This is a genomic window from Mycobacterium celatum, assembly GCF_002101595.1.
Taxonomy (GTDB): Bacteria; Actinomycetota; Actinomycetes; order Mycobacteriales; family Mycobacteriaceae; genus Mycobacterium; species Mycobacterium celatum.
In genome coordinates, this window is sequence record NZ_LQOM01000011.1 from 1 (window position 1) to 55,992 (window position 55,992).

The 55,992-nt window shown below is 67.5% G+C and carries 57 protein-coding genes and 2 pseudogenes (1 of these 59 only partly in view); 39 read left to right on the forward strand and 20 right to left on the reverse strand.

All coding sequences use genetic code 11. From position 1 onward, the window contains the following. Positions 1 to 147 (forward strand): annotated as a pseudogene (locus AWB95_RS01410) (WXG100 family type VII secretion target); the annotation flags it as partial. A 23-nt stretch (positions 148 to 170) separates the two neighbouring features. Here AWB95_RS01410 and AWB95_RS01415 read toward each other — a convergent pair. Continuing rightward, positions 171 to 1,148 (reverse strand): quinone oxidoreductase family protein, encoded by a 978-nt coding sequence (locus AWB95_RS01415; protein WP_062538324.1) that lies wholly within the window; start codon positions 1,146 to 1,148, stop codon positions 171 to 173. 31 nt (positions 1,149 to 1,179) lie between these two features. Between AWB95_RS01415 and AWB95_RS01420 the strand changes: the two genes are divergently transcribed. Next, positions 1,180 to 1,830 (forward strand): ATP-grasp domain-containing protein, encoded by a 651-nt coding sequence (locus AWB95_RS01420; RefSeq protein WP_062538323.1) that lies wholly within the window; start codon positions 1,180 to 1,182, stop codon positions 1,828 to 1,830. Here AWB95_RS01420 and AWB95_RS01425 read toward each other — a convergent pair. From AWB95_RS01425 to mptB, 4 genes are all read right to left on the reverse strand, one after another. Further along, the gene (locus AWB95_RS01425; protein WP_232315453.1) at positions 1,780 to 2,691 is read right to left on the reverse strand and encodes a COX15/CtaA family protein; all 912 of its coding nucleotides are present in this window, start codon (positions 2,689 to 2,691) and stop codon (positions 1,780 to 1,782) included. The genes AWB95_RS01420 and AWB95_RS01425 overlap by 51 nt on opposite strands. 193 nt (positions 2,692 to 2,884) lie before the next feature. Continuing rightward, entirely contained in the window at positions 2,885 to 3,661 is a 777-nt protein-coding gene (locus AWB95_RS01430) for an ABC transporter permease (protein ID WP_062538322.1), read from the reverse strand. Further along, entirely contained in the window at positions 3,658 to 4,590 is a 933-nt protein-coding gene (locus AWB95_RS01435) for an ABC transporter ATP-binding protein (RefSeq protein ID WP_232315451.1), read from the reverse strand. The genes AWB95_RS01430 and AWB95_RS01435 overlap by 4 nt, the downstream gene beginning before the upstream one ends. Beyond that, positions 4,587 to 6,287 carry a polyprenol phosphomannose-dependent alpha 1,6 mannosyltransferase MptB gene (mptB, locus tag AWB95_RS01440; RefSeq protein ID WP_062538321.1) on the reverse strand — a complete coding sequence of 567 codons (1,701 nt, stop codon included), beginning with the start codon at positions 6,285 to 6,287 and terminating at the stop codon, positions 4,587 to 4,589. The genes AWB95_RS01435 and mptB overlap by 4 nt, the downstream gene beginning before the upstream one ends. A gap of 34 nt (positions 6,288 to 6,321) precedes the next feature. On the opposite strand from mptB, the gene AWB95_RS01445 reads away from it, so the two are divergent. Genes AWB95_RS01445 through zwf form a run of 8 tightly spaced genes read left to right on the forward strand, consistent with a single transcriptional unit; the run spans position 6,322 to position 14,128 of the window. Beyond that, entirely contained in the window at positions 6,322 to 7,110 is a 789-nt protein-coding gene (locus AWB95_RS01445; RefSeq protein WP_062538320.1) for a helix-turn-helix transcriptional regulator, read from the forward strand. Then, a complete protein-coding gene (gene sufB, locus AWB95_RS01450) occupies positions 7,111 to 8,556 on the forward strand; it encodes a Fe-S cluster assembly protein SufB (protein WP_062538319.1) in 1,446 nt (481 codons plus the stop codon). Beyond that, positions 8,556 to 9,737: a Fe-S cluster assembly protein SufD gene (gene sufD, locus AWB95_RS01455; RefSeq protein WP_062538318.1), complete on the forward strand. Its 1,182-nt coding sequence runs from the start codon at positions 8,556 to 8,558 to the stop codon at positions 9,735 to 9,737. Before sufB ends, sufD begins: the two co-directional genes overlap by 1 nt. After that, complete coding sequence (gene sufC, locus AWB95_RS01460; protein ID WP_062538317.1) at positions 9,734 to 10,510, forward strand: Fe-S cluster assembly ATPase SufC; 777 nt, start codon at positions 9,734 to 9,736, stop codon at positions 10,508 to 10,510. The genes sufD and sufC overlap by 4 nt, the downstream gene beginning before the upstream one ends. Before the next feature lie 2 nt (positions 10,511 to 10,512). Continuing rightward, positions 10,513 to 11,808, forward strand: a complete 1,296-nt coding sequence (locus tag AWB95_RS01465) for a cysteine desulfurase (protein ID WP_062538316.1) — start codon at positions 10,513 to 10,515, stop codon at positions 11,806 to 11,808. Further along, a complete protein-coding gene (sufU, locus tag AWB95_RS01470) occupies positions 11,805 to 12,287 on the forward strand; it encodes a Fe-S cluster assembly sulfur transfer protein SufU (protein WP_099539613.1) in 483 nt (160 codons plus the stop codon). Before AWB95_RS01465 ends, sufU begins: the two co-directional genes overlap by 4 nt. Next, entirely contained in the window at positions 12,262 to 12,609 is a 348-nt protein-coding gene (locus AWB95_RS01475; protein WP_062538314.1) for a metal-sulfur cluster assembly factor, read from the forward strand. Before sufU ends, AWB95_RS01475 begins: the two co-directional genes overlap by 26 nt. Positions 12,610 to 12,658: 49 nt before the next feature. Then, positions 12,659 to 14,128 carry a glucose-6-phosphate dehydrogenase gene (gene zwf / locus AWB95_RS01480; protein WP_062538313.1) on the forward strand — a complete coding sequence of 490 codons (1,470 nt, stop codon included), beginning with the start codon at positions 12,659 to 12,661 and terminating at the stop codon, positions 14,126 to 14,128. A gap of 4 nt (positions 14,129 to 14,132) precedes the next feature. Here the strand turns inward: zwf and AWB95_RS01485 are convergent, their stop codons facing one another. Both AWB95_RS01485 and AWB95_RS01490 read right to left on the reverse strand, forming a co-directional pair. After that, positions 14,133 to 16,031 (reverse strand): glycoside hydrolase family 15 protein, encoded by a 1,899-nt coding sequence (locus AWB95_RS01485; protein ID WP_062538328.1) that lies wholly within the window; start codon positions 16,029 to 16,031, stop codon positions 14,133 to 14,135. 179 nt (positions 16,032 to 16,210) lie between these two features. Beyond that, positions 16,211 to 16,636, reverse strand: a complete 426-nt coding sequence (locus AWB95_RS01490) for a FadR/GntR family transcriptional regulator (RefSeq protein ID WP_062538312.1) — start codon at positions 16,634 to 16,636, stop codon at positions 16,211 to 16,213. On the opposite strand from AWB95_RS01490, the gene AWB95_RS01495 reads away from it, so the two are divergent. The 6 genes from AWB95_RS01495 (at position 16,612) to AWB95_RS01520 (ending at position 21,929) form a co-directional block, all read left to right on the forward strand. Next, entirely contained in the window at positions 16,612 to 17,709 is a 1,098-nt protein-coding gene (locus tag AWB95_RS01495) for an acyl-CoA dehydrogenase family protein (RefSeq protein WP_198157735.1), read from the forward strand. The genes AWB95_RS01490 and AWB95_RS01495 overlap by 25 nt on opposite strands. Positions 17,710 to 17,795: 86 nt before the next feature. Then, positions 17,796 to 18,608, forward strand: a complete 813-nt coding sequence (locus tag AWB95_RS01500; RefSeq protein WP_062538310.1) for an MBL fold metallo-hydrolase — start codon at positions 17,796 to 17,798, stop codon at positions 18,606 to 18,608. Positions 18,609 to 18,729: 121 nt separating this feature from the next. Next, positions 18,730 to 19,095 carry a thioredoxin gene (trxA, locus tag AWB95_RS01505; RefSeq protein ID WP_062538309.1) on the forward strand — a complete coding sequence of 122 codons (366 nt, stop codon included), beginning with the start codon at positions 18,730 to 18,732 and terminating at the stop codon, positions 19,093 to 19,095. Continuing rightward, positions 19,092 to 19,925, forward strand: coding sequence for an enoyl-CoA hydratase (locus AWB95_RS01510; RefSeq protein WP_373280744.1), 834 nt, complete (start codon positions 19,092 to 19,094; stop codon positions 19,923 to 19,925). The genes trxA and AWB95_RS01510 overlap by 4 nt, the downstream gene beginning before the upstream one ends. A gap of 74 nt (positions 19,926 to 19,999) precedes the next feature. Next, positions 20,000 to 21,643, forward strand: a complete 1,644-nt coding sequence (locus AWB95_RS01515; RefSeq protein ID WP_062538327.1) for an ABC-F family ATP-binding cassette domain-containing protein — start codon at positions 20,000 to 20,002, stop codon at positions 21,641 to 21,643. A gap of 91 nt (positions 21,644 to 21,734) precedes the next feature. Continuing rightward, entirely contained in the window at positions 21,735 to 21,929 is a 195-nt protein-coding gene (locus AWB95_RS01520; protein ID WP_062538307.1) for a helix-turn-helix domain-containing protein, read from the forward strand. A 12-nt stretch (positions 21,930 to 21,941) separates the two neighbouring features. Here AWB95_RS01520 and AWB95_RS01525 read toward each other — a convergent pair whose 3' ends face one another. Continuing rightward, a complete protein-coding gene (locus AWB95_RS01525; RefSeq protein WP_062538306.1) occupies positions 21,942 to 22,505 on the reverse strand; it encodes a TetR/AcrR family transcriptional regulator in 564 nt (187 codons plus the stop codon). Positions 22,506 to 22,512: 7 nt separating this feature from the next. Continuing rightward, positions 22,513 to 25,323: an aconitate hydratase gene (locus AWB95_RS01530; protein ID WP_169714621.1), complete on the reverse strand. Its 2,811-nt coding sequence runs from the start codon at positions 25,321 to 25,323 to the stop codon at positions 22,513 to 22,515. Positions 25,324 to 25,544: 221 nt separating this feature from the next. On the opposite strand from AWB95_RS01530, the gene AWB95_RS01535 reads away from it, so the two are divergent. The 9 genes from AWB95_RS01535 to AWB95_RS01575 all read left to right on the forward strand — a co-directional run bounded on the left by AWB95_RS01535 (position 25,545) and on the right by AWB95_RS01575 (position 34,393). Continuing rightward, positions 25,545 to 26,126 (forward strand): Rv1476 family membrane protein, encoded by a 582-nt coding sequence (locus AWB95_RS01535; protein ID WP_373280743.1) that lies wholly within the window; start codon positions 25,545 to 25,547, stop codon positions 26,124 to 26,126. A gap of 231 nt (positions 26,127 to 26,357) precedes the next feature. Then, complete coding sequence (gene ripA, locus AWB95_RS01540; protein WP_085167496.1) at positions 26,358 to 27,761, forward strand: NlpC/P60 family peptidoglycan endopeptidase RipA; 1,404 nt, start codon at positions 26,358 to 26,360, stop codon at positions 27,759 to 27,761. A 14-nt stretch (positions 27,762 to 27,775) separates the two neighbouring features. Beyond that, positions 27,776 to 28,471 (forward strand): NlpC/P60 family peptidoglycan endopeptidase RipB, encoded by a 696-nt coding sequence (gene ripB, locus AWB95_RS01545; protein WP_062540245.1) that lies wholly within the window; start codon positions 27,776 to 27,778, stop codon positions 28,469 to 28,471. Positions 28,472 to 28,614: 143 nt separating this feature from the next. Next, complete coding sequence (gene moxR1, locus AWB95_RS01550; protein ID WP_062540246.1) at positions 28,615 to 29,736, forward strand: chaperone MoxR1; 1,122 nt, start codon at positions 28,615 to 28,617, stop codon at positions 29,734 to 29,736. After that, complete coding sequence (locus tag AWB95_RS01555; protein ID WP_062540247.1) at positions 29,733 to 30,686, forward strand: DUF58 domain-containing protein; 954 nt, start codon at positions 29,733 to 29,735, stop codon at positions 30,684 to 30,686. Before moxR1 ends, AWB95_RS01555 begins: the two co-directional genes overlap by 4 nt. Further along, positions 30,683 to 31,690 (forward strand): VWA domain-containing protein, encoded by a 1,008-nt coding sequence (locus tag AWB95_RS01560; protein WP_062540248.1) that lies wholly within the window; start codon positions 30,683 to 30,685, stop codon positions 31,688 to 31,690. The genes AWB95_RS01555 and AWB95_RS01560 overlap by 4 nt, the downstream gene beginning before the upstream one ends. 49 nt (positions 31,691 to 31,739) lie before the next feature. Continuing rightward, positions 31,740 to 32,495, forward strand: coding sequence for a 3-oxoacyl-ACP reductase FabG1 (gene fabG1 / locus AWB95_RS01565; RefSeq protein ID WP_062540249.1), 756 nt, complete (start codon positions 31,740 to 31,742; stop codon positions 32,493 to 32,495). A gap of 42 nt (positions 32,496 to 32,537) precedes the next feature. Next, the gene (gene inhA, locus AWB95_RS01570; protein WP_062540250.1) at positions 32,538 to 33,347 is read left to right on the forward strand and encodes an NADH-dependent enoyl-ACP reductase InhA; all 810 of its coding nucleotides are present in this window, start codon (positions 32,538 to 32,540) and stop codon (positions 33,345 to 33,347) included. After that, positions 33,347 to 34,393, forward strand: a complete 1,047-nt coding sequence (locus tag AWB95_RS01575) for a ferrochelatase (RefSeq protein WP_062540251.1) — start codon at positions 33,347 to 33,349, stop codon at positions 34,391 to 34,393. Before inhA ends, AWB95_RS01575 begins: the two co-directional genes overlap by 1 nt. Here the strand turns inward: AWB95_RS01575 and AWB95_RS01580 are convergent. Beyond that, positions 34,359 to 35,213 (reverse strand): hypothetical protein, encoded by an 855-nt coding sequence (locus tag AWB95_RS01580; RefSeq protein ID WP_085167532.1) that lies wholly within the window; start codon positions 35,211 to 35,213, stop codon positions 34,359 to 34,361. The two genes, AWB95_RS01575 and AWB95_RS01580, sit on opposite strands and share 35 nt — an antisense overlap. A 58-nt stretch (positions 35,214 to 35,271) precedes the next feature. Between AWB95_RS01580 and AWB95_RS01585 the strand changes: the two genes are divergently transcribed. Genes AWB95_RS01585 through AWB95_RS01595 form a run of 3 tightly spaced genes read left to right on the forward strand, consistent with a single transcriptional unit; the run spans position 35,272 to position 37,221 of the window. Then, on the forward strand, positions 35,272 to 35,706 hold the full coding sequence (locus tag AWB95_RS01585) for an NfeD family protein (RefSeq protein ID WP_062540252.1): 435 nt from the start codon (positions 35,272 to 35,274) through the stop codon (positions 35,704 to 35,706). 15 nt (positions 35,707 to 35,721) lie between these two features. Further along, on the forward strand, positions 35,722 to 36,864 hold the full coding sequence (locus tag AWB95_RS01590) for an SPFH domain-containing protein (protein ID WP_062540258.1): 1,143 nt from the start codon (positions 35,722 to 35,724) through the stop codon (positions 36,862 to 36,864). A gap of 9 nt (positions 36,865 to 36,873) precedes the next feature. Beyond that, on the forward strand, positions 36,874 to 37,221 hold the full coding sequence (locus AWB95_RS01595) for a DoxX family protein (protein WP_062540253.1): 348 nt from the start codon (positions 36,874 to 36,876) through the stop codon (positions 37,219 to 37,221). On the opposite strand, the gene AWB95_RS01600 is transcribed toward AWB95_RS01595, so the two are convergent. The 4 genes from AWB95_RS01600 to AWB95_RS01615 all read right to left on the reverse strand — a co-directional run bounded on the left by AWB95_RS01600 (position 37,218) and on the right by AWB95_RS01615 (position 39,465). After that, the gene (locus AWB95_RS01600; protein WP_062540254.1) at positions 37,218 to 37,682 is read right to left on the reverse strand and encodes a nitroreductase family deazaflavin-dependent oxidoreductase; all 465 of its coding nucleotides are present in this window, start codon (positions 37,680 to 37,682) and stop codon (positions 37,218 to 37,220) included. The genes AWB95_RS01595 and AWB95_RS01600 overlap by 4 nt on opposite strands. Before the next feature lie 25 nt (positions 37,683 to 37,707). After that, the gene (locus AWB95_RS01605) at positions 37,708 to 38,319 is read right to left on the reverse strand and encodes a TetR/AcrR family transcriptional regulator (RefSeq protein WP_062540255.1); all 612 of its coding nucleotides are present in this window, start codon (positions 38,317 to 38,319) and stop codon (positions 37,708 to 37,710) included. Positions 38,320 to 38,382: 63 nt separating this feature from the next. Then, positions 38,383 to 39,132, reverse strand: coding sequence for a hypothetical protein (locus AWB95_RS01610; RefSeq protein WP_062540256.1), 750 nt, complete (start codon positions 39,130 to 39,132; stop codon positions 38,383 to 38,385). A gap of 24 nt (positions 39,133 to 39,156) precedes the next feature. Continuing rightward, positions 39,157 to 39,465 (reverse strand): hypothetical protein, encoded by a 309-nt coding sequence (locus AWB95_RS01615; protein ID WP_085167498.1) that lies wholly within the window; start codon positions 39,463 to 39,465, stop codon positions 39,157 to 39,159. Positions 39,466 to 39,604: 139 nt separating this feature from the next. On the opposite strand from AWB95_RS01615, the gene AWB95_RS01620 reads away from it, so the two are divergent. Together AWB95_RS01620 and AWB95_RS01625 are read left to right on the forward strand one after the other, a co-directional pair. Next, complete coding sequence (locus AWB95_RS01620; RefSeq protein WP_062541567.1) at positions 39,605 to 39,991, forward strand: hypothetical protein; 387 nt, start codon at positions 39,605 to 39,607, stop codon at positions 39,989 to 39,991. Positions 39,992 to 40,101: 110 nt separating this feature from the next. Next, a complete protein-coding gene (locus AWB95_RS01625) occupies positions 40,102 to 41,667 on the forward strand; it encodes a DUF7159 family protein (RefSeq protein WP_180275991.1) in 1,566 nt (521 codons plus the stop codon). 37 nt (positions 41,668 to 41,704) lie between these two features. Here AWB95_RS01625 and AWB95_RS23430 read toward each other — a convergent pair whose 3' ends face one another. Next, entirely contained in the window at positions 41,705 to 42,253 is a 549-nt protein-coding gene (locus AWB95_RS23430) for a hypothetical protein (RefSeq protein ID WP_139818442.1), read from the reverse strand. Between the two features lie 98 nt (positions 42,254 to 42,351). Between AWB95_RS23430 and AWB95_RS01635 the strand changes: the two genes are divergently transcribed. After that, the gene (locus AWB95_RS01635; RefSeq protein ID WP_062541904.1) at positions 42,352 to 43,056 is read left to right on the forward strand and encodes a response regulator transcription factor; all 705 of its coding nucleotides are present in this window, start codon (positions 42,352 to 42,354) and stop codon (positions 43,054 to 43,056) included. After that, positions 43,053 to 44,428: pseudogene (locus AWB95_RS01640) on the forward strand (sensor histidine kinase). The gene AWB95_RS01635 and the pseudogene AWB95_RS01640 overlap by 4 nt, the downstream one beginning before the upstream one ends. Here the strand turns inward: AWB95_RS01640 and AWB95_RS01645 are convergent. Further along, positions 44,429 to 45,190 (reverse strand): TVP38/TMEM64 family protein, encoded by a 762-nt coding sequence (locus tag AWB95_RS01645; RefSeq protein WP_085167502.1) that lies wholly within the window; start codon positions 45,188 to 45,190, stop codon positions 44,429 to 44,431. A gap of 157 nt (positions 45,191 to 45,347) precedes the next feature. On the opposite strand from AWB95_RS01645, the gene mutA reads away from it, so the two are divergent. Genes mutA through lipL form a run of 4 tightly spaced genes read left to right on the forward strand, consistent with a single transcriptional unit; the run spans position 45,348 to position 51,753 of the window. Continuing rightward, positions 45,348 to 47,186, forward strand: coding sequence for a methylmalonyl-CoA mutase small subunit (mutA, locus tag AWB95_RS01650; protein ID WP_085167504.1), 1,839 nt, complete (start codon positions 45,348 to 45,350; stop codon positions 47,184 to 47,186). A 5-nt stretch (positions 47,187 to 47,191) separates the two neighbouring features. Beyond that, on the forward strand, positions 47,192 to 49,441 hold the full coding sequence (scpA, locus tag AWB95_RS01655; protein ID WP_062539527.1) for a methylmalonyl-CoA mutase: 2,250 nt from the start codon (positions 47,192 to 47,194) through the stop codon (positions 49,439 to 49,441). A 4-nt stretch (positions 49,442 to 49,445) separates the two neighbouring features. After that, positions 49,446 to 50,435: a methylmalonyl Co-A mutase-associated GTPase MeaB gene (meaB, locus tag AWB95_RS01660; RefSeq protein ID WP_062539528.1), complete on the forward strand. Its 990-nt coding sequence runs from the start codon at positions 49,446 to 49,448 to the stop codon at positions 50,433 to 50,435. Positions 50,436 to 50,487: 52 nt separating this feature from the next. Beyond that, positions 50,488 to 51,753, forward strand: a complete 1,266-nt coding sequence (lipL, locus tag AWB95_RS01665) for an esterase/beta-lactamase LipL (protein WP_062539529.1) — start codon at positions 50,488 to 50,490, stop codon at positions 51,751 to 51,753. Here the strand turns inward: lipL and AWB95_RS01670 are convergent. Together AWB95_RS01670 and AWB95_RS01675 are read right to left on the reverse strand one after the other, a co-directional pair. Next, the gene (locus tag AWB95_RS01670) at positions 51,750 to 51,962 is read right to left on the reverse strand and encodes a dodecin (RefSeq protein WP_062539530.1); all 213 of its coding nucleotides are present in this window, start codon (positions 51,960 to 51,962) and stop codon (positions 51,750 to 51,752) included. The genes lipL and AWB95_RS01670 overlap by 4 nt on opposite strands. Before the next feature lie 41 nt (positions 51,963 to 52,003). Continuing rightward, complete coding sequence (locus tag AWB95_RS01675; RefSeq protein WP_062539531.1) at positions 52,004 to 52,339, reverse strand: hemophore-related protein; 336 nt, start codon at positions 52,337 to 52,339, stop codon at positions 52,004 to 52,006. Between the two features lie 266 nt (positions 52,340 to 52,605). On the opposite strand from AWB95_RS01675, the gene AWB95_RS01680 reads away from it, so the two are divergent. Next, positions 52,606 to 52,977 carry a hypothetical protein gene (locus AWB95_RS01680; protein WP_062539532.1) on the forward strand — a complete coding sequence of 124 codons (372 nt, stop codon included), beginning with the start codon at positions 52,606 to 52,608 and terminating at the stop codon, positions 52,975 to 52,977. 11 nt (positions 52,978 to 52,988) lie between these two features. On the opposite strand, the gene AWB95_RS01685 is transcribed toward AWB95_RS01680, so the two are convergent. After that, a complete protein-coding gene (locus tag AWB95_RS01685) occupies positions 52,989 to 53,729 on the reverse strand; it encodes a hypothetical protein (protein ID WP_062539533.1) in 741 nt (246 codons plus the stop codon). 209 nt (positions 53,730 to 53,938) lie between these two features. On the opposite strand from AWB95_RS01685, the gene AWB95_RS01690 reads away from it, so the two are divergent. Both AWB95_RS01690 and AWB95_RS01695 read left to right on the forward strand, forming a co-directional pair. Then, positions 53,939 to 55,039, forward strand: a complete 1,101-nt coding sequence (locus AWB95_RS01690; protein WP_062539534.1) for a zinc-dependent alcohol dehydrogenase — start codon at positions 53,939 to 53,941, stop codon at positions 55,037 to 55,039. Further along, positions 55,036 to 55,611, forward strand: coding sequence for a carboxymuconolactone decarboxylase family protein (locus AWB95_RS01695; protein WP_062539535.1), 576 nt, complete (start codon positions 55,036 to 55,038; stop codon positions 55,609 to 55,611). The genes AWB95_RS01690 and AWB95_RS01695 overlap by 4 nt, the downstream gene beginning before the upstream one ends. Positions 55,612 to 55,657: 46 nt before the next feature. Here the strand turns inward: AWB95_RS01695 and AWB95_RS01700 are convergent, their stop codons facing one another. Further along, positions 55,658 to 55,992 carry the 3' portion of a PaaI family thioesterase gene (locus AWB95_RS01700; RefSeq protein ID WP_062539536.1) on the reverse strand. The gene runs 100 nt beyond the window's last position, so the window shows 335 of its 435 coding nt (coding positions 101-435); its start codon lies beyond the right edge, outside the window; the stop codon is at positions 55,658 to 55,660.

Sequence of the window (55,992 nt, forward strand, 5' to 3'; positions counted from 1 at the left end):
ATGAGCTATCAGGCGTGGCAGGCGCAGTGGAATCAGGCGATGGCCGATCTGGTGCGCGCCTATCACGCGATGGCCGGCACCCATGAGACCAACACCACCTCGATGCTGGCCCGCGACCAAGCCGAAGCCGTCAAATGGGGCGGCTGAGCTAGCGGGTCGCCGCGCGACAGTTAGGGCACCAGTACGATCGAGCCGACGGTCTTGCGGCCCTGCAGGTCCCGGTGTGCTTGGGCGGCCTCGGCCAGTGGGTAGCGAGCGCTGACCGTCACGCTTACGGTGCCGGCGGCGATCGCGCCGAACAATTCCTCTGAGCGCCAAGCGAATTCCTGGGCGGTGCGGGTGAAGTGCGCCAGCATCGGCCGGGTCAGATACACCGAGCCCGCGGCGTTGAGCCGCTGCGGGTCGACCGGCGGGACAGGGCCGCTGGCCGCTCCGAACAACGCCAGCGTTCCCCGTACGGCCAGGCTGGCCAGGCTGGCGTCGAAGGTGCTGGCGCCGACTCCGTCGTACACCGCGGCCACACCGGCACCGTCGGTCAATTCCCTTATCCGCCTGCCGAATTCGTCGGGGTCGTCACCGGGATAGTCCAGCACGTCGGTGGCGCCGGCTTGCCGGGACAACTCGGCCTTGGCCGACGTCGACACCGTCGTAATCACCCGGACACCCAAACTGGTTGCCCACTGCGTCAGAATCAGGCCCACGCCACCCGCCCCGGCATGCACCAGCACGGTGTCCCCGGGCTGCACTGGATAGACCGACTTGAGCAGGTAGTGCGCGGTCATGCCTTTCAGCAGCGCCGAAGCCGCCACCTCGAAATCCACCGCCGCAGGCACCTGGGTGACCAAATCAGCTGGCGCCGTGCAGAATTCGGCATATGCGCCGGACGCGGCGGCTGTAACAACCCTGTCGTCGACTGCCAGCGCCGTCACGCCGTCGCCGACTGCGGCCACAGTGCCGGCGACCTCGCTGCCGAGGATGAACGGCAATTCGCGCGGATATTGCCCTGACCGGAAATAGGTGTCGATGAAGTTGACGCCGATCGCTTCGGCCTTGATCAACACCTCACCGGCGGTGGGAGAGGGCCGCGGTTTGTCGACATAACGCAGAACTTCCGGTCCGCCTGTTTCGGCGACTTCGATCGCGTGCATAACAACTATCATCCGCAAGTGTGGAGTCCGCATGAAGTTGGCCCGGCCCGATATTCGCCATCCCCGCATCGTGCTGGCCGGATCCGGCGAGGACGCGGGCCTGATCGCAGCACTGCGCAAGCGCGGGCTGCACGCCCGGACGATGCCGTGGCATGACCCGGACACCCTGCGGGCCGACCTGGTGATCCTGCGGGAAGCTTCGGACGACCGGGGTGAGGAGTTTCTGGCCTGGACCAAGCGGGTGCCCAACCTGCTCAACGCGCCCGACGTCGTTGCCTGGAACAGCGATCGCCGATACCTGCGCGACCTGCAGCACGCAGGGGTGCCGACACAGCCGAAAGCCGAAAGCCCGACCGCATTGGTCTTTTTCGGCGGCACGCAGTCATACGCGTTCGGCCCGCAGGGGCCGATCGACGCCGACTTCGAACTGTGGGACGTGGGGCATGCGGCCCTGCGCGCCGCCGCCGATCGCCTGCGTATCGGGGCCGACGAGCTGCTCTACGCCCGCGCCGACGTCACCGATGACGGGCGGCTGACGGCACTGGATTTGGTCGCGCCGTCGCTGGGCTGGGTGCTGCTGGACGACGCGGCGCGTGAGGACGCGCAACGCCAGTTCGCGCTGTGTGTCGAGTCAGCTCTGGAGCGGCTGGGACTGGGCCCGCTCTCGCATCGACGCCCATAGCGCCGCGGTGGCCGCGGTGCACAAGGCCGCACCGGCGACATGCACCGCCACCAGCGCCGGCGGCACCCCGCTGAAGAACTGCACGGTCCCGACCAGGCCCTGAAAGCACACCAGCAGCACCAGGACGCCCAGGCGCAGCAACACCGCTCTCGGGGCTTGCACGGCCAGCAGCCCGAACCCCAGCCCGACCAATAGCGCCAGGTAGGCCACCAGCAGCGACGAGTGCATGTGCACCAGCGTGGTGATCTCGACCTTCAGCCGCGGCACGGTCCGCGTCGGGCTCGTGTCGCCGGCGTGCGGGCCGGCCGCGGTTACCAGGGTGCCGGTTACCAGCACGGCGGCCAGCGTGATCGCGCTGAGCAGAGTGAGTCCGCGCAGCGGCTTGACCACTGTGTGGCTGACCACGCCGGTGTCGGGTTCGCCAATCTTGACGAAGAGCAGCACCGCCAGCCACACCATCGTCATCGACGCCAGCAGGTGGATGGCCACCGTCCACCACAAGAGTCCCGTGAGCACGGTGATGCCGCCGATCACCGCCTGGCCCACAGTCGAGGCGGGCATCAGCCATGCGTAGATCTGGACTTCGGCGCGGCGGCGCGCCCGAGTGACCGCGAGCACCGCCAGCGCCGCGGCGATCACCACGGCAAAGGTGATCATGCGGTTGCCGAACTCGACCGCCTGGTGGACGCGGGGTACCTCGGCGACGGCCATCGGGGTGAAGCTGCCCGGGAAGCACTGCGGCCAGGTGGGACAACCCAGTCCCGACGCCGTGACCCGGACGATCGTGCCGGTGACGGCGATGCCGCCCTGGGTCAGGATGACCAGCGCCGCGATCGCCCGCTGCGCGCGCAGGCTGGGCATCGGCAGCAGGTCCACCAGCCGCAGCAGCCAGCGTGCGACGGGCATGGTCATGGTCGTCACGGACCCGATCGTAGGCGACTGCGAACTACAGGCCGTAGTAGGCCGACCGAGTGTGCGATTTCGTACGCGACGCGCCGACACGAGCGTATGGAGCCGCACAATCGGCGCCGGGTCGGATAGGCCGCCCCGGCCGTCAGGTGAAGCGGAACCAGCGCAGGGCGGCCAATGCGCCCAACGCACCCCACGCGGCCAGGACGGCGACGCCGAACCAGTCGACCGACACGCTCATCGCCTGTGACAGCGCTTCGGTGAGCGCTCCGGACGGCGTGAGCCGCGCCGCCCACTTGACCGCCGTCGGCACCAGGCTGGTCTCCACGGTCAACGCGCCCAGCCCGGCGAAGACGAACCACAGCAGGTTGGCGATCGCCAAAACGATTTCGGCGCGCAAGGTCCCGCCCAGCAACAGGCCCAGCGCGGCGAAGCCCGCCGTGCCCAATGCGATGATCACGGCGCCCAGCGCCAGTCCCGCGGCGTCGGGCCGCCAGCCTAATCCAAAACCAATGGCCCCCAATAGAATTGCCTGCAGGAACACGACGGCGACCACGGCCAGCGACTTGCCTGCGATGATGCCCCAGATCGGCAGCGCGGTGGCGCCGAGCCGTTTGAGGGCGCCGTAGCGTCGGTCGAACGCGACCGCGATGGCTTGGCCGGTGAACGCGGTGGAGATCACCGCCAGCGCCATGATCGCCGGCACAAAGGTGGCCGCGCGGTCGTCGCCGAACGATCCGAGCGGCAGTAACGTCAGCCCGACCAGCAGCGTGATCGGGATGAACATGGTCAGCAGCAGCTGCTCGCCGTTGCGCAGCAGCAGCTTCAGCTCCAGGCCGAACTGCGCGGCGAGCATCCGCCCCACGGTGTTGGGATGCGGATTGGGCGTGAAAGTGCCTGGAGGGAACAGAGATTCGCTCACGATCGCAACTCCCGACCGGTCAGATCCAAGAACACGTCTTCCAGGCTGCGTTGCTCGACGCGCATGTCGGTGGCCAGCACGTCGATTTGCGCGCACCACGCCGTCACCGTGGCCAGTACCTGCGGGTCGACGGGGCCTTCGACCAGATACTCACCGGGTAGCACCTCGCTGGCCCGGTAGTTCTCCGGCAGGGCGGCGATCAGCAGCGACAGGTCCAGCCGCGGCGGCGCGCTGAACCGCAACTGGTCCTTGGCGCCGCTGCGCATCAGCTCGGTCGGCGTTCCGGCGGCGACGGCCGCCCCGTGGTCGATGATCACCAGCCGGTCGGCCAGTTCCTCGGCCTCCTTGAGCTGGTGGGTGGTCAGCACCACGGTCACGCCGTCGCGGCGCAGCGCGTCGATCAGCTCCCACACCAGCAACCGGGCGTGCGCGTCCATGCCCGCCGTCGGCTCGTCGAGGAAGACCAGCTCAGGGCGGCCGACCAGCGCGCACGCCAAGGCCAGACGCTGCTGCTGGCCGCCGGAAAGCCGCCGGTAGGTGGTGCGGGCGGCCTCGGTCAGGCCCAGCGTGCTCAGCAGCCACTGCGGATCTAGCGGGTCGGCGGCGTAGGAGGCCACCAGCTCGAGCATCTCCCCGGCGCGCGCGGCGGGGTAGCCGCCGCCGCCCTGCAGCATCACCCCGATGCGTTCGCGCAGCCGGGCATTGTCGGCGATGGGGTCCAGGCCCAGCACCTCGATGGTGCCGGCATCCGGGCGGACGAAGCCCTCGCACATCTCGACCGTCGTCGTCTTTCCGGCGCCGTTGGGGCCCAGCAGCGCGAAGACCTCGGCGGCATGTACCTCCAGGTCCAGGCCGTCCACCGCGGTCGTCGACCCGTACCGCTTGGTTACCCCGCGCAGCCGCACCGGGACGTTCGAGGCCGAGATCACGGGGATTCAGCGTAAGCGCCGGGTACCGGCGCGGGCTCCCGGGTCTCGGTGTCGCTCAGCACATCCGGTGACAGCGCGTCGTGCAGCAATTCGGCGCCCTCGCTGCGCAACTGGCGCCACGGCAGGCGGGTGTAGGTCGCCGCGATGAGCAGCAGAACGACGATCGTGCTGGCCACGGTGGCATCGACGATCTGGAACAGCGCGAAGCGGTCGCCGTTGGCGGTCGGCCCGAAGACGCCGACGACGATCGTGACGCCGATCGCCGCGATCCGGAAGCCGGCGCGGGTGGCCCAGGCGGCCAGCGGGATGATCGCCCACAACAGGTACCACGGCTGTACCACCGGAAACAGCAGCACCGTGACGCCGAGCGCCACGCCGAGCCCGCCGACTGGATGCAGGCTGCCGCGGAACACCGCCCACAGCAGCAAGCACACCATCACCGCGATGATCAGCACGCCGATGCCGCGGGTCAGCGACAACACCGCGGTGGTGTGATCACCGAGCCCCAGCAGGATGCCCACCTGCCCGGTTCCCAGCGCCAGCAGCGTCGGCGGCGACATCCAGCTGCGCACCACGTTGGCGGTGCCGAGTGTGAAGACCCAGCCGAAGCCCAGCCGGCTGGCCCAGCCGACCAGCGCCATCACTGCCAACGCCAAGGCCCCCATCAGCCCGCCGGCCAGCAGGAATCCCCGCAGGTTGCTGCCCCAGCGGCAGGCCAGCGCCATCGCGACGAACCCCAGCGCCAGCAGCGACGGCAGTTTGACCTGGGAGGACAGCGTGATCAAGACGGCGCCGGCCAGCAGCTCAACCAGCGGGACCCACTCGTGCCACTGGCGTCGATGTTCGGGAATCAGCCGCCGTGTCGAGTCGACGCCGCGCAGGGCGAATTCGGTGCCGGTGAGCATCAAGCCGAGCATCAGCGCTTCGTTGTGGATGCCGGCGACCAGATGCATGATCAGCAGCGGGTTGGCGGCGCCCAGCCACAGCGCGCTGACCTCGGCGACTCCGCAGCGCCGGGCCAGCCGCGGGGTCGCCCACACGATCAGGCCCACGCCGGCCAGCACGACCAACCGGTGACACAACACCGCGGCGACGAGGTTTTCCCCGGTCAGCGCGGAAATCCCGCGCCCGACCCATAAGAACAGCGGCCCGTAGGGAGCCGGGGTCTCGCGCCACAGACTCGGCACCGACAGCGTGAACACATGATCGAGCCCGAGGCCGGGCGCCGGTCCGACTCGGTACGGGTCCAAACCCTGACGGCAGATCTGGCTTTGCGCCAGGTAGGAGTAGACGTCCTTGCTGTACATCGGGGGCGCAGCCAGCAGCGGCAACACCCACAGCAGCAGGGTGCGGTCCAGGTCGCCGCGCGACATGCGCCGGTGGCCCAGCGCGAAGCGTCCCAGCATCAGCCAGGCCAGCGCCATCATCACCGCGCCGGTGGTGGTCATCGTCAGCGATACCGTCTGGATCCGCGACGGCAGGTTGAGTAGCCGGACCCCGAATGAGGGATCCTGGACCACCGGCCGCGCCCCGGCCCCCAGCGCGCCGATCGCCATCAACACCGTGCCGGCGCCGCCGAACAGCCGCGTCCGGCGGACCGCGACCAGCTCGCTAGCGTCGAGCGGCGGCCCCACGGTCTGTTCGTCGCCATGCCAGCGGGCAATCGACGAACTCAGGGTGTGGTGGCGAGCAGCCATCAGTGCAGCGTAACCGCCGGGCAGGCATGGCCAGCTGGACCGGTCGCCGGAATTGCGTCACACTGGTGTTGTGAAAATCCCGTCGGATGCGGCACTGGCCGCAGCTTCGACGCACGACGGCCACACCCGAAGCGCCGTCGTGCGCTTGTTGCTGGAATCCGGGACGATCACAGCAGGGCAGATCGGTGACCGGCTCGGTCTGTCCGCGGCCGGGGTGCGACGCCATCTGGAAGCTCTGATCGACGCCGGTGAGGCGGAGTCGGTTCCCGCCGCGGCATGGCAGCAGGTGGGACGCGGACGCCCGGCGAAGCGGTACCGGATGACCGCGGCCGGCCGCGCGAAGCTGGACCACAGCTATGACGACCTGGCGTCGGCGGCGATGCGTCAGCTCCGAGAGATCGGCGGCGAGGACGCCGTGCGCAAGTTCGCCCGGCAGCGCATCGACGCGATCTTGTCCGATGTCGAGGCGCCCACGTCTGACGCGGACACCGACCTGGAAGCTGCCGCCGAGCGGGTCGCCGACGCGCTCACCAAAGCCGGGTACGTCGCGACCACCACCCGGGTCGAGGGCCCGATTCACGGCGTGCAGATCTGCCAGCACCATTGCCCGGTGTCGCATGTGGCCGAGGAGTTTCCGGAGCTGTGCGAAACCGAGCAGCAGGCCATGGCCGAGGTGCTCGGCACCCACGTGCAACGGCTGGCGACGATCGTCAACGGCGACTGCGCGTGCACCACGCACGTCCCGCTGAACCCCGAGAAGCTACCAACCCTTCGGCGCACAGCCCGCGTCGAAGCCACCACGAGCAAGCAAGGAGCGTCGTAGATGATGACCATCCCCGAGGTTCGCCAGGCGGGCGAACCGCTATCCCAGGAAGAGGCCATCGCGTCGCTGGGCCGGTACGGCTACGGCTGGGCCGACTCCGACGTTGCCGGCGCGAGCGCGCAGCGTGGCCTGTCCGAGGCTGTGGTGCGCGACATTTCGGCCAAGAAGAACGAGCCGGAATGGATGCTGGAGAACCGGCTGAAGGCGCTGCGCATCTTCGAGCGCAAGCCGATGCCGAAGTGGGGCTCCAACCTCGAGGGCATCGACTTCGACAACATCAAGTACTTCGTGCGGTCGACCGAGAAGCAAGCGGCTACTTGGGATGATCTGCCGGAAGACATCCGGAACACCTACGACAAGCTGGGTATCCCCGAAGCCGAGAAGCAGCGGCTGGTGTCCGGTGTGGCTGCCCAGTATGAGTCAGAAGTTGTTTACCACCAGATCCGCGAAGACCTTGAGGCCCAAGGGGTTATCTTCCTCGACACCGACACGGGCTTGCGGGAACACCCCGACATCTTCAAGCAGTACTTCGGCACGGTGATCCCCGCCGGGGACAACAAGTTTTCTGCGCTGAACACGGCAGTGTGGAGTGGCGGCAGCTTTATCTACGTGCCGCCCGGCGTGCACGTCGACATTCCGCTGCAGGCCTACTTCCGGATCAACACCGAGAACATGGGCCAGTTCGAGCGGACACTGATCATCGTCGACGAGGGTGCCTATGTGCATTACGTCGAGGGCTGCACCGCGCCGATCTACAAGTCGGACTCGCTGCACTCGGCGGTGCTGGAGATCATCGTAAAGCCCGGTGGCCGTTGCCGTTACACCACAATCCAGAACTGGTCGAACAACGTCTACAACCTGGTCACCAAGCGGGCCCGCGCCGAAGCCGGCGCCACGATGGAATGGGTCGACGGCAACATCGGCTCCAAGGTCACCATGAAGTACCCGGCAGTCTGGATGACCGGCGAGCACGCCAAGGGCGAGGTGCTCTCGGTGGCATTCGCCGGCGAGGGCCAGCACCAGGACGCTGGTGCCAAGATGCTGCACCTGGCGCCCAACACGTCGAGCAACATCGTGTCCAAGTCGGTGGCTCGCGGCGGAGGCCGCACCTCTTACCGAGGCCTGGTGCAGGTGAACAAGGGTGCGCACGGATCGCGCTCCAGCGTGAAATGCGATGCGCTGCTTGTGGACACAATCAGCCGCAGCGACACCTACCCCTACGTCGACATCCGCGAGGACGACGTCACGATGGGCCACGAGGCCACCGTGTCCAAGGTCAGCGAGAACCAGCTGTTCTACCTGATGAGCCGTGGGCTGACCGAGGACGAGGCGATGGCGATGATCGTGCGCGGCTTCGTCGAGCCGATCGCCAAGGAGCTGCCGATGGAGTACGCCCTGGAGCTCAACCGGCTGATCGAGCTGCAGATGGAAGGCGCGGTCGGCTAGTGGCGAATCTGACCGAAGCGGTTGAGGGTTCGTCGCTCGCCGCTGCCAACAAGGGCGAGGTCTTCACCTCGTGCGACGTCGACGCCTTCGAGGTTCCGCACGGCCGCGACGAGATCTGGCGGTTCACTCCGCTGCGGCGGTTGCGTGGTCTGCACGACGGGTCGGCGCCGGCCACCGGCACCGCCACGATCACCGTCGCCGAGCGCCCAGGCATCACCGTGGAGACCGTGCGCCGCGGCGACAAGAGGCTCGGTGACGGCGGTGTACCGGCCGATCGCATTGCTGCCCAGGCGTTCTCGTCGTTCAATTCGGCGGCAGTGGTCACCGTCAGCACCCCCGAGCCCGTGGAGATCACGATCGAGGGTCCGGGTGAGGGCGCAACCGCATACGGCCACTTGCAGATCCGGGTCGAGGAGCTCGGCGAGGCCGTCGTCGTCATCGATCACCGTGGCAGCGGAACCTACGCCGACAATGTAGAATTCGTCGTCGATGACGCAGCCCGCCTCACCGTGGTATGGATCGCGGACTGGGCCGACGATGCCGTGCACGTCAGCATGCATCACGCCCGGCTGGGCAAGGATGCGGTGCTTCGGCACGTCGCGGTGAACCTCGGCGGCGAGCTTGTGCGGCTGACCGGCAGGGTGCGGTTCGACGCCCCCGGCGGGGACGCCGAACTGCTCGGCCTGTACTTCGCCGACGACGGCCAGCACCTCGAATCACGGCTGCTGATCGACCATGCCCAGCCGGACTGCAAATCCAACGTGCTGTACAAGGGTGCGCTGCAAGGGGATCCGCAGTCGAATCGGCCCGACGCGCACACCGTGTGGGTGGGCGACGTGCTGATCCGGGCAAATGCCACCGGCACCGACACCTTCGAGGTGAACCGCAACCTGGTGCTCACCGACGGCGCGCGCGCCGACTCGGTGCCCAACCTGGAGATCGAGACCAGCGAGATCGTCGGCGCCGGACACGCCAGCGCCACTGGACGATTCGACGACGAGCAACTGTTCTACCTGCGCTCCCGCGGCATTCCCGAAGAGCAGGCCCGCCGGCTGGTGGTGCGGGGCTTCTTCGGCGAGCTCATCGCGAAGATCGCAGTGCCCGAGGTGCGTGAGCGCCTGACCAACGCCATCGAACACGAACTGGCCATCTCAGAAAGAACCACAGCGAAGACATCATGACCACTCTGGAAATCAAAGACTTACACGTCAGCGTCGAAAACCAGGCCGACGGTGTCCAGATCCCGATCCTCAACGGCGTCAACCTGACCGTGCGCTCCGGTGAGACGCATGCGGTGATGGGCCCCAACGGATCCGGCAAATCCACACTCTCTTACGCGATCGCCGGGCACCCGAAGTACACGGTGACCTCCGGATCCATCACGCTCGACGGCGAGAACGTGCTGGACATGAGCGTCGACGAACGCGCGCGCGCCGGGCTGTTTCTCGCGATGCAGTACCCGGTCGAGGTGCCGGGCGTGTCGATGTCGAACTTCCTGCGCAGCGCGGCCACTGCCGTGCGCGGCGAGGCGCCCAAGCTGCGGCACTGGGTCAAAGAGGTCAAGGCCGCGATGGAGGCCCTCGACATCGACCAGGCGTTCGCCGAACGCAGTGTCAACGAAGGCTTTTCGGGTGGTGAGAAGAAGCGCCACGAGATCCTGCAGCTGGGCTTGCTGAAACCCAAGATCGCGATCCTCGACGAGACCGACTCCGGCCTGGACGTCGACGCGCTGCGGGTGGTCAGCGAGGGCGTCAACCGCTACGCCGAATCCGAGCACGGCGGCATCCTGCTGATCACGCACTACACCCGGATCCTGCGTTACATCCATCCGCAATTCGTGCACGTGTTCGTCGGCGGCAAGATCATCGAATCGGGTGGCCCGGAGCTGGCCGACGAACTCGAAGAAAACGGATACGTGCGCTTTACCCAGACAACGGCGGCCACGGGGGCCTGACCATGGCCTCGCTCGATGTTGCTGCGATCCGCGCCGACTTCCCGATCCTCAAGCGCGTGATGCGGGGTGGAAAACAGCTGGCCTACCTGGATTCCGGTGCGACGTCACAGCGCCCGGTGCAGGTGCTCGACGCCGAACGGGAATTTCTGATTACCTCCAACGGCGCGGTGCACCGTGGTGCGCATCAGCTGATGGAGGAGGCCACCGACGCCTACGAGCAGGGTCGCGCCGATATCGCAGCGTTTGTCGGTGCCGAGGCCGATGAGCTGGTGTTCACCAAGAACGCCACCGAGGCGCTGAACCTGGTTTCTTACACACTGGGCGACAACCGCTTCGGGCACGCGGTAGGCCAGGGCGACGTCATCGTCACCACCGAGCTCGAACACCACGCCAACCTGGTGCCCTGGCAGGAACTCGCCCGGCGCAGCGGCGCCACCTTGCGCTGGTACGGCGTGACCGACGACGGGCGCATCGACCTGGACTCCCTGCAGCTCGACGAGCGCGTCAAAGTCGTTGCGTTCAGCCACCATTCGAACGTGACCGGTGCGCGGGCACCGGTCGCCGAACTGGTCGCGCGGGCTAAAGCGGTTGGCGCGTTGACCGTGCTGGACGCCTGCCAGTCGGTGCCGCACGAGCCGGTCGACTTCCACGCCCTCGACGTCGACTTCGCCGCGTTCTCGGGACATAAGATGCTGGGGCCCAACGGAATCGGTGTCCTGTATGGCCGCGGCGAGTTGCTCGCCTCGATGCCGCCGTTCCTCACCGGCGGGTCGATGATCGAGAACGTGGCGATGGAAGCCTCCACGTACGCGCCTCCGCCACAGCGCTTTGAAGCGGGCACTCCGATGACCTCGCAGGTAGTCGGATTGGCCGCGGCCGCACGCTACCTCGGCAACGTCGGCATGGACGCCGTCGACGCGCACGAGCGCCGCTTGGTCAAAGCCGCGATCGACGGTCTCTCCGGGATCGACGGCGTGCGGATCATCGGACCGGCGTCGATGGAAAACCGTGGCTCGCCGGTGTCGTTCGTCGTCGACGGCGTGCACGCGCACGACGTCGGCCAGGTGCTCGACGACGACGCCGTCGCGGTGCGGGTCGGACATCACTGCGCGCTGCCGCTGCACCGCCGGTTCGGGCTGGCCGCCACCGCGCGTGCGTCGTTCGCGGTGTACAACACGCCCGAGGAGGTCGACCGGTTAGTGGCGGGCGTGCGACGAGCGCTGGACTTCTTTGTCGGCGATCGCAAGCGCGGCGAAGCCGGGCGCAGGGGGGCGCCGCCATGGGTCGGGGGAGCCTGACCATGCGTCTCGAGCAGATGTATCAGGATGTGATCCTCGACCACTACAAGCATCCGCAGCACCGGGGGCTGCGAGAGCCGTTCGCCGCCCAGGTGCACCACGTCAACCCGGTCTGCGGCGACGAGGTGACGCTGCGGGTGGCGCTGTCCGACGACGGCGAGCACGTCGCCGACGTGTCCTACGACGGGCAGGGCTGCTCGATCAGCCAGGCCGCCACCTCGGTCCTCACCGAGCAGGTGATCGGCCAAAGCGTCGGCCAGGCGATCAAGACCGTCGCCGCGTTCACCGAGATGGTGTCCTCGCGAGGCACCGTGGAGGGTGACGAGGAGGTGCTGGGCGACGGCGTCGCGTTCGCCGGCGTCGCGAAGTATCCGGCCCGGGTGAAATGCGCGCTGCTCGGCTGGATGGCTTTCAAAGACGCACTGGCGCGGGCCAGCGCAAAGGAGGTAACGGATGAGCGAGACCGCTGCACCGGATAACGAACTGCTCGCCGACATCGAGGAGGCGATGCACGACGTCGTCGACCCCGAACTGGGCATCAACGTCGTCGACCTGGGACTGGTCTACGGGCTGAACCTGGAAGAGGGCGAGGAAGGCACCGTCGCGCTGATCGACATGACGTTGACGTCGCCGGCCTGCCCGCTGACCGACGTCATCGAAGACCAGTCGCGGACCGCGCTGATCGGCGCCGGCCTGGTCGACGAGCTGCGGATCAACTGGGTGTGGAACCCGCCGTGGGGTCCGGACAAGATCACCGACGACGGCCGCGACCAGCTGCGCGCGCTCGGCTTCACGGTCTGAACCGCCGTTTTCTCCTCGCCGCACACCCCGCCGTGGCTACGATCGGGCTGTGACCGATCCCGCAAAGGGCCGGGGGGCCAAGGAGACGGGCAGCAGCGCAGAGCCGCATGTAGTCGTCTTGTTCGGTGCCACAGGCGATTTGGCGCGTCGTAAGCTGCTGCCCGGCCTTTACCATCTTTCCCGTTCTAACCTCGCTCCGGAGATCCGCATCGTCGGCACGTCGCTGGACGATCTCGACAACGACGCGTTTCGCACGCTGGCCGACAAAGCCTGCCGGGAATTCGCCAGACGCGAATCCAGCGACGAGCAGCTCGAGCAATTCACCAGGAACTTGGTCTATGTGCCCCAAGACGCGGGCCCGGAAGGCCTGGCGAAATCCGTGCGCGAGCAGCTCGAGACACTCGGCGGCAACGCGCGCCTGCTGCATTATTTGAGCGTGCCGCCGTCGGCGGCGATGGCCGTATTGGAAACGCTCTACCAGGCGGACCTGGTCGAGCATTCCCGGGTGATCATGGAGAAGCCGTTCGGCACCGATTTGGATAGCGCGCAGGAATTGAACGCGGCCATTCACAAGCGATTCGAGGAAGATCGGATCTTTCGGATCGACCATTTCCTCGGCAAGGAGCCCGCGCAGAACATCCTCGCGTTCCGCTTCGCGAACGGATTGTTCGAGCCGATCTGGAACCGGAATTTCATCGACCACATTCAGATCGACGTCCCGGAGAAGCTCACTCTCGAGGGGCGCGCGAAGTTTTACGAATCGACGGGCGCATTCCGGGACATGGTGGTGACCCACCTGTTCCAGATTCTGGCGTTCGTCGCGATGGAACCACCCACCGCGCTGGCGCCGCTGGCGATTACCGACGAGAAGAACAAGGTGTTCCGCTCGATGCGCCCACTGGACCCCAACGAGGTGGTGCGCGGGCAGTACAAAGGCTATCGGGACGAACCCGGCGTTTCGCCGGAGTCGGACACCGAGACGTTCGTCGCGCTCAAATGCGAGATCGACAACTGGCGCTGGGCGGGGGTGCCGTTCTATCTGCGCACCGGCAAGGCCATGGCGGAGGGACAACGGATCATCTCGATCGCGTTCCACGAGCCGCCGAAGAGCATGTTCCCGCCGGGATCCGGTGTGGGACAACATGGTCCGGACCACCTGACGTTCGACCTGGCCGACGTCGCGAAGATGTCGCTGTCGTTCTACGGCAAGCGACCCGGGCCGGGAATGAAGCTGGACAAACTCAGCCTGCAGTTCGCGATGCAGGAGACCGGGCACGCCGAGGAGGTGCTCGAGGCCTACGAGCGGCTGATCCTCGACGCGATGCGCGGCGACCGGACCCTGTACACCACCGCCGAGGGCATCGAGCGATTGTGGGAAGTGTCGGCGCCGTTGTTGGAGGATCCGCCGCCGGTGCGCAGCTACGACCCCGGCTCCTGGGGACCCAATGCGATCCACCAGTTGATCGCGCCCCGGGCGTGGCGGCTGCCCTTCGAGCGGGTCTGGCGCGGCAAAGACTGAAAGCTCAGTAGGCGAATTCGCCCGTGGACAACATGTCCTGCTCGGCGCGGATGATGTGCACGACGGCGTTGATCAGCGCCAGATGCGTGAACGCTTGCGGGAAGTTACCCAGGTGACGCCCCGTGCGGGTGTCGATTTCCTCGGCGTAGAGCTTGAGCGGGCTGGCGAATGCCAGCAGGCGTTCGCATAGCTGCTTGGCCCGCGTGATTTCGCCGATCTCCACCAGTGCGGACACCAGCCAGAACGAGCAGATGGTGAAGGTACCTTCCTCGCCGACAAGCCCGTCGTCGGTCTCTTCGACCTTGTACCGCAACACCAGGCCGTCGACGGTCAGTTCGTCGGCGATGGCCAGCACCGTCGCGCGAACCCGGGGATCCTCCGGCGGCAAGAAACGAAGCAACGGAATCATCAGCGCCGACGCGTCGAGGGCGGGATCACCGTAGCGCTGGGTGAACACTCCGCGTTCGTCGACGCCGTTGGCCAGCACGTCCGCCTTGATCTCGTCGGCGATGGCGCTCCACTTCGTGGCGTATTCCTTCTCGTTGTGCATCGCGGCCAACTTCGCGCCGCGGTCGAGCGCGGCCCAGCAGAACACCTTGGAGGACACGAAGTGCTGCGGTTCGCCGCGCACCTCCCAGATCCCGCGGTCGGGCAGTCGCCAGTTTTCGATCGCTTCTTCGACCTGTCTTTTCAGGATCGGCCACAAGCGTTCCGGCACGTGCGCGCGGGGCCGCACATGCAGATACACCGAGTCGAGCATGGTGCCCCAGACGTCGTGCTGGCGCTGGTTGTAGGCGCCGTTGCCGATCCGCACCGGGCGCGCGCCGTCGTACCCGGACAGGTGCGGAAGCTCCTCTTCGGTGAGCGTTTTCTCCCCGCCCACGCCGTACATCACCTGCAGCGTCTGCGCGTTGCCGTCCTCGTCGACCGCGGCGTCGGACAGGAAATGGAAAAAGTTGTTGGCTTCCCGGTCCAGGCCGAGCGAATGCAAACCCCACAGGGCGAACGTGGAGTCGCGCACCCAGGCGTAACGGTAGTCCCAATTGCGAACGCCGCCAGGGGTTTCCGGCAGCGACGTGGTCGACGCGGCCATCAGCGCACCGGTGGGCGCATACGTCAGGCCCTTCAACGCCAGCGCACTCTGCTGCAGGTAACCGCGCCACGGATGGTCCGGGAACTTGCCGATGGTGATCCACTGCCGCCAGCATTCGGAGGTCTGCCACATCTTCTTGGCGGCCTCCTCCTGGGTTCGCGGCGCCGGCAGCGGCGACCACGACAGCGCGACGAAGGCCTCGTCGCCCTCGACCATCCGGGTGCGGGCGTTGGCTTCGGGACCTTCGATGCCGAGCCGCAGGTTGGTGGTGAGCTTGAGCGTGGGATAGGAATCGGCGTCGCCGCCGGCACAGGTCGCCGTCGCCTCCTCGTAGACCTGTCCGGTGTAGGCCCACTTGGCTTCGCTGGTGTGGTAGCCGAATGCCGGTTCGCAGCTCACCTCGACTTCGACCGTGCCGCTGACGCACTTGATCACCCGCAGCAGGATGTGCTCGGCGTCCCAGTCGGTCGGCGCGCGCCGATGCGTCTTGGAGCGCTTGTCGGTGTTGTGCCAGGCGCCCATCACCAGCGCGTCGTGGACGGTCAGCCAACCGGTTTCGGTCTGCCACGTCGTCTCCACGATCAATCCGCCGGGCCGGTACACCCGCAGCGACGGGACGTTCTGGCCGTACGGGCCGACCCGGAAATGGCCGGCGCTGCGGTCGAGGATCGCGCCGAAGACACTCGGCGAGTCGGGCCGCGGCAGGCACATCCATTCCACCGCGCCGTTCGGTGCGATCAGACAGGTGTTTTCACAATCGGACAGGAACGCGTACTCGTCGATCGGCGGGAACGGACTGCGCGTCGACATGGCGACGTCGAGTGCGCCCGGCTCGTCGGCGATGCGGGCCACGATGCGTTTCTTGTCGGCCTTCGGGTGCTTCGAAGCTTGCTTGGTGGTGCTCCCCATCTGCACATCATCGCCCGTCGTGCCCGGCCTGTCTGCCGATTCGTACGTCTGACCTGCACAGATTGTTGGGCACAGGTCTATTAGCGCCAGGGCAGGTCGCTGTTGTCTCCGCGCCAGCGCGACGGCGGGATCATCGGCGCGCCAAGCAGTCCGGACGCCTCGACATGTTCGAGGGCGGCGTCGAGATGCCGGCGCATCCGGTGTTCGGCGCGACGCGGGTCGTGGTCACTGATCGCTTTGGCGATCGCGCGATGTGATCTGGCGGCCTCGTCGCGGTCGAATTGAGTGATGTCCTGCTCGACGGCGGCCCACCTGACAGCCTGCTCGACGGCGGCCAAAACCGTTGTCAGCAAAGGATTTCCGCTTGCGCGCACCAGAAGCTCGTGGAATTCGTGATAACCGGTGCCGTCCGGGGCGATACCGCGGTCGGCGACGGCGGCGAGCGCGGCCCGTTCGTCGGGGGAGGCGTGCGCGGCGACGTGTGCCGCGGCGGCCGGCTCGAGCATCTTATGTCGCACCGCACTGCAGCGAGACCCTGCAGCATCCGACCGAGCTGTGGGATGCCCTGGTCGCTGGCGGATTCGTCGGGGTGAACCTGCCCGAGGAATACGGCGGCGGTGGAATGGGCCTGTCCGCCATGAACGTCGTCGCCGAGGAGGCCGCCGCCGCGGGCTGCCCGCAGATCATGCTGATGATCTCGCCGGGCATCGTCGGCAGCCTGCTGGCCCGCCACGCCACCCATGAGCAGAAGCAGCAGTGGCTGGCGCCGATGGCCGCCGGAACACTCAAGATCGCGTTCGCGATCACCGAACCCGACGCCAGCTCGAACTCGCATCAGCTCACCACCACCGCGCGCCGCGACAAGTACTACATCAGCGGGCAGAAGACGTTCATCACCGCCGCCGACCGGGCCGACGCCCTGCTCGTCGTCGCCCGGACCGGCACCGACTCGCGCGGCCGCGCGCAGCTGTCGCCACTGCTGGTCGACCGTGACACTCTCGGCATCGACATGCACCGCATCCCAATGACTTTCGAGATCACCGACAAGTCGTTCACGGTGTTCTTCGACAACGTGGCCGCCCCGGCGGACCGGCTGGTCCTCGGCGAGGGCAACGGGCTGCGCGTCGCGTTCGACGGGATGAACCCAGAACGGGTGATCATCGCCGCGATCTGCAACGGCGTCGGCCGCTACGCGCTGGACAAGGCGGTCACCTACGCCCGCGAACGACAGGTGCGGCAGGTGCCGATCGGTGCGCATCAGGGCGTCGCACATCCGTTGGCCGAAGCCAAGATTGCGCTGGAGTCGGCCCGGCTGATGACCCGCCACGCCGCCGAGAGCTACGACGCCGGAACCGACGCGGGCGAGGCCAGCAACATGGCCAAGTTCCTTGCCGCGGACGCGGCCATCCGCTGTGTCGACCAGGCCATCGAGGTGCACGGCGGCAGTGGCTTCACCCGCGAGGTCGCGCTGGCGAGCATGTACGAGTTCGTCCGCCTGTTCAAGACCGTGCCGATCACCCGGGAGATGATCCTCAACCACATCGCCCGGCACAGCCTCGGACTACCGAAGTCGTACTGAGCAGGGCGGTGCGAAACAGAAGCCAGGGTTGCAACTTTCGCGGATCAACGGCCCTGGCGTCCGTTTCGCGGATCTAGAGTGGTGCCATGTTCTGGCTGTGCAGGACCTGTGGTGTCGAGCACGACAAGCAACCGAATGTCTGCGCGATCTGCGCCGACGAACGCCAATGGGTGCCCGCAGAAGGTCAGCAGTGGGCGACGCTCGAAGAGTTGGCCGCCGAGGGTATGCGCTCCGAGATCACGGTGATCGAGGACGGTCTTGTCGGCATCGGCAGCTCGCCCGCGTTGGGTATCGGGCAAGTGGGAAAGCTGGTGTGCACCAACGGCGGCAACGTGCTGTGGGATCCGCCGAATTTTCTCGACGACGCCGCGATCACCGCGGTAGCCGAGCGCGGCCCGCTCGTCGGGATCGTCGCCAGCCATCCGCACATGTATGGCGCGCAAGTGGAATGGAGTCACCGGCTCGGCGGTGTGCCGGTGTACGTCAACGCCGCCGACGCCCAATGGGTGATGCGCCCCGACCCCGTGATCCGGCAATGGTCGGACATGCTGGAGCTGACGCCCTCGCTGTCGGTGGTACGCGTCGGCGGACACTTCCCGGGCAGCGCGGTGGCGTGCTGGAGCGACGGCGCCGACGGCCGCGGCGTGCTGCTGGTCGGCGACACCGTGTTTCCCAATCCGGACCGACGCACGGTCGGCTTCCTGCGCAGCTACCCCAACCGGTTGCCGCTGTCGGCGGCGGTGGTGCTGCGGATCGCCGACACGCTGGCGGAGCTGCGGTTCGACCGCATCTACGGCCTGTTCACCAACTCGATCGACAGCGACGGCCAGGCCTCGGTCCGGCGCTCGGCGGCCCGGCACGCCGCCTGGGTCCGCGGCGAATACGACTATCTCACCTGACCGTCGGAGGGGCGTCGAACGTGCAGCCAGGGCGGCGACACGCCGATGGGGTCCGCCCTGAGTGCACGCTCGAGCGCCGCAATCCCGGAACACCACGGCGGCCCGCCACGTTGGGCACAAGGTGACTACTCGAGACCTGACCGCTGAACAGTTCAACGACACGATCAACGGCAACGACATCGTCCTTGTCGACTTCTGGGCGTCCTGGTGCGGACCGTGCCGGGCGTTTGCGCCGACGTTCGCGGCGTCGTCGGAGAAACACCCCGACGTCGTCTTCGCCAAGGTCGACACCGAGGCCGAGCAGCAGCTCGCCGCGGCCGCCGACATCCGGTCCATCCCCACCCTGATGGCCTTCAAGAAGGGCAAGCTGGTGTTCAACCAGCCCGGCGCGCTGCCGCCGGCCGCGCTGGAAGAACTGGTGCAAAAGGTGAAGGACTTCGACATCGACGCCGCGATCGCGGCGCAGGAGGGCGAGCCCGAGAGCTGACCCGTTACGTTCAGCGGGTGAGCTATGTACTCGTCGAACATCCGCGGCCGTCGGTCGCGCTGATTACTCTCAACCGGCCGGAGCGGATGAACTCCATGGCGTTCGACGTCATGGTTCCGCTCAAAGCGGCCCTGCAAGAGATCACCTACGACAACTCGGTGCGAGTGGTCGTGCTGACCGGGGCCGGCCGGGGTTTCTCGTCGGGCGCCGACCACAAATCGGCGGGGGACGTGCCGCACGTCCAGGGATTGACCCGGCCCACTTACGCGCTGCGCTCGATGGAGATTCTCGACGACGTCATCCTCGCGCTGCGGCGCTTGCATCAGCCGGTGATCGCCGCCGTCAACGGCGCTGCGATCGGCGGCGGCCTGTGCTTGGCACTGGCCTGCGACATCCGGATTGCGTCGACGGGCGCCTACTTCCGGGCCGCGGGCATCAACAACGGGCTGACAGCCAGCGAACTAGGGCTGAGCTACCTGCTGCCGCGCGCGATCGGCTCGTCGCGGGCGTTCGAGCTCATGCTCACCGGGCGCGACGTCGACGCCGAGGAAGCCGAGCGGATTGGCCTGGTGTCGCGCCGGGTTCCCGACGACCAGCTGCTCGACACCTGTTACGCGATGGCCGAGCGGATCGCGGCGTTCTCCCGGCCGGGAATCGAGTTGACCAAACGCACACTATGGACTGGACTGGACGCCGCTAGCCTGGAAGGGCACATGCAGGCCGAAGGCCTGGGACAGCTATTTGTTCGTCTGCTCACCGCCAACTTCGAGGAAGCGGTCGCCGCGCGCGCAGAGAAACGCGCGCCGGTGTTCACCGACGACCAGCCGTAACCAGCCGTCCGGCGACGATGCAGAGCGCGGAGCGCGATGAGGAGAAGCCGGACAACTTAACAAGGAGAGTGACCGTGATCACGGCAACGGACCTCGAGGTCCGCGCTGGCGCGCGCACACTGCTCTCTCTCAATGCGGGGCAAGCCCCCGGCGCGGCCCTGCGGATTCAGCCCGGCGATCGCATCGGGCTGGTTGGCCGCAACGGCGCCGGCAAGACGACGACGCTGCGCATCCTCGCAGGCGAAGCCGAGCCTTATGCCGGGTCGGTGACCCGCACCGGCGAGATCGGTTATCTGCCGCAGGATCCCAAGGAGGGCGACCTCGACGTGCTGGCCCGCGACCGGGTGCTCTCGGCCCGCGGGCTGGACACGCTGCTCACCGATCTGGAAAAGCAGCAGGCGCTGATGGCCGAGGTCGCCGACGACGACGCGCGCGACCGCGCGGTGCGCCGCTACGGCCAGCTCGAGGAGCGGTTCGCCGCGCTCGGCGGCTACGGCGCCGAAAGCGAGGCGGGCCGGATCTGCGCGAGTCTCGGTTTGCCCGAGCGGGTTTTGACCCAGCCGCTGCGCACCTTGTCGGGCGGGCAACGCCGCCGGGTCGAGCTCGCGCGCATCCTGTTCGCCGCCTCCGACACCGGGGCCGGATCCGACACGACGCTTCTACTCGACGAGCCCACCAACCACCTCGACGCCGATTCGCTGGGCTGGCTGCGGGATTTCCTGCGCGCCCACACCGGCGGTCTGGTGGTGATCAGCCACAACGTCGACCTACTGGCCGACGTCGTCAACCGGGTGTGGTTCCTCGACGCCGTGCGCGGTGAGGTCGACGTCTACAACATGGGTTGGCAGAAGTATCTCGACGCCCGCGCCACCGACGAGCAGCGCCGCCGCCGCGAACGCGCCAACGCCGAACGCAAGGCCACCGCGTTGCGCGCTCAGGCGGCCAAACTGGGCGCCAAAGCCACCAAAGCCGTTGCAGCGCAGAACATGCTGCGGCGCGCCGATCGGATGATGGCCGCGCTTGACGAAGAGCGGGTGGCCGACAAGGTGGCCCGGATCAAATTTCCGACGCCCGCGGCGTGCGGGCGCACACCGCTGGTCGCCAGCGGCTTGACCAAAACCTACGGATCCCTTGAGGTGTTCACCGGCGTCGATCTGGCCATCGACCGCGGCTCGCGGGTGGTGGTGCTCGGACTGAACGGCGCCGGCAAGACGACGCTGCTGCGGCTGCTGGCCGGCGTGGAGCAACCCGACGCCGGAGCGCTGGAACCCGGACATGGTTTGAAAATCGGCTATTTCGCGCAGGAGCACGACACGCTCGACGACGCCGCGACGGTGTGGCAGAACATCCGCCACGCCGCACCCGACGCCGGCGAGCAGGATCTGCGTGGGCTGCTCGGCGCGTTCATGTTCAGCGGTGAGCAGCTCGACCAGTTGGCGGGCACGCTGTCCGGTGGCGAAAAGACGCGGCTGGCGCTGGCCGGTCTGGTGGCGTCCGCGGCGAACGTCTTGCTGCTCGACGAACCTACCAACAATCTCGACCCCGCGTCTCGCGAGCAGGTGCTCGACGCGCTGCGCAGCTATCGCGGCGCGGTGGTACTGGTGACCCACGACCCCGGCGCGGCCGAGGCGCTCGACCCGCAACGCGTCGTGCTGCTGCCGGACGGCACCGAGGACCACTGGTCCGACGAGTACCACGATCTCATCGAGTTGGCCTGACAGCGATTTCGCGAAATCGGTCCGACGCCGACGGTCACTTCCTAGGCTTAGCCGGGAGGGGTTCGGTTCCCAGTGAAGCGGGGAGGCGCCGATGAGGAAATCGAAGAAACCGCGCGAACAATTGTTGGCCGAGTTGCGCCATGCATACGAGGGCGGAGCCAGCATCCGCAAGCTGGTGGCGTCCACCGGCAGATCGTACGGGTCGATCCACAGCATGCTTCGCGAATCGGGAACGTCGATGCGTAGCCGGGGCGGGCCCAACCACCGAACCCGCACAGCCCGGTAGTCGGGTTGCCAACTACCGTTGGCGCACCGAACCTTCGACGAGATCGAGGACGGCGGTAAGGCGTTGCGGGTCTTCGCCGGACGCCAGCCTGGCCACCAGCCCGTCGAGCACTAGGTCCAGGTAGCACTGCAGCACGTCGCTGGGGACGTCGTCGCGCAGCCGCCCCGCCTGCTTCTGCCGGCGTAGCCGATCCGTCGTCGCCGCCGCGAGTTCCGCCGAGCGCTCGGTCCACCCGCGGCTAAATGCGGGATCGTTCCGCAGCTTGCGGGCGATTTCCAAACGCGTGACGAGCCAATCGAACTGGTCGGGAGCGGCGAGCAAGTCGCGCATCACCTGGATCAGGCCCTCTCGCGACGCGACAGCTGCCATCCGCTCCGCATCCTCGCGGGCCAGCTCGAAGAACAGCGTGTCCTTGTCGCGGAAGTGGTGGAAGATCGCGCCGCGTGACAGGCCGATGGCCTGTTCGAGTCGCCGCACCGTCGCCTTGTCGTAGCCGTACTCGGCGAAGCAGCGGCGGGCGCCGTCGAGGATTTGACGGCGTCGGGCCGCCAGATGGTCCTGGCTGACCTTCGGCACCGGCGCCCTAGGACTTCAGCATGTTGCGCAGCACGTACTGCAGGATGCCGCCGTTGCGGTAGTAGTCCGCCTCACCGGGCGTGTCGATGCGCACCACCGCGTCGAACTCGACCGGCTTACCGCCGTCTTTTGACGCCTTGACGCGCACCGTCTTCGGCGTCTTGCCCTCGTTGAGCGCTTCGATACCGGTGATGTCGAACACCTCGGTGCCGTCGAGCCCGAGCGACTCGGCGGACTTGCCCTCGGGGAACTGCAACGGGATCACGCCCATGCCGATCAGGTTGGACCGGTGGATGCGCTCGAACGACTCGGCGATCACCGCCCGCACGCCCAGCAGCATCGTGCCCTTGGCCGCCCAGTCCCGCGACGAGCCCGACCCGTACTCCTTACCGCCCAGCACTACCAGCGGAATGTTTTGCGCCGCATAGTGTTGCGCGGCGTCGTAGATGAACGCCTGCGGAGCGCCCTCCTCGGTGAAGTCGCGGGTGTACCCGCCGGCCACGTCGTCGAGTAGCAGGTTGCGCAACCGGATGTTGGCGAACGTGCCGCGGATCATCACCTCGTGGTTGCCGCGGCGTGAGCCGTAGGAGTTGTAGTCCTTGCGCGCCACCCCGTGCTCGTCGAGGTACTGCGCCGCCGGGGTGCCCGGCTTGATGCTGCCGGCAGGCGAGATGTGGTCGGTGGTCACCGAGTCGCCCAGCAGTGCGAGCACCCGCGCGCCGGTGATGTCGCTGACCGGTTGCGGCTCGGCGGACATCCCCTCGAAGTACGGCGGTTTGCGCACATACGTCGAATCCGGGGCCCACTCAAAGGTGTTGCCGCTCGGGGTCGGCAGGTTGCGCCACCGCTCGTCGCCCTTGAACACGTCGGCGTAGTTCTTGGTGAACATCTCGGAGTTGATCGCCGACGCGATAGTGTCGGACACGTCCTTCTGCGACGGCCAGATGTCACGGAGGAACACCTCGTTGCCGTCTTTGTCTGTACCCAACGGCTGCGAGTCGAAGTCGAAGTCCATGGTGCCGGCCAGCGCGTAGGCGACCACCAGCGGCGGCGATGCCAGGTAGTTCATCTTCACGTCCGGGTTGATCCGGCCCTCGAAGTTGCGGTTGCCCGACAGCACGGCGGCGACCGAAAGGTCGTTGTCGTTGATCACTTTCGAGATCTCCTCGGGCAGCGGGCCCGAGTTGCCGATGCACGTGGTGCAGCCGTAGCCGACCAGGTAGAAGCCGAGCTTCTCCAGATACGGCCACAGCCCGGCCTTTTCGTAGTAGTCGTGCACCACCTGCGAGCCGGGCGCCATCGTGGTCTTCACCCACGGCTTGGAGGTCAGCCCCTTCTCCACGGCGTTGCGCGCCAGCAGCGCCGCGCCCAGCATCACCTCCGGGTTGGAGGTGTTGGTGCACGACGTGACCGCGGCGATCACCACCGCCCCGTGGTCGAGCACGAATTCGCCGAGTTCCTTGGACTTGACCGGCACCGGGTTGCTGGTCCGGCCCTTCGAGTGCGCGGCGGCGGAATGCACATGGTCGTCGGCGTGGCCGTTGGACACCTGACCCGGATCGCTGGCCGGGAACGTCTCGTCGACCACCTCGTCGAGCTTGGAGTACTCCTTCTTCTGCGGGTCGTCGCCGACGTAATTCGGAAGTGTCTGGCGGAACGCCGCTTTCGCGTCGGAGAGCGCGATTCGGTCCTGCGGACGCTTCGGCCCGGCGATCGAGGGCACCACATCGGACAGGTTCAGCTCGAGGTATTCGGAGAACGCCGGCTCGTGCGCCGGGTCGTGCCACAGGCCCTGTTCCTTGGCGTAGGCCTCGACCAGCGCCAGCTGCTTCTCGTCGCGACCGGTGAACCGCAGATAGTCGATGGTCTCCTGGTCGATCGGGAAAATCGCTGCGGTCGAACCGAATTCGGGGCTCATGTTGCCCAGCGTGGCGCGGTTGGCCAGCGGTACCTCGGCCACGCCTTCGCCGTAGAACTCGACGAACTTGCCGACCACGCCGTGCTTGCGCAGCATCTCGGTGACCGTGAGCACGACGTCGGTGGCCGTCACACCGGGCTGGATCTCACCGGTCAGCTTGAACCCGACCACCCGCGGAATCAGCATCGACACCGGCTGGCCCAGCATGGCGGCCTCGGCCTCGATACCGCCTACGCCCCAACCCAATACGCCCAGACCGTTGACCATCGTGGTGTGCGAGTCCGTGCCCACACAGGTGTCCGGATAGGCCACCCCGGCCCGCTCCATCACCACGCTGGCCAGGTACTCGATGTTGACCTGGTGCACGATCCCGGTTCCCGGCGGCACCACCTTGAAGTCGGAGAAGGCGCCCTGCCCCCAGCGCAGGAACTGGTAGCGCTCGGCGTTGCGCTGGTACTCGATCTCGACGTTGCGCTCGAACGCGTCGGCGCGGCCGAACAGGTCCGCGATCACCGAGTGGTCGATCACCAGGTCGGCCGGGGCCAGCGGGTTGACCTTCTCGGGATTGCCGCCCAACTCGGCGACGGCCTCGCGCATGGTGGCCAGGTCGACGATGCAGGGCACCCCGGTGAAGTCCTGCATCACCACCCGGGCAGGCGTGTACTGGATCTCGATGCTGGGCTCCGCCTTGGGATCCCAGTCGGCGATGGCCGCAATGTGGTCCTTGGTGATGTTGCTGCCGTCCTCGTTACGCAGCAGGTTTTCGGCCAGGACCTTCAGACTGTAGGGGAGCCTCTCGGTGCCGGGCACCGCGTCGAGGCGATAGATCGCATAACTGTCCTCGCCGACTTTCAAGGTGTTGCGGGCCTCGAACGAATTCACCGAATCCTTGTTGCTCACATCAACTCCCGAGATTTAGTTCATCGGCGACCAGTCGCCGCGCACGGCTACGCCGCGCTTGCGATCGCCGCTCGTTGCTTCCGCCGACGGGCCGTGCCGGCGGTTGGTGCCACTTTAACAGTACGCTTGTCCTGCATTCCGCCGCCCGCCCATGCGCCTCAGTCTTGTCCTGTTGCCACCGTGCTGTCAGGCGATCAGGGGAGGCGGTACGGTCTTGATCCGTGACCACCCCGCACGCGCCGTCCTACATTCCGGGCGAGATCTGCGGCACCGTCGGCCTCGATCCGTCCACCCCTCCCGATCAGTGCCTGGCGTTGGTCCGGGCACAGGTCGACTTCGAAGGGATCAGCGCGCCGCCGGATGTCGCACCGGGATTACTCCAGGTGGTCAACCAGGCCCGCGCCGACGGCATCGACCTCAAGATCGTGGTGCTCGACCACAACCCGCCCAACGACCCGCCGCTGCGCGATGTCGCCACCGTGGTGGGGTCGGACCATCCCGACGCCACCGTCCTGGTCCTCAGCCCGTCGTACGTCGGCTCTTACAGCACGCATTTCCCGCGGTCCACGCTGGAGATCGGCGAAGACAACGCCAAGACCGGCAATCCGGTGGTGTCGGCGCAGAATTTCCTGCACCAGCTGACCACCCCGCAGTTTCCCTGGACAGCCTTCACAATCGTGCTGCTGATCGTGGTGCTGGCGGCCGCTGTCGGCACTCGGATCCTGCAATTGCGGGCCAGGCGCTCAGCAACGCCGACGGAAGAGCCTGAGGCGGACAAAGAGGACGCCGAACAGGGCAGCTAGCTCCCTGTATGTAGCAATGCAGCGCGGCTACCGCGCGGGAATCTCACTTGGTGGCAAACTGTTCAGGTCACCATTGGGTCACAATCATTTCAATTACACATCTGTAATTCGTTACTAAAGTTTCAATAGAGACTGGTGTGACTTACGGTGCAAGTGATGCTTCCGTTCTGCCCGTGCTTCCAGTGACATCTGGGGCCGACGCCACCGTCCGCGTTGAGCCATAGGAGACTAATGAGACGCTTCCGCCGCGGCTCGCTTTCTCGTTTGGCCGCCTGCCTGTGTGTGCTGATGGTGGTGTGCACGCCGGGGCTGGCGATGGCGGACCCGGGGGCGGACACGCTGGGCGCGCTGATCGCCGACGTCGCGAAGGCGAACCAGCGCCTGGAGGACCTCAGCGCCGCAATCAAGGCCGAACAGGAAAGCGTCAACAAGGCGCTGGTCGACGTGGAAACCGCGCGCGACAACGTCGCCGCCGCGCAGCACGACGTCGAAGTCAGCCAGCAGGGTGTCAAGGAGGCCAACGCGGCGATCGCCGCTGCCCAGCAGCGATTCGACAGGTTCGCGGCGGCCACCTACATGAGCGGCCCGTCGGACAGCTACCTGACCGCCGCCGGCCCGGACGACATCATTGCCACCGCCACCGCGGGCAAGACGCTGTCCGCCAGCTCGCAGCGAGTGATGGAGAACCTCCAGCGCGCCCGCACCGAGCAGGTGAACAAGGAGTCGGCGGCGCGGTTGGCCAAGCAGAAAGCCGACAACGCCGCCGCCGAGGCGCAGGCCAGCCAGGACGCGGCGGTGGCGGCGCTCACCAACGCGCACCGCACGTTCGCCGAACAGCAGCAAGAGGTCAACCGCCTGGGCGCCGAGCGCGACGCGGCCCGGGCCAGACTTGACGCCGCCCGCAGTTGGTCGGCGCCGGGGGGCGGAACCGGCACCGGCCCGCGGGCGGCGTCTTCCCCTGGGGACCGCTGGGATCCCGGCGCCCCGGGGGCGGCGTCGACCCGGCCCCACAACCCCGGGCAGTGGGACGGCGAGTGGGATCCCACGCTGCCGGCGGTGCCCAGCGCCAACGTCCCCGGTGACCCCATCGCCGTCATCAACACGATCCTCGGCATTTCGGCGACGTCGTCGCAGGTCACCGCCAACATGGGGAAGAAATTCCTGCAGCAGATGGGCATCCTCAAGCCCGACGACACCGGCATCACCAACGGCCGGATCCCGCGCGTTTACGGACGGCAGGCCTCCGAGTACGTGATCCGCCGCGGCCTGTCGCAATTGGGCGTGCCGTACTCCTGGGGCGGTGGGAACGCGGCGGGACCGAGCCGCGGAATCGGCTCCGGATCCGACACCGTCGGCTTCGATTGCTCCGGGCTGGTGCTGTATTCCTTTGCCGGCGTGGGCATCAAACTGCCGCACTACTCGGGCTCGCAGTACAACCTCGGCCGCAAGATCCCGTCGTCGCAGATGCGCCGCGGCGACGTCATCTTCTACGGGCCGGGCGGCAGCCAGCACGTGACGATCTACCTCGGCGACGGCCAGATGCTCGAGGCGCCGGATGTCGGTCTGAAGGTCCGGGTCGCGCCGGTTCGCACCAGCGGTATGACGCCCTACGTGGTCCGTTACATCGAGTACTGACCGTGAAAGGGCCTATGCTGCACAAGGTTTCGCGTCTCATCGGGATGACACTGGCGGTGATCGGGCTGCTGCTCGGTCTGGCCGGGCCGGCCGCTGCCGAGGACGGCGCCTGGGACCCGACGCTGCCCCCGGTGATCAGCGCCGGCGCGCCGGGGGACCCGGTCGCCATCGCCAATGCCTCGCTGAACGCCACCGCCCAGGCCACCCAGACCACGATGGACCTGGGGCGGCAGTTCCTCGGGGGGCTCGGGATCAACCTGGGCGGCAACACCAACACCACCCCGGGCAGGATTCCGCGGGTCTATGGCCGCCAGGCCGTCGAATATGTGATCCGCCGGGCGTCGTCGCAGATGGGGGTGCCGTATTCGTGGGGTGGCGGCACCCCCAACGGGCCCAGCAAGGGCGTGGATTCCGGCGCCGACACCGTCGGCTTCGACTGCTCGGGCCTGATGCGCTACGCCTTCGCCGGGGTCGGCGTGCTGATCCCGCGGTTTTCCGGTGACCAGTACAACGCCGGCCGGCACGTCCCGCCATCGCAGGCCAAGCGCGGCGACCTGATCTTCTATGGCCCGGGCGGCGGCCAGCACGTCACGATGTATCTGGGCAACGGTCAGATGCTGGAAGCCTCCAGCATCGCCGGGAAGGTCACCGTCAGCCCGGTGCGCACGCCCGGGATGACGCCGTTTGTCACCCGGATCATCGAGTACTGACTCGCCGGGCGCCGCCCACGTCGACGGAATCCGGGCGGCCTGGAATAGTTGGACGAGGGCACGCCGCTGCCCCGGCGACGTTCGTCGTGCGAGCAGTCGCGTGTGGAGAGCTGTAGCAGGCTTGAGCCAGTAGGAGAGCATCGATGACATCAGCAGGTGGCGCCAGCGGGTACCCCGGCCCGGGCGGGCCAACGACGACCCCGGCGCACTCGTCGTCGGACGGTGGCAACGGACTGGCCGCCGAGGTGCACACTCTGGAACGGGCCATCTTCGAGGTCAAGCGGATCATCGTCGGCCAGGACCAGCTCGTCGAGCGGATGCTGGTCGGCCTGCTGTCCAAGGGCCACGTGCTGCTCGAGGGCGTGCCCGGTGTGGCCAAGACCCTGGCGGTGGAGACATTCGCCCGGGTGGTCGGCGGCACGTTCGCCCGCATCCAGTTCACCCCCGACCTGGTGCCCACCGACATCATCGGTACCCGCATCTACCGGCAGGGCAAGGAGGAGTTCGACACCGAACTCGGCCCGGTGGTGGTCAACTTCCTGCTGGCCGACGAGATCAACCGCGCGCCGGCCAAGGTGCAGTCGGCGCTGCTGGAGGTCATGCAGGAACGCCACGTCTCGATCGGCGGCAAGACCTTCCCGCTGCCCAACCCGTTCCTGGTGATGGCGACCCAGAACCCGATCGAGCACGAGGGGGTCTACCCGCTGCCGGAAGCGCAGCGCGACCGCTTCTTGTTCAAGATCAACGTCGGCTACCCCTCCCCGGAGGAGGAGCGCGAGATCATCTACCGGATGGGTGTGCGGCCGCCGGAGCCCAAGCAGATCCTGGCCACCGGTGACCTGGTGCGGCTGCAGGAGATCGCGGCCAACAACTTCGTGCATCACGCGCTGGTCGACTATGTGGTTCGCGTCGTCACCGCCACCCGCCACCCCGAGCAACTCGGGATGAACGACGTCAAGAGCTGGATCGCGTTCGGCGCCTCCCCGCGCGCGTCGCTGGGCATCATCGCGGCCTCCCGGTCGCTGGCGCTGGTGCGTGGCCGCGACTACGTCATCCCCCAAGACGTCATCGAGGTCATTCCCGACGTGCTGCGGCACCGGCTGGTGCTCACTTACGACGCGCTGGCCGACGAGATCTCGCCGGAGATCGTGATCAACCGGGTCCTGCAGACGGTCGCCATGCCGCAAGTGAATGCCGTTCCGCAGCAAGGACATTCGGCGCCTCCGGTGATGCAGGGTGCGACGGCGGCGGCTAGCGGTCGGTGACTGAATCCAAGACGCCGGCGGTGGTCCATCCGCCGTCGATGCAGCGCGGTGAGATCGGCGACCCGAAGTTGTCGGCGGCGCTGCGTACGCTCGAGCTGACCATCAAACGCAAGCTGGACGGCCTCCTGCACGGCGACCATCTGGGCCTGATCCCGGGTCCGGGCTCGGAGCCGGGGGAGTCGCGCGAGTATGTGCCCGGTGACGACGTGCGCCGGATGGACTGGGCGGTCACCGCGCGCACCACCCACCCGCATGTCCGGCAGATGATCGCCGACCGGGAACTCGAGACCTGGTTGGTGGTCGACATGTCGGCCAGCCTGGACTTCGGCACCAGCGTCTGCGAAAAACGCGACCTGGCGGTGGCGGCCGCCGCCGCGATCACCTTCCTCAACAGCGGCGGCGGCAACCGGCTCGGCGCGCTGATCGACAACGGGGCGCAGACCATCCGGGTACCGGCCCGGTCCGGACGCCAGCATGAGCAGACCTTGTTGCGTGCCATCGCCACCGCACCCAAGGCGCCGGTCGGGGTGCGCGGAAATTTGGCGGCGTCCATCGACGCGCTGCGCAGGCCGGAGCGTCGCCGCGGGATGGCCGTGATCATCAGCGATTTCCTCGGGCCGATCAACTGGCAGCGTCCGTTGCGCGCGATCGCCGCCCGCCACGAGGTGCTGGGCATCGAAGTGCTCGACCCGCGCGACGTCGAGCTGCCGGACGTCGGCGACGTCATCCTGCAGGACGCCGAATCCGGTGTCACCCGGGAGTTCACCATCGACGAGCAGCTGCGCGACGACTTCGGCAAAGCGGCGGCCGCTCATCGCGCCGACGTGAAGCGCACGTTCCGCAGCTGCGGGGCGCCGCTGATGTCGCTGCGCACCGACCGCGACTGGATCGGTGACATCGTCCGCTTTGTCGAATCCCGCAGGCGCGGCGCATTGGCGGGGCGCCAATGAGTGTGCCGTTGCTCGGCCCGATGACGCTCACCGGGTTCGCTCACGCGTGGTGGTTTCTGTTCTTCCTGGTCGTTCTCGGCATCGTCGCGCTCTACATCATCGCGCAGGTGGCCCGGCAGCGGCGGATGCTGCGGTTCGCCAACATGGAACTGCTGGAAAGCGTCGCACCCAAGCAGCCCACCCGCTGGCGGCACCTGGCCGCGATCCTGTTGGTGACGTCGCTGGTGCTGCTGACCATCGCGATGGCCGGGCCGACCCATGATGTGCGGATTCCACGCAACCGCGCGGTGGTGATGTTGGTGATCGACGTGTCGCAGTCGATGCGGGCCACCGACGTCGAACCCAACCGGATGGTGGCCGCGCAGGTGGCCGCCAAGGAGTTCGCCGGCGAGCTGACGCCCGGTATCAACCTGGGCCTGATCGCTTACGCGGGTACTGCGACGGTGCTGGTGCAGCCGACCACCAACCGGGAAGCGACCAAGGCCGCGCTGGACAAGCTGCAGTTCGCCGACCGCACCGCCACCGGCGAGGGCATTTTCACCGCGTTGCAGGCCATCGCCACCGTCGGCGCGGTGATCGGCGGCGGCGACACTCCACCGCCGGCGCGCATCGTGTTGTTCTCCGACGGCAAGGAGACGGTGCCGACCAACCCGGACAATCCCAAGGGCGCGTTCACCGCCGCGCGGACCGCCAAAGACCAGGGGGTGCCGATCTCGACGATTTCGTTCGGCACCCCGTACGGCTTTGTCGACATCAACGGCCAGCGTCAGCCGGTGCCGGTCGACGACACGACGATGAAGAAGGTCGCCGAACTCTCCGGCGGCAACAACTACAGCGCCTCGAACCTGCAGCAGCTCAAAGAGGTGTACGCGACGCTGCAGCAGCAGATCGGCTACGAGACCATCCGCGGCGACGCCAGCGTCGGCTGGTTGCGGCTCGGCTCGCTGATCCTGGCGCTGGCCGCTCTGGCGGCAGTGCTGATCAACCGCCGCCTGCCCACTTAGGGCCGCCGTGGCCAATAGTGGCCGCTCGGCGATGCGATAGGTTGTCCGGGTGACTGACCCAGCCACTGAACTCGCCGCCAGCTACGGCAAACCCGCATTCGTATCCCGGTCGGTACTGGTGACAGGCGGAAACCGGGGGATAGGGCTCGCGATCGCGCGGCGGCTGGCCGCCGACGGCCACAAGGTGGCCGTCACACACCGGGGATCCGGGGCGCCCGAGGGTTTGTTCGGCGTCCTGTGTGACGTCACCGACAACGACGCCGTCGACCGCGCCTACAAAGAGATCGAGGAGCACCAGGGACCGGTCGAGGTGCTGGTGTCCAACGCCGGTCTTGCCGCGGACGCATTCCTCATGCGGATGACCGAAGAGAAGTTCCAGAAGGTCATCGACGCCAACCTCACCGGGGCGTTCCGGGTGGCTCAGCGGGCATCGCGCAGCATGCAGCGAAAGCGGTTCGGCCGGATGATCTTCATCGGCTCGGTCTCGGGTACCTGGGGCATCGGCAACCAGGCCAACTACGCGGCCTCCAAGGCCGGGTTGATCGGCATGGCCCGCTCGATCGCGCGCGAGCTGTCGAAGGCCAACGTGACCGCGAATGTGGTGGCGCCGGGCTACATCGACACCGACATGACGCGCGCGCTGGACGAGCGAATCCAGGCGGGGGCACTGGAATTCATCCCGGCGAAGCGGGTTGGCACCGCCCAAGAGGTCGCCGGTGTGGTCAGCTTCCTGGCCTCCGAGGATGCCTCCTACATCTCAGGCGCGGTGATCCCGGTCGACGGCGGCATGGGTATGGGCCACTAAGGCACTGCGGCCCAACAACTTTCGCATACTCAAAGGACGGACATGGCAGGACTGCTCGAAGGCAAACGGATTCTGGTCGCCGGGATCATCACCGACGCGTCGATCGCGTTCCACATCGCCCGGGTCGCCCAGGAACAGGGCGCGCAACTGGTCTGCACCGGATTCGACCGGCTGCGGCTGATCGAGCGCATCCTGGACCGGCTGCCGCACAAGCCGCCGCTGCTGGAGCTCGACGTGCAAAACGAAAAGCACCTCGACACGCTGGCCGACCGGGTCATCGAGGTGATCGGCGAGGGCAACAAACTCGACGGCGTGGTGCATTCGATCGGTTTCATGCCACCGAGCGGCATGGGCATCAATCCGTTCTTCGACGCGCCCTACGAGGATGTCTCCAAAGGCATTCACATCTCGGCGTATTCGTACGCGTCGCTGGCCAAGGCGCTGCTGCCGATCATGAATCGCGGCGGCGCGATCGTCGGCATGGACTTCGACCCGACTCGCGCGATGCCGGCCTACAACTGGATGACGGTGGCCAAGAGCGCGCTGGAGTCGGTGAACCGGTTCGTGGCACGCGAAGCCGGCCCGTACGGGGTGCGATCCAACCTTGTTGCCGCCGGGCCGATCCGGACGCTGGCGATGAGCGCAATTGTCGGTGGCGCGCTCGGTGAGGAAGCGGGCAAGCAGATGGAGCTGCTCGAGCAGGGCTGGGACCAGCGCGCGCCGATCGGCTGGGACATGAAGGACGCCACTCCGGTCGCCAAGACGGTGTGCGCGGTGCTGTCCGACTGGCTGCCGGCCACTACCGGGGACATCATCTACGCTGACGGTGGGGCGCACAATCAGTTGCTCTGATGGACTTTGACGCGGTCCTGCTGCTGTCCTTCGGCGGCCCCGAAGGCCCGGAGCAGGTGCGGCCGTTCCTGGAGAACGTCACTCGCGGCCGCGGTGTGCCGCCGGAACGCCTCGACGAGGTCGCCGAGCACTACCTGCATTTCGGCGGGGTGTCGCCCATCAACGGGATCAACCGCGCACTGGTCGCCGAACTGCAGGCTGAACTCGGGGGCAGCCTGCCGGTCTACTTCGGCAACCGAAACTGGGAACCCTACGTTGAGGACGTCGTCGTGACCATGCGCGACAACGGGATTCGGCGCGCGGCGGTGTTCACCACGTCGGCGTGGAGCGGCTATTCCAGCTGCACCCAATACGTCGAGGACATCGCCCGGGCCCGTCGCCAAGCCGGTGACGCTGCGCCGGAATTGGTCAAGTTGCGGCCCTATTTCGATCATCCGCTGTTCGTGGAGATGTTCGCCGACGCGGTCGCAGCGGCCGCACAGACCGTGCCGACGGGTGCCCGGCTGGTGTTTACCGCGCACTCCATCCCGGTGGCAGCAGACGAGCGTTGCGGGCCCCGGCTGTACAGCAGCCAGGTCGCGTATGCCGCGAGACTGGTGGCCTCGGCCGTCGGATATTCCGACTATGATCTGGTGTGGCAGTCGCGGTCGGGCCCGCCGCAGGTGCCATGGCTGGAACCCGATGTCGCCGAACATCTTTCGACGCTGACAGGCGCGGTCATCGTGTGTCCGATCGGTTTTGTCGCCGACCACATCGAGGTGGTGTGGGACCTCGACCACGAGCTGCGATCGCAGGCCGCGCAAGCGGGGATCGCGTTCGCGCGGGCCGCCACACCCAACGCCGACCGCCGATTCGCCCGGCTTGCCGTCGATTTGATCGACGAACTACGTGAGGGCCGCGAGCCGGCTCGGGTGGTCGGAGCAGACCCGGTGCCGGGCTGTGGTGCCAGCATCAACGGCGCGCCGTGCGCGCCGCCACACTGCGTCGCCGAATGGTCGTCGCCGGCCGGCTTCAGCCACGCCAGGCCGACTGCAGAATCGCACTGACAGCGGCCATCCGAGCAGAGCGCACCACGGCAGCCAGCGGCCGCAGCGCATTGCTGGCGATCTGGGCCTCCGACAACGACTGTGCCGCAATCGGTGTCAGCCCGGCGCTGACCGTGATGATCGCGTCGACGTGCGCGGCGGTTTCCAGCACCCGTACCGCGCGGGTGGGCGCATGGTCGGGAATCCGGTGGTACCGCATGGATTCCAGCAGCTGCTCGACGAGTCCGCGCGGATCGTCGACGTCGGCGCCGGAGAAGCCGACCCCGACCGCGCTGAGCACTTCTGCCGCCGACCGTACTGCTGACCGTAGTTCGTATTCGGCTTCGCCAAGCTGATGCGCCTCGACCGCGGCCGCGCCCGGCAGCGAGTAGACCGTCCATGACAACGCGGTCAATTCCGGTACGGCGGTGTCGTCGCGGTCGTCGTACATGAAATCGGGGACCAGTCCCACGGCCACGCCGGAATCGTGCGGATCGGCTACCAGCACCGCCTCGCCGGCGGCCAGCGCCTCGTGCTCGAACCGGGTGCCCGCTGCAAGGCCGCGGACGTCGCCGGGTACCGGCAACACCAGGCTGACCGAGGGCGCGGCGATCCCCGACCTGCTGGCGGCGGTTCGCAGGGTCTGCAGCAGCGACACCGCACCTGCGTCATCGACATCGGGCCACGGCAGGCCGGTGTGACCGGCGGCTACCGCATCGTAGGCGGTGACCGATTGCGTTGGGGCCCAACATGATAACGCATCAAGGACGTCGTCGGGGGCGGCCTGGCCGGCGAGCCAGGCGTTGGCCCATACCGAGAGCGTTGCGCTGGGGCACCACATGAATTCGCAGTGTAGTTGTTCGGCGCGATCGAGGCGGATCACGCGATATCCTGACGGCATGCCCGCCGCCCTGATCTGGCTGATCGTCGCGCTGGGTCTTGCCGGTGCGGAGGCGCTGACCGGCGATATGTTCTTGCTGATGCTGGGTGGCGGCGCACTGGCCGCCGCGGGCAGCAGTTGGCTGCTGAATTTGCCCATCTGGGCCGACGGCGCGGTTTTCCTGATGGTTTCGGTGTTGCTGCTGGTGCTGGTCCGGCCCGCACTGCGGCGACGGCTGACGCCGGCGGCGGGTGCGCGGACCGGTGTGCAGGCATTGGAAGGCAAGAACGCACTGGTCCTCGACCGCGTCGCCCGCGACGAGGGTCAGGTCAAGTTGGACGGCCAAATCTGGACCGCGCGCCCGCTCAACGACAGCGACGTCTACCAGCCCGGTGAGCTGGTGACGGTCATGCACATCGACGGTGCCACCGCGGTGGTGTGGAAGAACGTCTAGATAGAGGAGTTCATGATGCAAGGTGCCGCCGCCGGTCTGGTGTTCCTGGCCGTTTTGGTGATCTTCGCCGCCATCGTGGTGGCGAAATCGATTGCGCTGATCCCGCAGGCGGAGGCGGCGGTGATCGAACGGCTGGGCCGCTACAGCCGTACGGTCAGCGGGCAGCTGACCCTGCTGGTGCCGTTCATCGACCGCATCCGGGCCCGGGTGGATCTGCGCGAGCGGGTGGTGTCGTTCCCGCCGCAGCCGGTGATCACCGAGGACAACCTGACGCTGAACATCGACACCGTGGTCTACTTCCAGGTCACCAACCCGCAGGCCGCGGTGTACGAGATCAGCAACTACATCGTCGGCGTCGAGCAGCTGACCACCACCACACTGCGCAACGTGGTCGGCGGTATGACGCTGGAACAGACGTTGACCTCACGCGAGGTGATCAACCGGCAGCTGCGCGGCGTGCTGGACGAAGCCACCGGCCGCTGGGGGCTGCGGGTGGCCCGCGTCGAGCTGCGCAGCATCGACCCGCCGCCGTCGATCCAGGCGTCGATGGAAAAGCAGATGAAGGCCGACCGGGAGAAGCGGGCGATGATCCTGACCGCCGAAGGCCAGCGGGAGGCGGCCATCAAAGAGGCCGAGGGACGAAAGCAGGCGGAAATCCTTACCGCCGAAGGCGCCAAGCAGGCCGCGATCCTGGCAGCCGAGGCCGAGCGACAGTCGCGGATGTTGCGTGCGCAAGGTGAACGGGCCGCGGCCTATCTGCAGGCGCAGGGGCAGGCGAAGGCGATCGAGAAGACGTTCGCCGCAATCAAGGCGGGCCGGCCGACTCCGGAGCTGCTGGCCTACCAGTATCTGCAGGTGCTGCCGAAGATGGCCCAGGGTCAAGCCAACAAGGTCTGGGTGGTGCCCAGCGACTTCGGCTCGGCCTTACAGGGTTTCACCAAACTACTGGGCGCGCCCGGCGAGGACGGGGTGTTCCGGTATCAGCCGTCGCCGGTCGACCAAGACCTACCCAAGCCCGAGGACGACAGCGACGAGGTCGCCGATTGGTTCTCCACGGAAACGGATCCCGCGATCGTGCAGGCAGTGGCCAAGGCTGAGGCCGACGCGCGCAAGCCGGTTGAGGGCGTGCTCGGCGCGCCGTCCGAGCTGACTCAATAAGGTGGTGCGGTGACTTCTCCCAAAACCTATGCGGCGCTGGCCGCTTTCCAGGCCGGTGACGCGGTGGCGTGTGCGATCCCATTGCCGTATATCGCGAAATCGCTTGATACACTGGGTGTTCCGCAGAATATCCGGTGGATTTTGCCAGTGTCCAAGGCGGCCTCGGTCATTGGGTTACTCTCAGTCGGCAGGTTTCCGGTACTGGCCCGGCTGACCACCGCAATGCTGACGCTGTATTTCGTTCTCGCTGTCGGAGCACACATCCGCGTCCGCGATCGAGTCGTCAATGCCGTTCCCGCGGCATCGTTTTTGGTGACGTATGCGGCGCTGACGGTGAAAGGCCCGGACGGCGGTTAACCGAGCCGCAGCTCGACCATCGGCAGCGGCGTATTGGTCTCGGTGATCGGACGTCCCAGCGTTTTCTCCAGCACGCCCTTGAACCCGGCCCATGCGCGGGGGTGGCGGCTGATATAGGCCGCGAGCGCCCGATCGGCCTCGTCCTGGGTGAGCACGCGCGCCGTCGCCGCCGCGGGAGCGCGGCTTCCGGTGTAGACCCGCACCTGCGGGTGGACCTGAATATTGCGGAACCACTGCGCCTTTGCGCCGAAGCCGGAGGCCACCACGTAGCGGTCAGGTGCCGGGTGATCGATGACCTCGAGCACCACATAGCGCCGCGCGCCGGACTTGCGGCCGATGTGTTCGAGCATCAGCAACCGCGACCCCAGCACAGCGCCGGCGCGCGCCTTGTAGATCCAGATCGGCGCGCGCATCAACCGCCGCGACCGCAGCAATCGTGCGGCCCCGGTTCCCAATGACATGCTGCCTCCATTTCGTGGTGTTGGGTCAACCAAGCCCGTCGCGGTAGATCGCGAAAACCTCAGCGGCCCAGCGCGCAATGCCGTCAGCCGACAGCGGATCGAAGCCGAGCAACTCGGTCAGTCGGGGACGCAGGGTGAGCACCGCCAGGTCGTTGACCATCAAGATGGCCGCTCGGACGTCGGGATCCGCGCCGGCGCTCGCGGTGCCGGCCGCGACCATGGCGTCGAGGGTGTCGCGGCTGACGCGGTGAAGCCGCTCGAACAGCGCCGATCCGGCCGGGCCGCCGCCGATCAGCATCCGGCTCAGGTATGCCGGGATCGCCGAGTCGGGCGGCAGGTGAGTGGCGAGGCCGTCGAGCATGCTGGGCACCGCAGCCGGGTCCAATCCGGAAGTGGCTGTGCTCGTGGTCATTTCGCTCAGTACCGCCTCGAGGCTTGCGACGACGTGATCGTCCACGGCTGCCACCAGGCCCTCCTTGGAGCCGTAGTGCCGGATCAGCAAGGCCGGTGACACGCGCGCGGCGGCCGCGATATCGCGCATCGTGACGGCGTCGGGGCCCCGTTCGGCGAACAGCCGCAGCGCTTCGTCGCGGATGCGGGCGCGGGCGGTGCGGTCATCCGACGGCGGTAAATGCACGTTTACTATTGTAAACGGTTGTTTAATAGATGCAAGGCATCGACTGGCGCGCAACCCTGCGGCTCACGACGAGTGCGGCGGAAGTGGTTGCGGCGGTAGCCGATAGCCCGGCGTGAACCAGTTGACTTTGCTGCGCCACGACCGGGCCGAGGCGTATGCAAAGCCCGTCGTGCCCAGGCATCCGCACAGCCACACCGGCAGAGTGACGTCGATGCCCGCCCACGCTGTTGCCATCTGAATCACGTTGGCCGCCACGCCGAATCCGGCAGAGATCAGGTAGAGATCCACGGTGGACCTCGAGCGGGGATCGTGGCGCAGAATGAGCAGCACCCGGCCCGCGTAGCTCAGCAGGTAGATGAGCAAGCTGCCCAGCACCAGCCAATAGGCCCCCAGCCAGACCGTGCTGACGTGGGCCGGGAACAGGTCGGGGTGGTAGGCCTCGTCGGCGATGACGAACACCGCAGCCAGCATCGGCACACCGAGGCGGACGGGCCTTCCGACGTGGCGGTGCAACAGTCCCTGGACTTTCTCTTCGTCGGTGAGCCGCGCCAGCGCGTGGTCGATGATGGCTGCCACCGCGACGACCAGGCACAGGTGGCCCAGCAGATCTTCGACATTCCACAGCCCCAGGATCCGATGCAGCGCCGGCCCGAAGGTCGCCGACGCCCAGGGCGACATGAGCAGCACGGCGCAGCCTTGTAGGGCGATGTTGAGGGTGGCGCCTGCCTCCCACCGTGATTGCCAGGTGTGGCGACGGATCCACAGGCTGCACACGATGGCGGCGAGGGTGGCGCTGATCAGGGCGGCCAGCATCGACTCGATACGTCCGGAATGCGATCAGACGGGAGGCTTGTTGGGGTCCGGGCGAAGATCGCGCAGCCTCGGCAGGCCCGGGTCTGACTGCACGTACTCGGTGACCGCTTCGGGCTGGATCAAACCGTAGCGGACCTGCAGGTCGACTGGGTTGAGTCCGAAGTAGCTGGCCACCTTGATCAGGTTGTCGGCGGTGATCAGCCTGCCCTCGCGCGCGGCCTTGTAGTAGGCGGATTTGCGGTAACCGAAAGCCTCGTAGACCTCGGTCGCGGCAAGCGGGCGGCCGACCAGATAGGGCAGCACCACCGCCGGGTCTTTGTCGCGGTCTTCCATGCCCTGGCACATTAGACCTCTTCAATGAACGCAGCTGCACCCGACGGGAACCCGGGTCGGTGTGTCGGCCGTCTGTGGTCTACTTTGATGGACATTTGTCCACAATGTGATTAGCGGTCAGCCTGGAGGCGTTCGTCATATGGGATCTGCTAATGCCGCGCAGTGCCTTGAATGCGGGAAGGCGTTCACTGTCAGCCACGGTAGCGGGTTCTTCTTTCACCTGCTGCGTTGCGGCGAGTGCGGCAGAACACGGGCGATCGGGTTCGACGAGTTGGGCGACCTTCACCTGCGTTACCTCAAAGGCTCCCCGACGCCGCACTGCGTGGCCAGCGCCAAGCACGACGAGCTCGTCCGGGAATACGTTGACGGCGAGCCCGTTTCGGCGACGGACTATTGGGCCGGTGTTGAAGCGCTGGCCGGGCGTTGTGGCTGCGGAGGCAAGATCACGCTCGATGCGCCGCCGCGTTGTCCGGCCTGCCGCTCGGTGAAATTCGAGGAAGGCCCCGAGCTGATTCGGTACGACTGAGCCGACTGGCGGACACCGACATGCTTTAAGGTGGTAATTAGCGGCTCTATGTTGTGACGTGGTCGTGACGTCCGGGGTCTGACTGGCAAGCAAACTCATGTGGAGGGGTAGTGGACATCGTCCTCGGTGTGTCGATGGCGCCCACAACGGTCCGCATGGTGCTGGTCGAGGGTCAAAACGCCGACGGAGTCACCGTCGATGAAGACGGCTTCGAGGTGCCCGCCGATGCCGACTTGGCAAATACCGGCGTGGCCGATCAAGTCATCGCCGCGATCTTGGGTACCCGCGAAAGCGCGGCCGAGGGTGATTACCACCTGGCGTCGACCGGGGTGACCTGGACCGACCCGGCGGAAGCCGCCGCTTTGCGCGACGCGCTGGCCGCCCACAAGGTCGAAAACGTCATGCTGGTCTCGGCGTTTCTGGCTGCGGCCGCGCTGGCTCAGGCCGTCGGCAGCGCTGTCGGGTACGCCCATACCGGGCTGCTGTTCCTCGAGCCGGAGACGGCGACGCTGGCGATCGTCGATTCCGCCGACGGTTCCATCGCCGACGTGCGCCGCCGGCCGCTGTCCGGCAGCGACGCAGCGACCGAGTTGGCCGACATGATGGCGGGGCTCGAGGCGCTGGAATCACGCCCCGACGGGGTCTTCGTCGTCGGCTGTGGGGTTGACGTCACCGCGATCAAGCCGCGACTGGAGACCGCGACCGCACTGCCGGTCAACGCTCCCGAGGAGCCGGAAACGGCGCTGGCCCGCGGCGCAGCGTTGGCGGCGGCGAATGCGCCGCTGTTCGCCTCGTCGACCGCAGCCGTTGCCTATGCGCAGGTTCCCGATTGGACGACCGCCGAAGTGGTGGAACCCGGTGCCGCAGCAGACCTTTCGGGCTTTGATGACCCCTACGCCGTCGACGATGCCGACTTCGGCGAAACCGAACACGGGCGAAAGCCGTTCCTGGTGGCCCTCAGCGTGATGATGGTTTTTTTCGTTGGTGTGTTGGCCCTGGTCATTTCGCTGGCGGTCGCGGTGCGTCCGGCGGTCAGTCAGCGGCCAAGCTCCGGGGGAAACCTCGTCGTACCCGCCGAGCGGATGCCGGCGCCCGCTCCCAAGGCGGAGGTTCCCGCGCCTCCGGCAGCGCCGCCGAACAAGGTTGAGCAGCCTGCGCCCGAGGTGCAGCAGGTTCCTCGCGAGGCACCTGCGCCGGAAGCGCCGGCGCCGGCGCCCGCGCCCGCGGCCCCCGCACCGGCACCCGTCGCTCCGGCACCCGTCCAGGTGCCCGCGGCTGCAGCACCAGCGCCGGAAGCCCCGGCGCCCGCGCCGCAGGCTCCACCGGCCCCGCCGCCCGCGGCCCCTGCACCCGTGCCCGTGCCGGTACCGGTGCCCGTCGCGCCGGTTGTCCCGCTACTGCCGCCGATCTTCAATCCGCCCGGCAACAGCTCCCCGTGGCAGCCCGGCGGCGGTGACCGTGACCGGGGCGGCTGGCAACCGGGCGGCGGTGACCGTGACCGGGGCGGCTGGCAACCGGGCGGCGGTGGCGGATGGTTCCCCGGCGGTGGTGATCACGGCGGTGGTGGTCGCGGCGGTGGCGACCACGGTGGCGGCTTCGGCGGCTTCGGCGGCATCGGCGGCGGGTTCGGCGGCTTCGGCGGTGGCCACGGCGGCTTCGGCGGCCGCGGCCACTGACCGGCCAGAACCTCGAAAACCGTTGTCGCGCTGAGCCTTACGCCGGCGGTGGAGGCGGCGGACCCCACGGCGGCATCGGGCCAGGAGGCGGGGGCGGCGGCGGAGGCCCCCATGGCCCGGGCGGCGGTCCACCCGGAGGCGGCGGCGGGGGTGCACCCGGTGCGGGCGGCGGAGGTGCCGGCTCGCCCGGCGCCGGCGGATGCTGAGGCGGCTCCGCGCGCCGCGGATGCGGCACGGGCGGGGCTTTCGGCGGCGGTGGCGCGGGTGGCATCGCCTCGGGCGGAGGCCCAGGGGGCACGGCGTGCGGCAGCGGGAACGGTGGCGGCGGTGGCCGCAGCGGCGCGTCGGCGCTGGTCTGCCAACCCGGCGGGGGAGGCGCCGGCGTCGACGTGATGGCGATGACCGCGGCGGTCAGCAACGCGCCCACGATGATCCCGACTACCCCGGCGGCGGCTGCGACGCCGACCGGATGGCGCTGCGCGGACGACCCGCTCCATCGTCGACGCGGCTGCGCTGCAACGGTTTCGGCGACGGGCGGCGAGCTTTCTGGTTCCGGGGTCAGGTTCTGATTCTCTTCGGCGTTCATGGCCGTGACGCTAGGCAGCGAAGTTGAAGTGAACCTGAAGAACCTGCCGCCGTCGTTTCTTCAGCCTGATCTCAGATAGGCGGCGTTAAGAATGAGACATGGCCGATTGTCGCCGTGCGGAGTTCAGTGTCGGCACACCGCGGGTGCTGGTGGTGGAAGACTCCGAGACCATCCGCGAGATGGTCAGCGAGGCATTGTCCGACGCCGGCTACCACACCGAAGCCCGGCCCGACGGCAACGACCTCGAGGAGGTCCTCGACGGGTTCCGGCCCGACCTCGTGGTGCTGGATGTGATGCTGCCGGGCCGCGACGGGTTCGCGCTCATCGACGTCATTCTCGAATGGGGAAAGGCGGGCATCGTGCTGATCACCGCCCGCGACGGCTTACCGGACCGGCTACGCGGCCTGGACGGCGGCGCCGACGACTACGTGGTCAAGCCGTTCGAGCTGGCCGAGCTCGTGTCGCGCGTCGGCGCAGTGCTGCGGCGACGCGGCCGGCTGCCGGAGGTCGTGCAGCTCGGCGATCTGATGCTCGACGTCGACGCCGGTGTGGCCGCGCGCGGTGGTCACCGGCTGGATCTGACGGCCACCGAACTGCGGCTGCTGGCATATCTCGTGGAGCAGCGCGGCCGGATCGTCAGCGCCGGGCAGATCCTCAACGCGGTGTGGGGGTACGACGCCTACGACCCCAACCTGGTGCAAGTGCACATCAGCGGGCTGCGCCGCAAGCTCGAGGCGCACGGGCCGCGGATCTTGCATACCGTCCGCGGCATCGGCTACCGCTTGCAGCCGCAGCGATCATGACCGCCGAGGCCGCGACGCCTACGCCGTCGCTGCAGCGCCGGGTGACGATCATCGTGCTCGGCCTGTTGGCCGTGCTGCTGCTGATCCTGGGCGTCACCATCGACGTAACCCTGGGCGTTCAGGCGCGGCGCAACCTGCACGACCGGCTGGTCGCGGCCACCGCCCGCGCCGACGCGCTGGCCGCCGCGCACACGCCGCCCGCCCAGCTCGCCGCCGAACTCACGGGCGGCAGCGTGCGGGCGCTGCTGATCACTACCGACGGCGCCACCTACGGCGACCCGGGCATCAGCCCCTACGCCACTGCCGGCCCGACGGTGCCACCGCCGCCGCCGCCGTGGTGGTGCATCCTTTGCCGGCCGGCGGGCGGGTGATTCTGGTCGCCGACACCACACAGACCACCCAGGTGACGAGGCAACTGCGGCAGCTGATGATCGGCGCCGGCGTGGCTACGCTGCTCGTGGCGGCGCTGCTGTTGGTCGCCGCCAGCCGGGCGGCGCTGCGGCCGCTGGACCGGTTGACCGGGCTGGCCAAAGACATCACCACCGGCGATCGCGGCAGGCGACTTCACCCGGATCGCGTCGACACCGAATTAGGCCGGGCGGCAAGCGCTTTCGACGGCATGCTGGATGCGCTGGAAGCCTCCGAACAGCGCGCCCAACGGGCCGCGGAAGCCGCGCAGCGAGCGGAGGCAGCGACCCGGCGCTTTCTCGTCGACGCGGCTCACGAGTTGCGCACCCCGATCGCCGGGATCCAGGCCGCCGCCGAGCAGCTCGCCGGCTACGCCGGCCAGGAGGAAGCCGACCCCGAGGCGCGTCGTCAATATCACCGCGCGACACTGCTGCTCTCCGATGCGCGACGTGCGGGCCGGCTGGTCGCCGACATGCTCGACCTGAGCCGGATCGACGCCGGGCTGCCGCTGGACCTGCAGGACGCCGACCTGGCGGCCGTCGTCGACGCCGAGGTCGATCGTGCCGCCGTGCTGGCGCCGCAGCTGACTATCACCCGGACCGGCGCCGACACGGTGGCCGTGCGCGCGGATCCCACGCGGGTGGCGCAGATCCTGTCCAACCTGCTCGACAACGCCCGACGGCACACCCCGCCCGGCGGTCGCGTCGCCGTCGACCTGCAAAAACGTGACCGGACCGCCGAAGTGACCGTGACCGACACCGGTCCCGGGATCCCTGACGACGAGCGCGAGCGCATCTTCGAACGGCTGGTTCGCCTCGATACCGCCCGCGCCCGCGACCATGGCGGCGCCGGCCTGGGGCTACCTATCGCCCGGGCACTGGCTCGCGCTCACGGCGGCGACCTGACGTGCCTGCCGCACCGCGGCGGGGCTCGGTTCCGGTTGACGCTGCCGGTTGCTCGATAGTCAGCCAGTAACAGCCGGCTCCGCGGCATCCTCCGTTTCCGCCAACTGAGCGCGGTGGTGTCGACGGTGATGACGGATTTCGTAGGACAGCAGCGAAACTCCGACCACCCCGGTGCACAGCGACACCAGAAACAGCAGCGGGCTGACGTCGCCGGTGAGCGCATCACCCAAGATCACGATCGCGGCCGTGCCGGGAAACACCCCCGCCAGGGTGGCCAGCGTATAGGGCAACACCCGCACGGCCGACGCGCCGACGGCATAGTTGAGCACCGAAAACGGCACAGCGGGAATCAACCGCAGCGACATGACCGCCGGCCATCCGCGGTTACGGAGCCGCGCGTCGAGCGTTTCGACGGCCTGGTGCCGAACGAGGCGGCTCAGCTGCCAGCCGGCGGCCCGGACCAGCACCAGCGCAATCACCGCGCTGGTCGTACTGGCGACGACCGCCAGCGCGACGCCCAGCACCGGCCCGAACAGCAGCCCGGCGGCCAGGGTGAACGCTGTGCGGGGAAACGGCAGCACGGTCACGACGATGTGGGTGGCCAAAAACGCCAGCGGGAACCACGGCCCCACCGAGGTGGCCCAGTCGCGAAGCTGGACCGCGGTGGGCAGCGGAACAAGCAGCGCGACCGCCACAATCACCGCCACCGCCCCAGCCGTCGCCAAGATCCGCCGGCTGGGCACCTGACGTGCCGTCGCGACCACGGCAGATGCCAGGCCGCGCAAGGTCTCGGCGATTGTCCTGGTCGCGGAGGCCGTCACGAGACCCAAGCTTACGTGGCCGCCGCTGAACAACCCGTTGTGCGCACCTGGCGTTTCCCGACCGGCTCCAGCGCGCCGACGCCCATCAATTAGCCTGGTTAGCAAGTGCAAGTCCCGACCAGGGGGCTGCCGCTTGCTGCGACAACAGGAGACGCCGGTGTCTGTTGATGTGTCCGCCGAGCCCGCCGACCTGGAGCAGGGCCGGGCCCGCTGGCGTGAGGCGGTGGCCGGCGTGCTGGCCAAGAGCACACGACGCGACGTCGACGAGCTGGGTCCCGAACCGGAGCGGCTGCTGGACAGCCCGACATACGAGGGCTTTGCCATCCGGGCGCTCTACACCGCGTTCGACGCCCTGCCGGAACCACCCTTGCCCGGCGAGTGGCCCTTTGTCCGTGGCGCCGACGCGCTGCGCGACGTCAACTCCGGCTGGAAGGTCGCCGAGGCGTTCCCCGGCAACGGCGCCGACGACAACGCGGCGGTACTGGGCGCGCTCGGCAACGGAGTAAGTGCGCTGCTGCTTCGGGTCGGGGAAGCCGGGGTAGCGCCGGCGCAGCTCGAGCAGCTGCTGGCCGGGGTCTACCTGAACCTCGTGCCGATCGTCGTCGACGCGGGCGCCGACTACACCGCGGCCGCCGAGGTCCTGCTCAAGCTGCTCGCCCGGCTCGACGACGACGCGACGCTGTCCGTCGACCTGGGCGCCGACCCGCTGACCGCGCCGCTGCGCGGCCGCGAAGCCCCGTCACTCGACGACGTGATCGCAATCGCCGCCAAAGTGGCCGGCACTCACGGCGTGCGGGCGATCACCGTGGACGGCGCGGCACTTCACAATCTCGGCGCCAACGCCGCCTGGGAGCTGGCCGGCAGCATCGCGGCCGCGGTGGCGTATCTGCGGGTGCTGGCCGAATCGGGCATGGCGATCGAAAAAGCGTTGCGCCAGATCAGTTTTCGGGTCGCCGCCGACGACGACCAGTTCATGACGATCGCCAAGATGCGAGCGGCGCGGCAGCTGTGGGCGCGGATCGCCGAGGTCGTCGGCGAACCGGCCGGTGGTGCGGCCGTCATACACGCCGAGACCTCGTGGGCGATGATGACCCAGCGCGATCCGTGGGTGAACATGCTGCGCACCACGCTCGCCGCTTTCGCCGCGGGCGTGGGCGGCGCGGACACCGTGCTGGTGTTGCCGTTCGACGTGGCGATCCCCGGCGGATTCCCGGGCATGTCGACGAGCTTCTCGCGTCGCATCGCCCGCAACACCCAGCTGCTGCTGCTGGAGGAGTCGCACATCGGGCGGGTGCTCGACCCTGCGGGCGGATCCTGGTTTGTCGAAGACCTCACCGAACAACTGGCGCAGCAGGCCTGGCAGCATTTCCAGGCCATCGAGGCTCGCGGCGGATTCATCGAAGCCCGCGGCTACGTGGCCGAGCAGGTCGCGGAGATTGCCGCACGCCGCAGCGACGACATCGCGCACCGCCGCACGGCCGTCACCGGGGTCAACGAATACCCGAACCTCGGTGAACCCCCGCTGCCGCAAGCGGATTCGTCGTCGACGGTCAAACGCTACGCCGCACGCTTCGAGGCGCTGCGGGATCGCTCGGATGCCTTCCTGGAGCGCACCGGCGCGCGCCCGCAGGTTCTGCTGCTGCCGCTGGGACCGTTGGCCGAGCACAACATCCGGGCCACGTTCGCTGCCAACCTGTTGGCGTCCGGCGGCATCGAGGCCGTCAACCCCGGGCCGGTCGATGCCAACGCTGTCGCACAAGCCGTCTCGGACGCCGGGTCACCTGCCATCGCGGTCATCTGCGGGACCGACAAGCGCTACGCCGCGGAGGCCGCGGATGTCGTCGAGGCGGCCCGCAACGCCGGGGTGGAGCAGGTCTACCTGGCCGGGCCCGAAAAGGCTGTGGAAGGCGCCACGCACCGCCCCGATGAATATCTGACCGCCAAAATCGATGCAGTAGAAGCGTTGTCGAGTCTGCTGACCCGGTTGGGAGCCTAGCCACGATGACTACAACCAAGTCCGCCGTCGGCAGCTTCGCCGATGTCCCGCTGCACGGCGAGCGCGCCGCCGAGCCCGCCACCGAAGCCGCTGTCGAAAAGCACGTCGCCGCCGCCGCGTCGGCGCACGGGTACACCCCGGACCAACTCGACTGGCACACGCCGGAAGGCATTGTCGTCAAACCGCTCTACATCGCCGCCGACCGCGACGCCGTCGTCGCCGAGGGCTACCCGCTGGACAGCTTCCCGGGCGAGCCCCCGTTCATCCGCGGCCCCTACCCGACGATGTACGTCAACCAGCCGTGGACCATCCGCCAATATGCGGGGTTCTCCACCGCCGCCGAGTCCAACGCGTTTTATCGCCGCAATCTGGCCGCCGGTCAGAAAGGTCTGTCGGTGGCGTTCGACCTGGCCACTCACCGCGGCTACGACTCCGATCACCCACGTGTGCAGGGTGATGTCGGAATGGCCGGTGTGGCAATCGATTCCATCCTGGACATGCGTCAGCTGTTCGACGGTATCGACCTGTCCAGCGTCAGCGTGTCGATGACGATGAACGGGGCCGTGCTGCCGATCCTGGCGTTGTATGTCGTGGCCGCCGAGGAGCAGGGTGTGCCGCCGGAAAAGCTGGCCGGCACCATCCAGAACGACATCCTCAAAGAGTTCATGGTGCGCAACACCTACATCTATCCGCCCAAGCCGTCGATGCGGATCATCTCCGACATCTTCGGCTACACCAGCGCGAAGATGCCCAAGTTCAACTCGATCTCGATCTCCGGCTATCACATCCAGGAGGCCGGTGCCACCGCCGATTTGGAGCTGGCGTACACGCTGGCCGACGGGGTGGATTACATCAAGGCGGGCCTGGACGCCGGGCTGGACATCGACAAGTTCGCACCGCGGCTGTCGTTCTTCTGGGGCATCGGGATGAACTTCTTCATGGAGGTCGCCAAGCTGCGCGCGGGCCGCCTGCTGTGGAGCGAGCTGGTCAGCCAGTTCCACCCGAAGAACCCCAAATCGCTGTCGCTGCGCACCCATTCGCAGACATCCGGGTGGTCGCTCACCGCGCAGGACGTCTTCAACAACGTGGCGCGCACCTGCATCGAGGCGATGGCCGCCACCCAGGGGCACACGCAGTCGCTGCACACCAATGCGCTCGACGAGGCGCTGGCCCTGCCCACCGACTTCTCGGCGCGCATCGCCCGCAACACGCAGCTGGTGCTGCAACAGGAGTCGGGCACCACAAGGCCGATCGACCCGTGGGCCGGCTCGTATTACGTCGAGTGGCTGACTCATCAGCTGGCGCAGCGTGCTCGCGCACACATCGCCGAGGTCGGCGAGCACGGCGGGATGGCCCAGGCGATCGACGACGGTATCCCGAAGCTGCGCATCGAGGAGGCCGCCGCGCGCACCCAGGCCCGCATCGACTCGGGACGCCAACCGGTGATCGGCGTCAACAAGTACCAGGTCGACGAGGACCACGAGATCGAGGTGCTCAAGGTCGACAACAGCCGGGTGCGCGCCGAGCAGTTGGCCAAACTGCAAGAGCTGCGGGCGAATCGCGATCAGGAGGCGGTCGACCGTGCGCTGGCCGAGCTGACCCGTGCCGCCGCCGCGCACGGTCCCGCCGGCGAAGACGGGCTGGGCAACAACCTGTTGGCGTTGGCCATCAACGCAGCCCGGGCCAAGGCCACCGTCGGCGAGATCTCCGACGCGCTGGAGAAGGTGTACGGACGTCATCAAGCCGAGATCCGAACTATCGCCGGGGTTTACCGTGATGAAGCCGGAAAGGTGAGCAGCATATCTAAAGCCACCGAACTCGTCGAGAAGTTCGCCGAGGCCGACGGTCGCCGGCCGCGGATCTTGGTGGCCAAGATGGGGCAAGACGGCCACGATCGTGGGCAGAAGGTGATTGCAACGGCGTTCGCCGACATCGGTTTCGACGTCGACGTCGGGTCGCTGTTCTCCACTCCGGAAGAGGTGGCCCGACAGGCCGCCGACAACGACGTGCATGTGGTCGGGGTGTCCTCGCTGGCCGCCGGCCATTTGACACTTGTGCCCGCCTTGAGGGATGCGCTCGCAGAGGTAGGCCGCCCCGACATCATGATCGTGGTCGGCGGGGTCATCCCGCCCGGTGATTTCGACGAGCTCTACGCCGCCGGGGCCACCGCGATCTTCCCGCCGGGAACAGTCATCGCCGACGCCGCAATCGGCCTGCTACACAAGCTTGCCGAGCGGTTGGGGTACACCCTTTAGGTACATGGCAACCGAGAACAGCGACAGCGTCGACGAACTCGCGGCTGCTGTTCGTGGCGGTGACCGTGCCGCACTGCCGCGGGCCATCACGCTGGTGGAGTCCACCCGCGCCGATCACCGAGAGCAAGCCCAGCAATTGCTGCTGGCGTTGATGCCCGACGCCGGAAACGCCCATCACGTCGGGATCACCGGCGTTCCGGGGGTAGGCAAGTCCACCGCGATCGAGGCGCTCGGCATGTATCTGATCGAGCGCGGGCATCGGGTGGCTGTGCTGGCCGTGGACCCGTCGTCGACCCGCACCGGTGGATCGATCCTCGGCGACAAAACCCGGATGCCGCGGCTGGCAGCGCATCCGGACGCCTACATTCGCCCGTCCCCGACTTCGGGCACATTGGGCGGGGTGGCCAAAGCCACCCGGGAAACCATCGTTCTGCTCGAGGCAGCCGGATTCGACGTGATTCTGGTCGAGACCGTCGGCGTCGGCCAATCCGAGGTCGCGGTCGCCCACATGGTCGACACGTTCGTGTTCCTGACCCTGGCGCGGACCGGAGATCAGTTGCAGGGCATCAAAAAAGGCGTTCTCGAGCTCGCCGACATCGTCGTGGTGAACAAGGCCGACGGCGACCACCTGACCGAGGCGCGATCAGCCGCGCGCGAGCTCTCCGGTGCGATCAGGCTGATCTACCCGCGCGAAACCCTTTGGCGTCCACCCGTCCTCACGATGAGCGCGCTCGAGGGAACCGGCCTGGACGAGCTGTGGGAAACCGTCGAACGCCATCGCCACGTGCTGAGCGACGCCGGTGAATTCGAGAAGCGCCGACGCGCCCAGCAGGTCGACTGGACCTGGCAGATGGTTCGCGACACGGTGCTCGAGCGGGTGCTGTCCAACCCGGAGGTGCGCAAGATCCGCGCCGAGGTGGAGCGGCAGGTCATTGCCGGGGAATTGACGCCGGCGATGGCCGCTCAGCAAATACTTAACGTTGCATCAGGCTAACGGAAGGATAACTTCAAAGTTGTTTGCGGACGCGGTCGGTAAATTCGATGGTATGAAGCTTGAAGTCGTTGGCAACCGGCGGTCGATGCTGCCGAGCGGGGTCCTCGGTGCGGCAGATCCACACTTTGCCTGTGCGGTTCGCAGCTTTGCCAGCATGTTCCCCGGCCGTCGGTTCGGCGGCGGCGCACTGGCGGTGTATCTCGACGGGGAGTCCGTGGTTGACGTCTGGACAGGATGGTCCGACCGGCGCGGGCGTGTCCCGTGGTCGGCGGACACCGCCCCGATGGTGTTTTCGGCGACCAAGGGCATGGCCTCCACCGTCATCCACCGACTGGCCGACCGGGGCCTGATCGACTACGAGGCACCGGTTGCCGAGTATTGGCCGGAATTCGGCGCGAACGGCAAATCGGACATCACCGTCCGCCAGGCGATGCGGCACCGGGCCGGCCTTTCCGCGTTGCACGGCGCCAGCAAGGAAGACTTGCTGGATCACCAGTTGATGGAATCACGGTTAGCGGCAGCGCCGGCCGGAAAGTTCCTTGGCAAACCCGCCTACCATGCGCTGACCTACGGGTGGCTGATGTCGGGACTGGCTCGGGCGGTCACCGGCAAGGGCATGCGCCAACTGTTCCGCGAGGAGCTGGCGGGGCCACTGGGCACCGACGGCCTGCATCTGGGCCGGCCGCCTGCCGACGCGCCTACCCGACCGGCGCAGATCATCATGCCGCAAAGCGCCATTCCCAATCCGCTATTCAACGCGGTGGCCCCCAGGATCGCCGCGCTGGAGCTGTCCGCGGGAATGGGCGCCATGTACTTTCCTGGCATGAAAGCCGTTGTGCAGGGCGATATTCCGCTGCTTGACGGTGAGCTCCCCGCCGTGAACGGGGTGGTGACGGCGCGGGCGCTGGCCAAGATGTACGGCGCGATCGCCAACGGCGGTGAGATCGACGGCACTCAATTCTTGTCCCGCGAGTTGGTCGCCGGGTTGACCGGTCGGCGCAGCCTGCGGTTGGACCGCAATATCGGGGTGCCGTTGTCGTTCCACCTGGGCTATCACAGCGTGCCTTTCAACGTGATGCCCGGATTTGGCCACGCCGGACTGGGCGGCTCGATCGGATGGGCCGATCCGGCAAGCGGATTGGCGTTCGCGTTCGTGCACAACCGCTTGCTGTCGCCGTTTGTGCTGGTGGATCACGCCGGGTTCGTCGCTACGGGCGCCTTGTTGCGACGGGGCGCCGCGCAGGCCCGCAGGGACGGGTTCGAGAGAGTCACCGACTTCGGGTCGCCGTTCCCCGAGTCGGGAGCCGTTGCGGGCTAGGTATCTTCCAGCCGGAAGCCGACTTTCATCGTCACCTGAAAATGGGCGACGCTGCCCATCTCCAGGTGGCCGCGCACCGATTGCACCTCGAACCAGTCGAGGTTACGGGTGGTCTCCGCTGCGCGGGCCAGTCCGTTGCGAATCGCCGTGTCGATACTGTCGGTCGACGTTCCGACAATCTCGATCACCCGGTAGGTGTGGTTGCTCACGGCGCCTCCCACAGACGCAAAGCTGCTGCCGCCCGATCGGCTCAGTAGTTGTTGCAGGTGGTGGCAACCTGCGCGATAGTGCCGAGATACTGCTGAGCCTCAGGCACGCCCTGCAACTGCTGGATCATCTGTTGGCGCTGCGGCGGCGGTGAGGCGAGGAACCGACGCAACGCGGACTGCGCCATCGGCGACGAGTTGAACTGCGCCGCGGCTGCCGGGTCCTGCGCGTTGAGCGCCGACACCACTTGCGGGTAGCTGCAGGTGGTGTTCACGGCCGGATCCAGCGGATCTGCGGATGCGACACCGGCCGCGGCGGCCAGGGACAACGCCACACCACCAACAGCGGTGGCGAGTCTGCTCAACGACAGTGTGACCATGTGGGGACACCTTTCCCGGTAGTGACCATCGACATTAGTCGGCGACGGCATCAAGCGAACGGTTACGTCTTTTATCGAGGCTACCAGCGTGCGCGTTACAGGCCGCTGGCGTCGAGCCGAACCGGCGGCACACCCTCGGAGTCGACTTGTCGGACAACCACTCCCAATTCGCACGATGCCGGCCTTACTGGGTCGCTTCGCGGATGCGCCGGTGTTCGGTTGTTTGCGGCCGGTTTGAAATCCGCAGAATCGGATATGATCCCGCCATGCTCCCCGACGACACGGGCAAAGATCTGGCCACGGTGCTCTCGTACATGGCGGGCCGATCGCTGAGCAAAGAGGAGCTGTGGACGGCGATGGAATTGCCCCGGTCCACCTACTATGACCAGCTGGACAAGGGGACCCTGATCACCGCGGACAACCTGCGGAAGGCCGCGGGGAACCTCGGCGTCAACAGGGCCGAGTTGCTGGCCCGGTACAGGTTGATCGAGCCCGAGGAAGTCTTGTCCCTGGCGGCAGAACTTCGCGGAGAGCACCGGGTGCAGGCCGCGTCGGTGACCACCGACGTGAAGAGCCTTCCCAAGACCCGGAAAAAGGTTTCCGAAATGAAGCCCCGTCCGGACGCCCCGCCGCTGTAGAGCGTGCGCGCCTACGGGCGCACGACGGGTCGCTCGAACCACTTGGCCTTTTGGCGCCACGCATGTGCCGAGGCCAACGCGAACACCGCCCCGCAGGCACACGCGAACAGCCAGACCAGGCCCACGGCCGATGGCCCCTGGATCGGCCTGACTAACGCGGTGCTGATCCGCACGACGCAGGCCATGACCCCGCAGGCCGAAGCCACCAGGTACACAGTGGCGATGCGTCGCGACCGAGGGTCTCTGCGCAGCACCAGCAGTGCCCGCATGCCGTACCCGAGCAGGTATGCGAGTGTCCCGCACAACAGCAGCCAGTACATGGTCAGCCAGAAGTCGGTGGGCACCGCGAAGAAGTCCGGCCGATAGACCTTGCTGCCGTTGCCGAGGGAAAAGGTGGCCAGCAGCACCGGGATACATAGCGTGGCGGGTCGTTCGACGAACTGCTTGAACGACGCCTGCATTGTGTCGTCGTCGGCGAGCCGGCCCAGGGCGTTATAGACGATTGCCGATGCCGCAACGATGTAGCAGTCGTGCCCGAGGTAGTCCTCGATGTTCCAGTTGCCGGTGAGGTCGTGCAGCGCGACCCCGAGCGTCGCCGATACCGGGGGTGACATGAGCACCACTGCGCATCCCTGCAACGCGATGTTGAGGGTGGCGGCCACCTCCCACCGGCAGTGCCACGTCACTCGACGGATCCATAGGCTCCACGAGATAGACGACAGGGTGAGGAGGATGAGGACGCCGAGAGCCATCGGAGATGCTCTACGCCCTCGCGTCCGGCATTGTCCCGAACCCAGCCACTTCGTCGCCTCCTCGGAGCAATCGCCTGCGCAACGCAAGACGCAGACGTCCAGGTCATATTAGCGCCAGCGCCAGTCCGCAGTTCGTCAATGACGAACCCAGCCACGCGGGTTCCGAGCCTTGATTGACGCATCAGTCAACAACTCTTTAGTGTGCCGGTATGTCGCAACCGGTGGCGCGGGCGTTGGTGCTGGAGGCGCCGCGGCGGTTGGTCGTGCGAACGTTTCCGGCCCCGGCGCCTGGCGACGACGACGCGCTGATCCGGGTGGCCGCCTGCGGGCTGTGCGGCACCGACCACGAGCAGTACACCGGCGTACTGTCCGGCGGGTTCGCGTTCGTTCCCGGCCACGAGACTGTCGGGACCATCGAGGCGATCGGACCACGAGCGGCTCAACGCTGGGGGGTGGCCGCCGGGGATCGGGTGGCCGTCGAGGTATTCCAGTCCTGTCGGGCCTGTCCGGCGTGCCGGGCGGGGGAGTATCGGCGTTGCGAAAAACACGGATTGGCCGACATGTACGGGTTCATTCCCGTCGACCGCGAGCCCGGGCTGTGGGGCGGCTACGCCGAATACCAATACTTGGCGCCCGACTCGATGGTGTTGAAAGTGCCAGCCGGCCTCGATCCGGTAATCGCAACGTTGTTCAACCCACTGGGCGCCGGAATACGCTGGGCCACAACAGTTCCCGGCACAAAGCCGGGTGACGTGGTCGTCGTGCTCGGTCCGGGTATCCGTGGGCTGTGCGCGGCGGCGGCTGCCAGAGAGGCCGGCGCCGGGTTCGTGATGGTGACCGGTCGTGGTCCGCGCGATGCGGAGAGGTTGGCGCTGGCGTCGAACTTCGGCGCCGACCTGGCCGTCGATGTGAGAGTCGACGATCCGGTGGACGCGTTGAAGCAGGCCACCGGTGCGCTGGCCGATGTCGTCGTCGACGCCACGGCCCGGGCACCAACGGCATTCGCCCTGGCGATCGCGCTGGCCCGCCCTGCCGGAACGGTTGTCGCCGCCGGCACCCGCGGATTCGGCGTTGGCGCACCGGGGTTTTCACCCGACTCGCTGGTGGTCAAGGAGTTGCGGGTGCTGGGCGCGCTCGGCGTCGACGTGGCCGCCTACCGGGCCGCGCTTGATCTGCTGGTGTCCGGCCGCTACCCGTTCGCGAGCCTGCCACGCCGCTGCGTGAGCTTCGACGACGCCGAAGACCTGCTCGCCACGATGGCAGGCGAGCGCGACGCTGTCCCGCCAGTTCACGGAGTGCTGATCCCATGACCGAACCTCGCGTCCCCCCGCTGCCCCTAGACGAGGCCAAGGCCGCTGCCGATGAAGCCGGCGTGCCCAATTACATGGCCGAGCTCAACATCTTCCAGGTGTTGCTGAACCATCCGGGCCTGGCGCGTGGGCTCAACGATCTGCTGGCCACAATGCTGTGGCACGGCACGCTCGACTCGCGGCTGCGTGAGCTGGTGATCATGCGGATCGGTTGGCTCACCGCCTCCGAATACGAGTGGACGCAGCATTGGCGCGTTGCGCAGGGCCTCGGGGTGTCCGCCGACGATCTGCTGGGGGTGCGGAATTGGCAGTCGTACAAGGGGTTTGGCGCAGTGGAGCGGGCGGTGCTGGCCGCCACGGACGACGTGGTGCGCGACGGCGCGGTGAGTGCCGAGAGCTGGGCGGCGTGTGAACGCGAGCTCGGTTCCGACCGGGCGGTGCTGATCGAACTGGTCACCGCGATCGGCGCGTGGCGGATGGTCGCTTCGATTCTGCGCAGTCTGCAGGTGCCTCTGGAAGAGGGCGTCGCCAGTTGGCCGCCCGACGGAACCCCGCCGAGTGGCCAGTTATGACACGAGATTTGGCAAAAAACGTCTAATAAGTGGCCACTCGGCGGGGTTAAACAATCCGATAGGTCTGCACGGCGTGCGCTACGACGTTGCCGTCGGTGTCAGTGGCGGTGATCTCGGTGAACGTGAGCTCCTTGCGCCGGCGGGTGGTCCGGGCATGGCAGAGCAGGTCGCAATGCTTGGCCGCGCCGGTGTACTGGATGCTCATCGCGACGGTGGAGGCCCGCATGCCCTTGTCGAAGTCGTGGTTCGACCAGGCCGCGGCGGCGCCGGCGGTGTCCATCACCGACGCGATCACCCCGCCGTGGAAGTAGACGCCGTCGTTGGTGAGGTCCTCGCGGAACGGCAGCCGGACGGTGACGTCGTCGGGCTCGTAGCGCTCGA

Coding starts and splice junctions, on each gene's coding strand:
- moxR1 (WP_062540246.1), top strand. CDS start 28,615: ATGACATCAGCAGGTGGCGCCAGCGGGTACCCCGGCCCGGGCGGGCCA.
- AWB95_RS01575 (WP_062540251.1), top strand. CDS start 33,347: ATGGACTTTGACGCGGTCCTGCTGCTGTCCTTCGGCGGCCCCGAAGGC.
- sufB (WP_062538319.1), top strand. CDS start 7,111: ATGATGACCATCCCCGAGGTTCGCCAGGCGGGCGAACCGCTATCCCAG.
- ripA (WP_085167496.1), top strand. CDS start 26,358: ATGAGACGCTTCCGCCGCGGCTCGCTTTCTCGTTTGGCCGCCTGCCTG.
- AWB95_RS01695 (WP_062539535.1), top strand. CDS start 55,036: ATGACCGAACCTCGCGTCCCCCCGCTGCCCCTAGACGAGGCCAAGGCC.
- lipL (WP_062539529.1), top strand. CDS start 50,488: ATGAAGCTTGAAGTCGTTGGCAACCGGCGGTCGATGCTGCCGAGCGGG.
- scpA (WP_062539527.1), top strand. CDS start 47,192: ATGACTACAACCAAGTCCGCCGTCGGCAGCTTCGCCGATGTCCCGCTG.
- AWB95_RS01615 (WP_085167498.1), bottom strand. CDS start 39,465: ATGGAAGACCGCGACAAAGACCCGGCGGTGGTGCTGCCCTATCTGGTC.
- sufC (WP_062538317.1), top strand. CDS start 9,734: ATGACCACTCTGGAAATCAAAGACTTACACGTCAGCGTCGAAAACCAG.
- AWB95_RS01560 (WP_062540248.1), top strand. CDS start 30,683: ATGAGTGTGCCGTTGCTCGGCCCGATGACGCTCACCGGGTTCGCTCAC.
- AWB95_RS01425 (WP_232315453.1), bottom strand. CDS start 2,691: ATGCCCAGCCTGCGCGCGCAGCGGGCGATCGCGGCGCTGGTCATCCTG.
- AWB95_RS01490 (WP_062538312.1), bottom strand. CDS start 16,636: ATGCTCGAGCCGGCCGCCGCGGCACACGTCGCCGCGCACGCCTCCCCC.
- AWB95_RS01635 (WP_062541904.1), top strand. CDS start 42,352: ATGGCCGATTGTCGCCGTGCGGAGTTCAGTGTCGGCACACCGCGGGTG.
- AWB95_RS01415 (WP_062538324.1), bottom strand. CDS start 1,148: ATGCACGCGATCGAAGTCGCCGAAACAGGCGGACCGGAAGTTCTGCGT.
- AWB95_RS01580 (WP_085167532.1), bottom strand. CDS start 35,213: ATGTGGTGCCCCAGCGCAACGCTCTCGGTATGGGCCAACGCCTGGCTC.
- AWB95_RS01590 (WP_062540258.1), top strand. CDS start 35,722: ATGCAAGGTGCCGCCGCCGGTCTGGTGTTCCTGGCCGTTTTGGTGATC.
- AWB95_RS01685 (WP_062539533.1), bottom strand. CDS start 53,729: ATGGCTCTCGGCGTCCTCATCCTCCTCACCCTGTCGTCTATCTCGTGG.
- AWB95_RS01690 (WP_062539534.1), top strand. CDS start 53,939: ATGTCGCAACCGGTGGCGCGGGCGTTGGTGCTGGAGGCGCCGCGGCGG.
- AWB95_RS01610 (WP_062540256.1), bottom strand. CDS start 39,132: ATGCTGGCCGCCCTGATCAGCGCCACCCTCGCCGCCATCGTGTGCAGC.
- AWB95_RS23430 (WP_139818442.1), bottom strand. CDS start 42,253: ATGAACGCCGAAGAGAATCAGAACCTGACCCCGGAACCAGAAAGCTCG.
- AWB95_RS01500 (WP_062538310.1), top strand. CDS start 17,796: ATGTTCTGGCTGTGCAGGACCTGTGGTGTCGAGCACGACAAGCAACCG.
- AWB95_RS01620 (WP_062541567.1), top strand. CDS start 39,605: ATGGGATCTGCTAATGCCGCGCAGTGCCTTGAATGCGGGAAGGCGTTC.
- AWB95_RS01675 (WP_062539531.1), bottom strand. CDS start 52,339: ATGGTCACACTGTCGTTGAGCAGACTCGCCACCGCTGTTGGTGGTGTG.
- AWB95_RS01420 (WP_062538323.1), top strand. CDS start 1,180: ATGAAGTTGGCCCGGCCCGATATTCGCCATCCCCGCATCGTGCTGGCC.
- ripB (WP_062540245.1), top strand. CDS start 27,776: ATGCTGCACAAGGTTTCGCGTCTCATCGGGATGACACTGGCGGTGATC.
- AWB95_RS01585 (WP_062540252.1), top strand. CDS start 35,272: ATGCCCGCCGCCCTGATCTGGCTGATCGTCGCGCTGGGTCTTGCCGGT.
- AWB95_RS01475 (WP_062538314.1), top strand. CDS start 12,262: ATGAGCGAGACCGCTGCACCGGATAACGAACTGCTCGCCGACATCGAG.
- meaB (WP_062539528.1), top strand. CDS start 49,446: ATGGCAACCGAGAACAGCGACAGCGTCGACGAACTCGCGGCTGCTGTT.
- AWB95_RS01680 (WP_062539532.1), top strand. CDS start 52,606: ATGCTCCCCGACGACACGGGCAAAGATCTGGCCACGGTGCTCTCGTAC.
- AWB95_RS01600 (WP_062540254.1), bottom strand. CDS start 37,682: ATGTCATTGGGAACCGGGGCCGCACGATTGCTGCGGTCGCGGCGGTTG.
- mptB (WP_062538321.1), bottom strand. CDS start 6,287: ATGGCTGCTCGCCACCACACCCTGAGTTCGTCGATTGCCCGCTGGCAT.
- AWB95_RS01465 (WP_062538316.1), top strand. CDS start 10,513: ATGGCCTCGCTCGATGTTGCTGCGATCCGCGCCGACTTCCCGATCCTC.
- inhA (WP_062540250.1), top strand. CDS start 32,538: ATGGCAGGACTGCTCGAAGGCAAACGGATTCTGGTCGCCGGGATCATC.
- AWB95_RS01520 (WP_062538307.1), top strand. CDS start 21,735: ATGAGGAAATCGAAGAAACCGCGCGAACAATTGTTGGCCGAGTTGCGC.
- AWB95_RS01485 (WP_062538328.1), bottom strand. CDS start 16,031: ATGTCGACGCGCAGTCCGTTCCCGCCGATCGACGAGTACGCGTTCCTG.